Genomic DNA, 57,671 nt, shown 5'->3' with positions numbered 1-57,671 from the left:
TCCTGGGGGGAGTATGTGTTCGATTGGGCCTGGGCCGATGCCAGTGAGCGGGCCGGTTGGCCTTACTACCCTAAGTTGTTGAACGCCATTCCCTTTACGCCGGTACCAGGGCGGCGCCTGATGGCGGTAGATGTGTCTGCGCAGCAAATCCTACTTGCTGGAGTATTGGATTGGGCGCGCCAGCAGTCGCTATCGGGCCTGCACTGTCTTTTCCCAACAGAACAGGAACGGAGCACGCTTGAACAGGCTGGCCTGATGCAACGCACCGGGGTGCAGTTCCACTGGGTTAACCGCGGCTATAAGGAATACGCCGAGTTTCTTGCCAGCTTGAACCATGACAAGCGAAAGAAGGTCAAGCAGGAGCGTAAACGGGTCGCCCAAGCAGGCTTAAGGATTGTCCGTAAGCAGGGGGATCAGATCCTGGCGGCAGATTGGGCATTCTTCTACCGCTGTTATACCCATACCTACCGTGCCCATCGGTCCAGTCCCTACCTTAATCTGGATTTTTTCCAGCGCCTGGGCGAGCTGCTTGGCCGGCATTGCCTATTGGTCATGGCTTTTCGTGATGAAGCACCAATCGCTGTTGCGTTGAATCTTTTCGATACCGAGAGGCTATACGGCCGTTATTGGGGCGCGTTGGAATACATTCCCAGTCTGCACTTTGAGCTGTGCTACCACCAGGGAATCGAGTTCGCCATTGAGCGGGGATTACAGATATTTGAAGGTGGTGCACAGGGTGAACATAAACTGGCGCGAGGTTTTGAAGCGGTTGAGACGAGTTCATGGCATTGGTTGGCCCAGCCACAATTGGCGCAGGCGGTTGCCCGCTTCCTGCAACAGGAAGGGCGCAGTATGGCTTGTTATATGAATGAGCTGGATGAGCGTGCGCCGTTTCGGCAGACGTGGCTATACCGGGTGTGATGGCTAGGTTGAGTCCGTAAGCTGGTAAGTACCCAATAAGTAGCAATCAATTAGCTGCTGCCCCAAGAACCTGTTCAAAGTAGGCTATCCGGCTTGAGTAGATAAGCCTTGCCACGTAGCATCGTGGCAATCAAACGCTCGTTTAATCTTTTATGACTGCCAAGTTACCGGTTGAGACGATACAAAGCTCGCTTTTTCTCCCTGTAAATACGAATGACACGTTGCACTTACGCCGTATCTGCTCGACAGAACCTGGTATGCCGGTTTTGATGGTGCATGGTGCAATTGCCAATGCCCGTACGTTTTACAGCGAGAAAGGTCGCGGGCTCGCTCCGTGGTTGGCGGAACGAGGTTTCGATGTCTATGTGCTGGACCTGCGTGGGCGTGGATTGTCCACCCCACCGATTGACGGCAATAGCCAGCATGGCCAGACCGACAGCATATGCACCGATATCCCCGCTGCACTGGCGGAAATCTCCCGCTTGCGAGGAGAGGAGACATTTATCCGACTAGTGGCGCATTCCTGGGGTGGCGTATTGTTGTCCGCAGTACTGGCAAGACGGCCGGACTGGGCTGGGCGCATTGCTGCGAGTGTATATGTCGGGAGTAAGCGTAGCATCCGGGTTTGGAACTTGGCTCGTATCTATGAGATCGAATTATTTTGGCAGCGAGCAAGCAGCCTGTGGTTATGGCGGTACGGCTACCTACCGGCTGCAAAGCTTGGTATGGGGGCAGACAGCGAAACCCGTGAAAGTCTGTTGCAAAGCCGGCGTTGGATTCGGGAGCATACTTGGCGCGACAGCCGGGATGGTTTTGACTACCAGTCGGCATTGGCGGAAGGGGGCCTCCCGCCCACACTATACTTGGTAGGCGGTAACGACCCTGTACGCGGGCATGAGCAGGATGTCCGGCGTTTTGCGAGAGAGTCGGGTCCACATACGCAGGAGATTCAGGTACTGGCTGAACGCACGGGTTTCAGTCGAGATTATGGACACCTGGACATGTTGACGCACCCACAGGCAGAGTTGGAAGTGTATCCATTAGCGCTCGACTGGCTGCTTAAGCATAGTGGTGAGTGAATTATCCACAGACTTGTCGCGTTTGTGTCGCAGTATTTCCTGAGTGAAGGATTTCTAATTGACTTCATATGAATCAAACACATAAGAGAGTATTTTGAAGTCATTTTTCAGAGCTTGATGGCAGGTTTGCTGAAAAGTTAACATGCTCTTATATTCCGTTGCGATAACAAGCCGTAAACGCGTTTACAATAGGTGTTCTTCACGATGGTCAATCTGGCAAAGCAAGCCTGCTTTACAGTTTCTACAGTAAAAAGATCGCTGGGTGGCGTGCATTGACGCACCCTGCTGAAAGTATTGCCGATGAGCGCAGTTGAAACCCAATTTGCCCAGAATAACCAGCCCCAGGCTTCGGAGCAGCTGACCGGCGCGGCGCGCCAGATTGCGATGAAAACTCAACACGAATCTCTCGCCATGTTGTCCTCCTGCCGGGATCTTGCAGCTGACTTGCTGTCCAAGTCGCTGTCGACGATTCTCGACCGGATTGAGGAGTCGTTGTTCGAACTCGCGGATAAATCGTTGGATAGAGACAGTTACAACCTCTATATGCAGGCGCGGGGTGAAGCGCAGGACAAACGGGTCGAGATAGAAAAAGAGTTCCGCCGTCGCTTTATTGAAGGCTTTGATCTGACGGTTCGTACGGACAAGGCAGATCGTTCAGATACCTTTGATTTCGATGCCGATTCTCTGTCCTTGGTCGGGCAGGATGACTATGAAGAAGACCTCGCTGTTACGAGCATTACCAGCAAGCTCAAGAATAAGCTTGGTGACGATCTGACTGCCCTGAATTTCCGCATCGGCCATTTGATGGCTTTGCCGGAATCCAGTCGTGAAGATAATCCGATGAGCCCTCAGGCTATCGTCGAAGCCTTCCGTAGCGCCTGCCAGAAAATCGAAAGCGACATGAATGTGCGGTTGCTGGTACTCAAGCAGTTCGAGCAACTGGCTTCTGAGAATGTGCCGAATGTTTATCAGAACCTGAATCGCTTCCTGATTGACCGCGACATCGTGCCTGTTTTGCCGAAGTCCGGGTTTCGCCGATCACCGTCCCATTCACGCCGTGGAACATCTGGCGGGACGCAGGCTGCTGGTGGAGCGCCGGAGGGTGGTTATGCTGCTCAAATGGGTTTTGGTGCCGGTGGTTTTGCGCAAGCTAACGGTGGGATGCCAGCCTATGCAGTCGGTAATGAAAATGAACTGATCGGGTCGCTGCAGCAGCTGTTGGCTTTTAACCAGGCCATGCAGGCTAATGCCTTACCGGCGGGTGTGGCAGGGCAACAGATTGGCAATGCCAATACGCCTGCCGCCATGCCCATGATGACGACCAGTGTGGGTCAGAGCTTTCTTGATGCGCTTAATCTGCTTCAAGCCGGCAAGACAGAGGGTGCTTTGACTGATAAGGGTGAACTTGATGAAGCAGCGCTGATTGATGGTTCTGCAAATGTCCTGCATCAGATCAAGACCACCAGCTTGGCAAGCTCGCTTGGCCATGTCGACGCCATGACGATCGACATCGTGGCTATGTTGTTCGACAACCTGTTTGATGATCGTAATATCCCACTGCCACTGAAAGATGTGATCGGTCGATTGCAGATACCGGTGCTCAAAGTGGCGATGCTGGATACGAAGTTCTTCGCCCGTAAGCAACATCCAACCCGACGTTTTCTAGATGCATTGGCGCATGCGGCATTGGGTTGGGATGAAGCGGATGGTACGGAAGACAGGCTATACCGCAAGATTGTTGAGTTGGTGGAACATATTGTTGTGGAGTTCGACGAGAACATTTCTATTTTCGATGCTTCATTGGCTGACCTGGAAGCCTTCCTTGCAAGCGAAGAGCAAGTCGCTCAGGCTCAAGCTGAAGCCGCAGCGGCTGAAATGATGGCTGCCGAACAGGCAGATTTGGCGCGGCGTCGCGTGGAGCAGGTTCTTGGCCAGCGTCTGGCAAATGCTACGGATCTGCCGCCGCTGATTCATGAGTTCTTGAATACGCAGTGGCGTCAGGTATTGCACCATGCAGCGCTGGAGCGGGAAACCAAGCCGGATGCCTGGATGGAAGCAGCCCAGTCTATGGAGGACCTGATCTGGAGTGTTACGCCCAAGATAGGTGTCGAAGAGCGTTTACGTCTTGTGAACCTATTGCCGGACCTGTTGAAACGTTTGGAACGCAGTGCCGAGGAGGCTGGGGTCGAGCGGGCTGTGCGTCAGGCCTTCTTTGCTGAGCTGGTGAATTGCCATGCCACTGCAATCAAGAGCGGTCTGAAACATGCTTCAGAAGCGGTTGTATCTGCAGCCCCTGCCGCTGCGATTGCTGAGGCGTCTAACGCACCGGTGGCAGCCCCTGTCGTTACTGTGCCAGCACAGCCACAAGTGAGTGAAGCTGGACTTGGAGATTTGCCTACGCGTGAAATCAGTCCACAGGCCACCAATTTTGAAATGGCAGATGCATCGTGGGATGCCGGACTCGATAAATATGGCGACTACGATGATGTAGTCGCTAACCAGCTGCACCGAGGAGCCTGGGTCGAGTTTTTGCAGGAAGATGGCGTCCTTACTCGGGCGAAGCTGGCGTGGGTTAGCCCCATGAAGAGCCGCTATCTCTTTACCAATCGACAGGGCCACAAGAGTGTCGAGTTCACGCTGGAAGAGCTGGTTGCACTGTTCAAGCGTGGCGACGCCAGCATTATTGAGAGCGTGCCATCTGTGGAGCGTGCGGTGAGCGATATGATAGGAATGCTGCAAACACAGTCTGCATAGTGATCCGTGGTTCTCGATAAAGAGACTACTTACCAGTGTGATGCGCCCGTTGTCTTACGGGCGTTTTCATTTCTACTTTGGAAACTGATATGTCGACTATGTTTGTTCCCAAATTGCCCGCCAGGCATGAAAGAGTGCTTTTGCGAGGTATTGATACTCATATCTGCCGATGGGGGCGTACGGGTGGCCGGCCCATTTTGTTACTGCACGGATGGATGGATTGCGCCGCGACATTCCAATTCATGGTCGACGCAGCCCCGGCGGAATTGCTGGATTTTGAATTGATCGCACTGGATTGGCGGGGCTTTGGTGAGAGTGCCTGGGCTGCGGAGGGTTACTACTTTCCTGATTACTTGGCAGACCTCGATGCTTTGATAAATTGGCTGGCGCCGGCGTTGCCCTTGATACTGGTAGGCCACAGTATGGGCGGTATGGTGGCAAGCTTGTACGCGGGGATTCGGCCGGAACGAGTCAGCCATCTGGTTTCGTTGGAAGGATTTGGGCTGCCGGTTACACAGCCAGAACAAGCCCCCGATCGTTATCGGCGCTGGTTGAATGAAGTGAGTGCTGCAGTTGTTTCAACGCCAGTTGCAGATTTTTCAACGGTGGCAGCTCGGTCTATGAAGTTCAACGCGAGGCTTACCCCGGACAAAGCTGCTTGGTTTGCGACTGTATTGGCTGAGCAAGTGGACGGTGGGGTGAATTACAGAGCGGATCCTCGCCATAAGTGGGTCAACCCTGTTTTGTATCGATTGGAAGAGGCTCAAGCCTGCTGGCGGCAGGTAACCGCGCGGACACTGTGGCTTACCGGAAATGAAGCCAAGCTGCTCGGCTGGCTTGGGGAAGACAAACAAGGGTTATTGGCCCGCCAGCAATGCTTTCCCCACCTGAGTTATGTAGAGCTGGATGATTGCGGACATAACATGCACCACGATGCACCGGCAGCCGTGGCGAGAAACATCACAGACTTCCTGCGTGCCGGATAAAGTCTTTGAACAGGCTTTGGGTCTGCATGCGAACGCTTACAGATACTTCGCGGGTAGATAAACCGGTGTACCTTGTTGGACGATATGGTTGCTGAGAAGGTATACGCCATTTGCGCGATGGCTAGACTCAACGGTATTGCTGGGTGTGCGGCCATGTTTGAATAACAGGCTTTTCACTTTGCGCATCAACGGGATTATCAGGGCGGGAATAGTCAGCATTGCAACGCTCCTTTACGGTATTCATCTTCAAGATTGCTGTAGGCATTCTGAGATGTAGTTTTGTGCATTGCAACAACATAAAATCTGTTGCTCAAAAAAGAGCAGATACTCGACTAGACCGAATATCGATTAAGCTTATATTTGCGCAGGGTAATAATGGGTAGGGGGTATATTGCAGTGCGTCAGAATTTATTTGCCCTGGAGTAATGACTCTTTGGCATTTGCTTGCAAACTGTGACGGGCAGCGCATGAGCCGTGGTCATGGTTGCGCAGTAAAATCGTGAAAAGACGCTTGGCACCTGTTCAAAATCTTGTGAGCTAGCAGCGTATTCAGAGGGTGTTTTCAACGCCGTATTGCTGATGCGTAGCAGACTTTGACAGGTTCTTAGTCAAAGTAAGCCAACACGCCATCCAAGCCCACTATATCCAATGCATAAGCTGCTTCTGCACGGACCTTGGGTTTGGCATGGCAAGCAATGCCGAAGCCTGCAGCAGCCAGCATTTTTAGATCATTCGCACCGTCGCCCAGGGCTATCACTTGGTCTGGGCGCAAGCCAAGTTCAGTGCGGTATTTCAATAGCTCATCCGCCTTGGTCTGCGCATCGACGATGGAGCCTACGATTTGGCCTGTCAGTTTCCCATCAACCGTTTCGAGCACATTGGCGATTGCTCTGCTTAAGCCAAGCCTTGCTTGCAGCCGCTCAGTAAAGTAGGTGAAGCCACCAGAAATCAATAGGGTCTTGATGCCATGGGCTTGTGCTGTCTTGAGCAGCGCTTCAGCACCGGGCATGAGTTGCAGGCGTTGGGTATAGACTTCATCCAAAGCGCTTTCCGACAGACCCGCCAGCAATGCAACGCGTTCAGTCAGACTTTGGCTGAAGTCTAGTTCGCCACGCATTGATCGCTCGGTAATGGCGGCCACCTGTGCTTTGATGCCTTGCATATCGGCGATCTCATCAATGCACTCGATGGTAATCAGCGTTGAGTCCATGTCCATGACGATAAGGCCAATATCGGCAAACTTTGCCGTCATTGGTACAAAGGCGTAGTCGTAGCCCGCTTCGCTACAGAATTTTGCGACATCAGATTCAACGGCTTTGTCGGCTGGGCTGAGCTTGAAGGCTTGATGAGCCAGCTTCCCGGTACGTATTGCCATAATCTGACTGGCACCTGCCAACTGGGCGAGGCGCTTCAGGTTTTGGGTGGCAATATCCGGTGCCTGGATGATGAGTTTGTACATAGAGATACCTGAAAGCGTATCAAATCAGCTAGTAAGCCGGCCATCGGTGAGGGTAAGCACACGCCCCGTACGGCTGGCCAGTTCTGGGTCATGCGTGACGATCACGAGGGCGGTACCCAGGCTGTCGTTCAATTCCAGCATCAAGTCGAAAACGGCGTGGGCGGTATGGCGATCCAGATTACCGGTGGGCTCATCTGCCAACAGGCAGGCAGGACCAGTGACCAAGGCTCGGGCAACGGCAGCACGTTGGCGTTCGCCACCCGACAGTTCACCCGGCTTGTGCTTTAGGCGATGCGCCAACCCTACTTTTTCCAGCATGGCTTCGGCGCGGGCATGCGCTTCGTTACGCGCCATGCGGCGGATTAGCAACGGCATCGTCACATTTTCTACTGCACTGAATTCAGGCAGCAGGTGGTGGAACTGATAGACGAACCCCAGCAACCGGTTACGTAGTTGCCCACGTTCACTTTCCTTAAGGAGAGTCGGGTTTTGTCCATCAATCTGAAGCGTGCCTTGTGATGGGGTATCCAAAGCACCCAAAAGATGCAAAAGCGTACTCTTGCCTGACCCTGAGCTGCCGATGATGGCTAATTTCTCAGCTTTTGCCACCTGCAGGTTCACACCGTCCAATACGGGTACATCAAGGTCTGGATAGCGTTTACCCAGACCTTGCGCTAACAAAATCGGATTACTCATAACGCAGCGCCTCCGCCGGGTTGGTTTTGGCTGCGCGCCAGCTTGGGTAGAGTGTGGCCAGGAAAGCCAAAATCAGTGCAATCAGGCCGATTGTCGCCACATCGCTTGGCAGGACCTCACTGGGCAGTGAGGATATGAGGTAGACCTGAGGGGATAGAACCTGCATACCCAGCAGTCCTTCAACAAAACTGACGACGCTACCAACATTGATTGCCAGCAACACCCCGCCAATGACGCCAGCAAGCGTGCCGACAATGCCAACGGTGGCACCTTGTATGACGAAAATCTTGAGTATGCTTGATGGCGCGGCACCCAGCGTACGCAGAATGGCAATATCGGCTTGTTTGTCGGTGACTGCCATGACGAGACCGGAAACCAGATTGAAGGTGGCGACCGCGATGATCAGGGTCAGGATCAGGAACATCATGCGTTTTTCAATTTGGACAGCACGGAAATACTGAGAATTTTCCATGGTCCAGTCACTGAACCAGAGCGGGCGAGCGTTATTACTTTGCGCTAGTCGTTGCGCCAGCAATGGTGCGTCGAGCGGATCGCTGATCTTGAGCCTTACGCCGCTGACCTCGTCTCCCATGCGGAACAACTTTTGGGCATCTGCCAAAGCAACCAATGCAAGGCCGGCATCGTATTGATACATATCTATACGGAACAGTCCGACCACCGTAAATGTTTTGAAGCGTGGCACCAAACCTGCTGGCGTCATATTGCCTTGCGGCGTGATCAGATTGATCTTTTCCCCGATGGTGACACCCAGCGCCCGGGCCAGATCCTGCCCCAAAACGATGCCGAACTCACCGGGCTTGAGCGCATCTAGCCGTCCATCAACCATGTGCTGGCCGATGTCTGCCACCCGGTTCTCTTGCTCAGGCAACACCCCGCGGAGCATCGCGCCTTGAACGTTTCCGTTAAAAGAGATAAGCCCCTGCGCCTGCACATAGGGGGCGCTGGCCAGTATTTCTGGGTCACGCTTGGCAAGCTCATCAGCCACAGTTTGCCAGTCAGCTAACCGGTTGCCTGGGCCGCTGGCTTGAATATGAGAGGCGACCTCCAGGATGCGCCCCCGGATTTCACGTTGGAAACCGTTCATGACGGAGAGCACGACAATCAGCGCCGCGACGCCAAGGGCGATACCGATCATCGAAGCTGCCGAAATAAAGGAAATAAAGCCGTTTCTGCGCTTGGCACGGGTATAGCGCAGGCCGATCAACCACTCGAAGGAGTTCATATAGGGGGAGCTAAATAGGTAGATAGAATTGGGTTGTCTGCGCCAAAGTATATTAAGGATGCAGAGTAAACCGACTTGCTATCTAGCAGGAAAGAAACAGGGGCGAAGTGTGCCACATTATGACCGTGAACCTAAAAATTATGCCGTTGACATTCAGGTGAATTGCTGATCGGTATGATAATTGCATCCGTGTAGAATGATTACTCAGTGGTTCACTCTATAGGTGGCAAAAGCATGCTGAATAACTTGAAACAAATGTTAGGTATTCGTCGGGAATCTCGGTTGGAGAAGGCGGTAGCGACTGTGGATAGTGCAGCGGCGCTGCCCCCTATACAAGCAATGCAGTCCTTGACTGAGTGGCTGGGCCATGAACAGCGCCGCGCCACCGAGAATCGCGATGGCTTGCTGGTGCTGCGTGGGGTGGATGCCATGCTGCGCAAAATCGCGGAAGGCGGATTGGTCAGTATGTTGGATGCCCAGGCCAATCACACCCGCATAACATTACTATCGCAGAATCTGGTGCCGTTCTGTAGTTCGATCATGATGCTCTACACTGAAGCATTAAGGCGTGAAATGGTCGAACAAGCCCGAAAACCGTCAAATATGTCGCTGGTGCAGGCCGTGGTGGGTAACTGGCTGTACTGGACAGGGCGGGACCACGTGGTGCGGTTTCTTCGTGAACCTAAGGCCGACCGTTTGCCTTGGCATGAGATACGCCCAACTGCTGAATTCGCACTGGAACTCAGTGACAAACTGGGTACCCGTATGACACAAAAGAATGAAGGCGAAGCCGGCAGACTGCAGAAGGAATTGGCCCACCTGGTTCTGCTGTCGCGTACGCTCTCGGTCGATTTGCAAGGTCGACAGTTGTTGATTGCCGACCGTCTTGCCATGGCGCTTGCTGGATTTATCAGCGTCAGCACCGAACATTCTACTGCTACACCATTTGGCCAGGCAGACAACACAGACAGCGCACCGACGATTCTTACCCGGGCCCCAACCCGAAGCAAAAGCGAAGGCAAGGGGCTGTTCTACGGTTTGGAACGCACCCTGATGGAACTGGTTGCGATGGAGCACTTGATTGGTGGCCAGGGCAAAGTACCAGCGAAGATCAACCCAGATGGCAAGCTGGACGTGGGTGAAACCCTCGGCGTGATCAAACATCTGAAGAACCGTTGGAGCGGTCAGGAAGTTAAGCGTATGGCCGAGCGTAAACCTGCCAGCGGCTCGTTGACCATCAGCCATGACTATGTTGCTGTTCGCCGGCTGATTGCCGCTGCGCAGCAGAAGTCCACAGCCAAGACGCATGAACCCACTGTGGAGCGCGCAATGGTCCAGGACGTGAGCAGCAGCGGGTTGGGTCTTAAGCTGGTACAGCATACAGGCTGGTTGAAGATGGGCATGATTCTGGGCATCAAGACCGATAAAGATACAAATTGGCGGGTTGGTATTGTTCGTCGCGCTGTTACCCGTGCACAGGGTGAGATGACGGCCGGTATCCAACTGTTGGGCCGTCACCCTGAATCGATCCGGCTTACCCGTCGTGCCCAGGTATCGCAATGGGAACGGGTAACAGAGCATCAGTCCTGGGACAACATCTTGGGCGTGTACCTCCGGCCCGAGTCTTTGAATGCGGACCACCATATATTGGTACTGGAAAAGCCGGAATTGGAAGTAGGCAAGACCTACGCTGCACCTGCAACGCGTGATGGTGATTTGTCCTTCCGGATACTCTCCCAGCAGGAAATTGGTGCGGACTGTGTCTTCTATCGTGCAGAATGCACGCTTATTGCGCCTCCAAAAGAAACACCACCAACAGAGGGTGGTACACAAGTCTTATCTCTTTGAATGACAACGCTGTTAATTCCTTCTTTACGCTTGGCAAGTCAGCCAGGCGTTTCTCTTTTTGACCCCAGCGCTGATCTGGCTTTGCCAGGACTGACAGGCTTATTGGGCCGGGGTACCCGTAACAAGATTGATCCGATCACTGTCGAGCAATGGTTGCGGCAGCAGTTTCAAGCGGTGGGTGTGAGTGCTGCTGTGCTTACCTTGAGTTTGGACTTTCCCGCTGCCCGAACTGGGCACTGGTTACGGGCTGATCCGGTACACCTTCGAGCCGACCGTGATCGCGCGCTGTTATTTGATGCCAGTGTGCTGGCCTTGGAACAGTCTGAGGCGGACCAATTGGTGGCCAGCCTGAACCAAGTCTATGCGGAAGACGGTTATCAGTTTGTGGCAGCCACGCCTAGTCGATGGTATGTGCGTCTGCCCGAGATAATGGATTGTGTGACGACACCATTGGCAGAGGTGGTGGGGCAGGATATTCGCCCCTACCTGCCTAGTGGGCCGACCGCGCTCAAGTGGCACCGATTTCTGAATGAAGTGCAGATGCTGCTTTATACCCAGGCAGTGAACGATGCCCGTGAGGAGCGGGGAAGTTTGCCCGTCAATTCGGTCTGGTTATGGGGAGAAGGGCGGATGCCGGAAGGGTTGTCCAAACCAGTTTCCCATTTATATGCCAACGACACACTGGCGCGTGGTTTGGCGCTGGCATCCGGGGTTACACATGCTGATCTGCCAGTCGGTTACAGCCATGAGTTAGCAACGGATAGTTTTATCCTGCTGGACAGTTTGGTGGGGGCTGCTGCGCAAGGAGATATTCAGCGTTGGCGTGACGAACTGGCCCAGCTGGAAACAAATTGGTTCCAGCCGCTTTTCCAAGCTTGGCGTCAGGGCCGGTTGACTACATTGAAACTCGTACTGTTTGGTGAGCAAGATATGCTGACAGTGGTGTTGAATCCGACCGATCGTTGGAAGTTCTGGCGCGCCCCACTATCATTGGCGCGGCTGTAATTCGAGCGAAAAATCTGCCTCCAGGTGCTGCCTTGGCGGCCAAATAAACGGCACAATAGCGCCCCGACGCTATCACTCCCGGCCAGTTTGCTGCTGGCCGTTACCATTCCCCCATGCATATTCTTACTCGCTCCGTCCCTGCCGTTGCGGAACAGACCTTATTGGCCGCAGGTCTGCACCCTGTTGAGGCCCGTATTTTTGCTGCGCGGGGTATAGAGAATCCTCAGGAGCTGGAAGCAGAATTCAAACACCTTCTGCCATTTGAGGGTTTGAAAGGCGCACCGGAAGCGGCCAAGCGCCTTGCGGATGCAATCGCTAGGCTGGAGCGCATCCTGATTGTGGCGGACTACGATGCAGATGGCGCTACCGCTTGTGCCGTCGGTTTACGTGGTTTGAGTCTGTTTGGTGCGCGTGTCGAGTTTCTGGTGCCCAACCGGTTTGAGTATGGCTACGGTTTGACGCCGGAGATCGTCGAACTGGCAGCACACAAGCAGCCACAATTGATTGTGACGGTGGATAACGGTATTGCCAGTGTCGCCGGTGTGGCGCGCGCCAGGGCATTGGGTATCGAGGTATTGGTTACTGACCATCACCTGCCTGGCGACAGCCTGCCAGATGCTTTGATAGTCAATCCAAACCAGCCTGGTTGTAGTTTTGCCAGCAAGAGCCTGGCGGGCGTTGGTGTGATGTTCTACGTGCTTTTGGCGCTAAGGGCAGAGATGCGTGCACGACAGGCATTTGCCAATAAGCCGGAACCCAATCTTGCTGACCTGCTCGATCTGGTTGCCCTGGGTACGGTCGCAGATGTGGTTCGGCTCGATAACAACAACCGTATTCTGGTTGAACAGGGCCTCCGGCGTATGCGTGCTGGCCGGGCTTGTCCGGGGGTGTTGGCTGTCTTCCAGGCAGCGGGGCGCGATGTTCGCCGAGCCAGCGCGTTTGACCTGGGTTTTATGGTGGGGCCGCGTTTGAATGCAGCTGGCCGGCTCGATGATATGAGCCTTGGGATTGCATGCCTTGTTGCGGACAGCGGTGAAGCCGCCTTGGCGATGGCGCGCGAACTGGACCAGCTTAATCGCGAACGCCGCAATATCGAAGCTGAAATGCAGACTGTTGCTGAAGCGAAGCTCAATGCCATTATCGTAGATGATTGCTACAGCCTTACTGTATTCGACCCGGACTTTCACCAAGGGGTGGTGGGTTTGGTCGCAAGCAGGCTCAAGGATCGGCACCACCGGCCGACGATTGTCTTTGCTGCTGGTTTGGAAGGCGAGATCAAGGGTTCGGGAAGGTCGATTCCAGGCTTGCATCTGCGCGATGCGCTCGACTTGGTTGCCAAGCGGGAACCCGGTTTGATTGCAAAGTTTGGTGGACATGCAATGGCTGCTGGGTTGACGCTGGCCGACCCGACAGGAATTGAGCGTTTTCGGGCGAGCTTTGAAGCAGCATGCCGTACCTTGCTAAATGAGACTGAACTGACCCGCACGGTTGAAGTCGATGGCGAGCTTGGACGTGATGCGTTGTGTCTGGAGTTGGCGGAACGACTCGATAGGCGTGTTTGGGGGCAGGGCTTTCCTGCGCCCCGTTTTATTGGGCATTTCAAGGTATGCAGCCAGCGGATAGTGGGGGAGAAGCATTTGAAGCTTCAGCTGGAAGGGCCAGGAGGCGAGCGCTTTGAAGCCATGCGCTTTCAGCATGCTGATCCACTGCCCGAAAGGATCGAGGCAGTCTACCAATTGTCCGTCAACGAATGGCAGGGCCGGCGCAGCCTGCAATTACTGGTTGAACAGGCGTTGAATCAACAGCCTGCGTAGTTACATATCAAATTAGGAAAGTTCATGTCGAATACCCGCGTCCTGCATGGTTTTCATGCCGTTACTGCCCGTCTTACCCGCCTGCCCGACAGCGTGTTGGAGCTATATGTCATGCGCGAGCGGCATGACCCGCGGATGAATGAGCTGCTCAAACTCGCGCAGCAGACAGGTACGCGCTTGATCCCAGCCGATGCAGCCAGACTGGATGGTCTGACGGGCAACCGGCGTCACCAAGGTGTTGCAGCGGTCATCGATGCCAACAAGACCTTCGTGGCCTTGGAGGATGTGCTCGAAGATATCAGCGAGCCACCGCTTATCTTGGTGCTAGATGGCATTACCGACCCGCATAATCTGGGAGCCTGTCTACGGGTTGCCGATGCAATGGGGGTGCATGCCGTCGTTGCACCCAAGGATAAGTCGGTTGGTATCAACGCGACGGTCTCGAAAGTGGCCTGTGGGGCAGCGGAAGTAGTGCCATATATCGTGGTGACCAATCTGGCCCGCACATTGCGCGAAATCAAGGATGCGGGCATCTGGGTAGCTGGCACGGATATGGAGACCCAGACCGATCTGTACCATTTCGACCAGACCGGCCCATTAGCCTGGGTGATGGGGGCTGAAGGTGAAGGCATGCGCCGGTTGACGCGCGAGCACTGCGATGTCCTTGTCAGCATCCCGATGTTTGGCACCGTGGAAAGCCTGAATGTATCGGTCGCCAGCGGTATGTGCCTGTCCGAGAGCCGTCGCCAGCGTGTATTGAAGGGCGAGACCAACCGTTAAAACCCAGGTTTTCAGTGCAAACTGGCATTCTGCTGGGAACTTGCACCCAAGCTGCCTGGTACTGACGTGTTTGGTTGATTGGCAAGGCTTGCTTGCGCTTGATTGATATAGTCACTAGCCAATTGCCAACTACGTTCAGTTGCGCCGCCAAAGCGGGCCAATAGTTCGCTGACCTTGGATTGCCGGTTCTGTTGTTGATATTGCTCCAACGAGTGTTGCCAGCGTCGGGCTAGACTATCGGCATCGGTATGGAGGGAGACATCTCCCGCTTCGCTTAAAACCTTGAAAACCGGGAAGCTCGGATAAGTCGCATCCCAATTGGGCAGGGCGGTAACATCCAGGCCGGCACACAAGGGTTCCAGCAGGTTGTGATCTTTGCCGATGTGGCTGCACGCGCCAAACCGGAATGCGTCGCGCAGCTCGCCTATTGTGTCGAGCACCAGGCAGTCGGCTGTACTGTCTTTTCCGCTGGTAAGCATTTCACTGCGTAGTTGGTACCCCAGACCATGTTCCGCGCACTGCTGGGCAATATGGTGTAGGACCGCAGGATTCTCTGGATGGCGTGGTGCCAGAAGCAGCCTGATTGTTGGCGACTGCCGGTGTATTTTCGCAAAAGCCGCAAATACCAGCGCCTGTTCGCTGGCATCGGTGACGGAGCCGGCGACGATGGTGGGCCGGTTGGTCTGTTGCAACCAGATGGCTAGGCCACGCTGGTCTGTGGTGATGGCATCGGGCGATATGGCCAGTGCGTCGAACTTCATATTGCCGCAGATATGTACGGATTGAGGTTGTGCACCGTGCTCCAGCGCAAACCGGGAGCCAGCCTCGTCCTGCACACAGATCAGATCAAATGCGCGTAGCCATGCCCGGCCCAACAATTTGCGTTCCAATGCATCAGCCCGGCAACTTGGTTGGTAGCGATAGGGCCAGCCGTTTACCAATAGTCGGGGTGCTCCAGCTCGTTCGGCGGCATGGACCCAGGCATAAGGAAGCCGGCAAGGCGCATCGGAAGGCTGCAAGGGGATTTCGGATACCAGAAACAAGGTGGGTGGATACGAGGCCGCCAACTGGTAGGCTTCGCGTGGGTCATCGGAAATCTCGGCTACCTGTGCCGTTGGGTAGCGTTTGAGATAAGCCTCGCGATAGATTTTCCTGTCGGTCAGGATTACCCAGTGTTGCGGTGGAATCGCCATTGCCAGTCGGGAGAGAAAGCCCGATATGGCATTCATTTCGCCTATCGTGGAAAGGAATAACCAGATTGAGGGTTTGGGCGGTCCTGCGACCAATAATTGTCGAATGGGTTTGCCAAGTCGAGTCAAGCCATCCAGTGTGCTGAATAGATGCCAGCTGAGGGAGTGTTTGAATCCATCTTGCATAGGGGGTCCAAATCCTATTCGACAACAATGAAATCAAAGATAGGGTGATGGAAAAGTCGTTTGCCGCGATTCATAGAGCAGGCTGATCAACCGAGGCAGTATTGATTGAACCGGTATACAAGCTTAATGAAATAACTTTTTGAAGATGCCATGAATAGGGCATTTCCAGTAAGGCAAGATGATGCTGAAATTTTAAGCACGACATGAATTATTTCCTTGTCATGTAAATTAATTTAATTTTCTAATATTCATACTAATAGTTAATTAGGCAGATTGTCTGACTCGACAATTTGCTGAGTAATTAAGTCGCAAGGATAGTCGACAATACGGGTGACGCGATAGACTGTAATAAGGGATTTAAGTGTGGAGAAATGGCGTGAAGCGTTTTCTGGGGCTGCTCATTGGTGTCAGTGTATTGCTGGGTAATAACCCCGCCAATGCGGACGAAATTAACTGCGGCTCATTGCACAATGGTTTTGGTCCGTATGATTTCCGCTACCAATTCGGCGAGCCAAAACGCCTTGTCGAAAGCGCACATTTTCCTCCCTATGTGGAATCCTTGCTTCGGGGCCGAACCGCCGATGCAGTAGGTGGTGATATCGACTACACCTTGCGGGCTTTTCCCAATCATCATCGGGCGCTTTTGTCGATGATGAATCTGGCCACGCGTGAACGCACTGGCAAGCCTCCTGGATCCCGCTTTTCCGTCGAATGCTGGTTGGACCGTGCTGAACGTTTTGCGCCCGACGATGGCATGGTGAAGGTGCTTTGGGCGACGTGGCTGATCAAGCAGGGGAACAAGGCGGAAGCAGAGGAAAAACTGGCAGCGGGTATTAAACAGGCGCCAGAGATGAATACGAATTTTGATTACAGTGTGGGCTTGGCCTACTTCGACTTGAAGCGTTATGACCTTGCCCTGGCGGCGGCGCATCGGGCTTACCGCGGGGGGTTTCCATTGCCTGGATTGAAGCAGAAGCTGATGAAGGCCGGACAGTGGCGTGATCCACCCCCTCTGCCTGCGCCGACACAGACGCCAGATAACGTAGCGAATGAGTCACAGGAGAAGACTGCGCCAACACCATCAGCGGAGTAGAGAGCCGGCTTGCGATTTTGGCTGCTCTTGTATCTGGCTTATTCGGCCCCACTTATGCACGATTGGCTTGATTTTTCGGGCGGGCCAGATGGGTATGTATAAAAAATCCAAGCGGTCGCAATGGCGAAACCGCCCTGTAGATGGATTCTCATGGTTTCATTAAAAGACAGCGTCGGCATACCGCTTAAGGACTTGCCCTCAGGCTCGGAGTTTTTCACCTTCGAGGGGTTTGGCGATGATGAGCACATCGCCGTTGCGTTTGCGCCCTGGAAAGAGCAGGAAGTGCCGTTGGTGCGGGTGCACTCAGAATGCCTGACTGGTGAAGTGTTCGGTTCCGAGTTGTGTGACTGTGGCCCGCAGCTGCATGAAGCGCTCAAGATGTTCAGCCGTGAAGGCGGTATCTTGCTATATCTGCGTCAGGAAGGCCGTGGCATTGGTTTGTATGCGAAGCTTGCCGCCTACCGTTTGCAGCAGAAGGGTTTGGACACTTTTGAAGCTAATCGTTGTCTGAATCTGCCGGAGGATGCCCGCAGTTTCGAGCCCGCTGCGCAGATGCTCAAAGCCATGGGGGTCAGCAAAGTACGCCTTCTGAGCAACAACCCCGATAAAGCAGCGCAATTGCAAAACTTTGGTATTGAAGTGACGGAGGTGCTTTCGACCGGTGTATTCGGTACCAAGAGCAATCGCAACTATCTGGCGGCCAAGGTAAGCAAACGCCAGCACAGAATCAAGTTGGATGACGGTGAGCTTTGATAGTCTTCACTGTTCGCATGGTGCAAGAGGTTTTAAACAAACAGCCCCGCAGATTGCGGGGCTGTTTGCTTGGCATACCTGGAACTAAGCTAAGCGATACTGCGGTGCCTTGGCATGCAACCACTGCTCCAGCATCATCAGAATCCACACCATTTCCCCATAGTAACCAGGGTGCTCGGCCAGTTTTTCGTTGAGCAGGCTGGTAATGAATTCGGGTCGGACGATGCCGCGTCCTGCCAGGTGTTGCAGCGAATCGGTTGCCAGGGCGCGCAGTCCTGCATGCTGGGTAGCCCATACGCCAAATGGCAGCCCGAAGCCTTGCTTCTTCTTGGTAATGATTTCATCGGGCAGGAAGCCGCGTAACGCCTCTTTGAAGAACCAGCGCAGCTTGAGCCCCTTGAGCTTGTATTCCGCTGGTAGCTTCAGTGAAAAGGCCAGCAGGCGCTCGTCGAGCATTGGAAAACCGACGCCTATGCCAGCCAACTGGGTGGTGCCGCATACCTTGGGCAGGTCGTTTTCCGCTAAGGTATAGCGCCAGTCAAACGCCAATACCTGGTCGATGGCGATATCGCTGCGAGTCAGTGCCCATACATCCCGTTGCTGCTGGGCAGGACTGTTGATGTCAACCTGAGCCAGAAAGGCAGGTGTGAGCACGTTGTCGATACCCAAGCGCAAGAGCAGGTTGTACATGTGCAACCGGTCGGGCATTGGCACCTTGGCTTGTTCCACATAGCTTGCCGCTTTGCGTAGCAAGGGGACCTTGCCGAGTGATTCCAACTCCAGAAAGGGTTCCATTACACCGCTGCGCAACTGGGGCGGCAGATGCTGATACCAGCCGAAAACCCGCTGCTTGGCATAGCGGCTGTTGCCACCGAACAGCTCATCACCGCCATCGCCAGCCAGCATTTTTTCACGACCGTCCGCTTTGGCCATCTTGGCGCAATAGAAAGCGGGCAACGCGGAGGAATTACCGAATGGTTGATCGTAATGCGCCGCGACTTCGGCGATGCTGCGCACCAAGTCATCTGGGGTGACGTAATACTCGTGGTGCTTGGTCTTGAAGTGTTTGGCGGCAATCCGGGCGAAGGCCATTTCATCGTAACCGGCTGCGTCAAAACCGATGGAATAGCTGTTGGCCGGTTGCTCGCCAACGGCTGTGAGCATGCCGACAACGGTGGAGCTGTCAGTGCCGCCACTGAGGAAGCAGCCAACCTTATCGGGGGCGATCTGTCCAAGCTGTGTGGTGACAGCGTCTTTCAGTATTTGCCGGAACTCGTTGCGCAATGAGTCAAACGAGGTGTGATGGTCTTCATCAAAGGTTGCCACCCAATAAGGCGCAACCTTCAACTCGCCGGCTTCGAACAAGGCATAGTGTGCAGGGGGGAGGCGCATCACCTGCTTGAAGATGGTGCGGGGCGAAGGAATGACGTGGAAGAACAGATAGTCGAAGATCGCCTGTGGGTCGATTTGCGATTCGCGGGAGCAATCTGCATTGATCAATTCATCGGCACGGTGGGCAAAAAGCAGGCGGTTGCCGTCCTGCCGATAGCACAAGGTACGTGTGGCAAAGCGGTCCACCGCCAGGAACACCCGGCCTTGCGCATCGCGGATCGCAACGGCAAAGTCGCCGTTCACACCGGCAGGGCAGTGCACACCATCGCGCTGGAAAGCGGCGAGCCAGGCGGCTGCAATGCCTTCAGTCTTGGCGACTTTGGCCAGATTGGCGTCCGTAAAACGTGGAGCACCCTTGCACAGTACGCTGCAGCTTGCTTGGCTGCCGGTGGGGTTTGATGCGCTCAGTATCATTTCAAATCATCCGCAGGTAGGTCAGTTCAACGGCTTGGGTGAGCCGGGCTGGCATAGGCACAGCTCGAATGCACCCGGTCACGGTCTCGTGTACCCAGATGCATGTTTTTGTGTTTCACCCGGCGGATGGCTTTGCTTGATGGATTGTGAATAAGCGCTGAGTCAGCACCGTTTCGATACGGTATCGGGACTTGGCCATGTTAGTTCTCCTTCCTCGTTCGTCTCGTTATCTGTTTTTCTCACCCTATCTGGGTGGGGTACGGCTGTATGTCAAACAAAAGTGTCCAGCAAGCAGGATGCCGCATTCGAAGTTCCGCCACATTTCATCTGCGATCGCTAGAGGCTGAGGCGCTGCGAGACCTGAATCAGCGTATCGGCCCATCGTTGGGCGGCAATGCGTAAGCCCTTGGCTGAGAAGTGGCATCCACCGGAGCGCATGTCTCCTTGTAGGTCATCCGTATCAGGTCCCAGCAGGAATCCAGCTTGACCTTGGGTAAGGTCGGTAATTGCCGCACGTATACGGCGGCCGTCGCTACCCGGGCAGTAAGTGGATTGCGCAGCCAGAATCGGGGCAGTCACATTGGCGGTATGCAATGCGGTTTGTAATTTCAGCAAGGCTTGGCGATAAGCAGCCTGGCTGGTTTTGGACTTGGCATCCGCTTCTCCTTGTTGCCAGAGGACCAATGTGGGTGTCAGACCTGTGGCGAGGAGTTGCCGTACTTGTTGCTGCCAATATTGCTGTAATGGGCTGCTGTCCACCCAGTCGGTGATTGGGGTGCTTTCGACCGCAACTAGTGCATAGACCAGGGGCCGACCACCAAGCAGATGACCAAGGTTCTGGTTAACGTACGGCCACAGGCTGGCTCCTCGGCCAGTGCCACCTGGCAGCGGGGCCGTGGCGCTGTAGCAACGGCCATCTTTGATGATATTAATCGGCATATAGCCAGCATTGCCTTGTTCTGCATGGTTGGCGGCATTCGACTGCCCCAGTACCAACAACACAATGGGCTGCTGCTTGAGCAAATCGGCACAGGCCAGCTCGGCTTGGGCAGGAGCAGGTTGAATCTGCGTCAGCCTTTGGGCGAGCGAATCTGCGGCTTCAGCGGGTTGCCGGGGTAGGAACAGCAGTAATCCAGCCAGCACCAGACAAGCGCCAAGTATGGGGTAGACACGCTTACGCATCAGGCCTCCCGCGACACAGCAATCGGGCTGCGGATTTGGCGGTAGCGTTTATAGCGCTCGCGCAAGAAGTGCATGGCAGGTTTTTCCACTAGCCGACTCAGTAGGCTGGCCAATGATAACGCGACGACGATGGTGATCAGGATCGTCAGGTCGGTAGACAAGCCGGCTTGTTGCAACCGTAACATCAGTGCCCAGCCGATATTCTCGTGCAGCAGGTAGAGGGTGTAGGAAATCGCCCCTAACCAGACCAGGACAGGGTGGGCCAGCATCCGCAAACGCCCGGTGGCCGCGCCATATAGTACGAAGCTCAAGACGGTGGCCAGCAAGGCAAGAAATGGGGATTCGACCACCCCCAACAAGACAATGGCCGCCACCAGCATAGCGATATCCGCTCTGGGCTGGCCACGTCGGCTGGCAAGGCGGTAAATCATGATGCCGGCCCCGAACCAGGGGATGAACTTCAGTATCAGCAGGCGGAAGGCGATCCAGGGCAGGTCGATATGCCAGAGTTTCTCAAAGCCGAAATACCCCAGCCGCAGAACAAACAATATCGCCAGCAACACGTGGATACGGTTCAGCAGACCCAGCCTGAAGGCCAGCAAGGCCCAAGCATAGAAAAGTAGTTCCACTTCCAGTGTCCAATACACACCATCCACATGCGGCACATTGAAGAGGTTGTGGAACATCGCGAGGTTCCAGACTGCACTCTCCATGCCTACGGTTTTGCCGGGCAAACCCAGCCAATGTACGACTAGGAAGGTCAGCGCCACCGCCACCCAATAGGCTGGGTAGAGCCGGCTGAAGCGCGAGACCACAAAGTCCAGCGGTTGCCGGGTTTTGTCCAACGTCATGAAAATAACGAAGCCGCTGATCATGAAGAACAGATTCACGCCATAGTGCCCCCACGGCAGCGAGAACAGCGGTGGCGTAGGGTGGCCGTAGAGTTCCTGATAGCGCGTCGTGTAATGAAACAAGACCACCAGCACGGCTGCGATGCCGCGCAGGGAATCGATTTCGATCATGCGATGCGTTGCGGGCTGCGACATGGGCGTGTCAGATCAGGACTTCAACGGGCGCTTCATGGCCCAGGAAGGCTTGCGGGCTGGCGGAAAGGCCATAGGCGCCCGATTGGAAAATCACCACCAGGTCACCGACATCCGCCTTGGCCAGGTCCATTTTGTCAGCCAGCAGATCGAGTGGCGTGCAAAGTGGGCCAACGACCGATACACCAGATTCCAATGCTTCACCCATCCGGTTGCCAATTGCAACGGGATAGTTTTTGCGAAGCACCTGGCCGAAATTACCCGAAGCCGATAGATGATGGTGCAGCCCGCCATTGGTCACGAGATACACCTGTCCGCGCGAAATCTTGCGGTCGATGACTTCGGCGACATAGACGCCAGCCTCGCCCACGAGATAACGCCCCAGCTCGATCACGAGTTCTGCCTCTGGCAACTCACGCCGGGCTCGCTCAGCCAAACCCGCCAGATTCGACCCGATACTGGACAGAACCAGCCGCTGTTCACCTGGGAAATAAGGGATGCCAAAGCCGCCGCCCAGATTGAGAAAACGCACAGGTGCTGGCGCATGCTCAGCCAGGTGCAGCGCCAACGCATAGCTTTGGCCTTGCGCATCGACAATAGCGTCGGGCTTGAGACTTTGTGACCCAGAAAAGAGGTGGAACCCTTCGAATGCCAAACCGGCTTTGCCGATTTCTGCCAATAAGTCGGGTACCTGCTCGGCATCGACACCAAACTGTTTGGGACCGCCACCCATCTTCATGCCCGAGTGCTTGAGTTCGAAGTCCGGGTTCACACGTACCGCAACCCGGGCTGGGTAACCGCTGGTTTTGCTGATATCAGCCAGGATGGCTACTTCACGAAACGATTCGATATTGATGAGAATGCCGGCGGCTACTGCCTGGGCCAGTTCCAGGCGGTTTTTGCCCGGCCCGGCAAAGCTGATGTCTGCGGGGTTGGCGCCGCTGTCCAAGGCCACACGCAGCTCGCCACCCGATGCGACATCAATACCATCGACTAACCCTGCCATATGGCAGACAAGCGCCGGCATCGGGTTGGCTTTCATCGCGTAGTGCAGCTTGATGGACTTTGGCAGTGCCGCACGCAACTGTGCCACCCGCTGGTCGAGCAAGCTGCGGTCGTAGGCGTAGAAAGGCGTGCGTCCAACCCGGGCGGCTACACGGCTGATCGGAATACCGCCAATCAGCAGCTCGCCACTGGCGGTGCGGAACTGATCCATCGGGGCATGGACGGGAATCTGGCGTTCAGCGGCTTGCATTGCTTGGGTCCTGGCGGTTCATAGATTATTGCTTTGGTGTTCTGCCCACTCGGTCGAGAGCGTCTTGCGATCGATCTTGCCATTGGGGTTGCGCGGCAGCGGGCCCTCTCGCACCACCACGCCGGCTGGCACCATATAGGCAGGCATGCGGCTACGGCATTCGGCCAGCAATGCCGTGGTATCGAGATGACTACCGGTGGCGGGGGTGGCGATCACCTGGATGGCCTGTCCCAGGTTTGGGTGGTCCACGCCAAAAGCGACACATTCCCCCACCAGCTTGGTGGCGTAAAGAATCTCCTCGACCTCGGTGGGGCTGACGCGATAACCGGATGTCTTGATCATTTCATCGCGGCGGCCGATGAAGTACAGGAAGCCTTCTTCATCCTGGCGCACGGTATCGCCGGAGAACACAGCGAGTTCCTGCAATACCAGCCCGGCTTCACGGCCCGGTGTGTGGCTGGGCAGAGGCTTGTAACGCTCGGCTGTCTTGGCAGGGTCGTTCCAGTAGCCCATACCCACCAGGGCGCCACGGTGCACCAACTCGCCGGGTTCGTGAGGGGCGCACGGCGTACCGTCTTCACGCAGGACCAGGATCTCGGCGTTGGGTATCGCCTTGCCAATGGAATCGGGACGGCGGTCCACTTCGTCGGGCGGTAGATAGGTGGAACGGAATGCTTCGGTCAGGCCATACATCAAATAGGGTTTGCTGCGTGGCAACCGGCTGCGCAGGGCATCCAGGGTTTCGCGCGGCATACGTCCGCCGGTATTGGCGAAGTAGCGTAGATGCTGGCCGATTGCGGCAGGCCATTCGAGCTGTGCAAGCTGTATGTACAGCGGGGGCACAGCGGTGAGGCCGGTGACCTTCTCCTGTTCCAACGCCTTGAGCACATCGCGTGGCAACAGGTAGTTCAGCAGTACCACGCGTGCACCACTATGGAATGCTGTGGTGAGCTGGCTGAAACCGGCATCAAAAGACAGTGGCAGGGCCGCAAGCAAGGTATCGTCCGGCGTGTTCTCCAGATAGCTGGCGACGCTCTTCGCACCCGCGACCATATTCCGGTGTGAGAGCACCACTCCCTTTGGTTTGCCCGTACTGCCAGATGTATAGAGGATGGCAGCCATATCGACGTCGATCAACCGATGCCCAGCACGGACCGGGGCAGTCAACAGATCACGCCAGGTCTGCATGCTGAGTGTGCCTGGAATAGGAACGGCTTCATTACCCAGTACGACCAGATGGCGCAAGTCGTGGCAGTCGGGCAGTACATCGGCCAGAAGCGCCATGCGTTCGGGCGAGGTGACCAGCAGCCGTACATTGCAATCGCGCAGGATGTAACCGACCTGATCGGGCTTCAGCAAAGGGTTGAGTGGTACGAACACGCAACCGGCAGCGGTGGTGCCGAAGCTGGCGATAACGGTTTCGAAGCGTTTTTCCAGGTAGATCGCTACCCGCTCGCCCCGTTGCAGTCCAAGTTGAAGTAAACCACCGGCAAACCGTTGTAAGGCATCAGCGAGCTCGGCATAGCGCTGGCTGGTGTTTTGATAAGTCAGCGCTTTGGCATCGGGTGTGGCATTTGCCGAAGTCAGAATCAACTGATGCAGAAGAATGGTATTGGTCATCGCAGGGATAGAACGGCAATTGGGGGCAATGAATAAACGATCATGAGGCGTTCAACCGGCTTGTGCGCGCCGAACGCGAAAACGCTGTAACAGTTGTGCTATTTCTTCGTGTACCGGGTGTTTCAACAGCCTGACGGCAGCCAACCAGCATAGACCGCCCACAGGCACAACCAACAACAAATTCACGAGTGGCGGCAGGTTGAAGTGTTGGCAGACATGCAAAGTAGCGAACTGGCCGGATATCGAGATAGCGGCCACCAACGCGCTGCGCATACTGGGTGCGAACAGCTGGTAGGCAGGTTTATGGAGTACTACGACCAGATGGCGTGAATACATGATCAGCATGACGGTATTGCTGAGTCCCCAAACGGCTGCAATGGCTTCTAGGCTGACAAAGGAAGCAGCAAAAATGCCAGCCAGATGTACCGGGCTGTACCACAGCGAAATCTGTAGACGGCGCTTTACATGGCCTGTTGCCGCCAGCAGGTTGGGTGCGAGTGCAACGAGGTAAGACGGCATTAGCGAGATGGCGAGGATGCTGGCGATGGGCGCGGCCGCATCCCATTGGTGGCCGAACAGGACCTGGATCACATCGGCCGACATCAGCGACACGAAACCAAGAAAAGTAAACCCGATGCTGGTAAAGATGGCGGTGCCACGGGCGAACGTACCATCTAAGGGTATGCCAGCACGGTGATCGGTTGCGAACGTGGGGCTGGCCACCCGAAGGATTGCCGAGGTGATATTGGTGAAAAACAGTTCGATCAGGCCGAAAGCGCGGCTGAAGATACCTACCGAGCCAAAGTCGAATTGCTTGGCGATGATGAATTCGTGAGCGTTGCGGGTGGTGGATTCAATCAGCCGGGAGGTGACGAACATCAAGCCGTAATTGAAGACAACCCTTGCCGATCCCAGATTGGGCAGGAGCAAGGAGTCTCTTGGTCGCAGATAGGTTACCAATACGGTTTGGACAACGATACTGGCGATCGGCGCCCAGGCGAGGCTCATATAACCGTGGCCGTAGAATGCCAGGATGACGGCGGTACTGGCATGCACCAGACTGCAGAGGGTCTGGATGACGAAGATCTTCTTGAATGCCATCTCCCGGTTGAGCAGCGCAAAAGCAGGCGAGGCAAAAGGCAGGATGAAGAAATTCAGGCTCATCACGGCCAGGACTTCGGCAACGCCAGGCTCGGCATAGAATGTGGCCATGGCATGCCGGAAGAACAGGATAAACAGCGCAATCGCCCAGGCAGTGAGAATCGCCATGCCGAATGCGGCTTGCAACTTATCCTTGGTCAGATCCTTTTCCTGTATCAGGTATTCGCTGATGCCGAAGTCGCGCAAGATGCTTGCCAGGATGGTAAAGGCGGCACAGAGCGAAAATACGCCGACTTGGGCAGGCGTCAGCAATCGGGCCAGCAACATGGTGCTGACCAGCGTGATGACCAGGCTGGCGTAACGCTCGGCAAAGGACCAGACCAAGGCCCGGCGTACCGAGAGCGATTTGGTGGGTTCTGCGCTCAAGTGGCTTTACCCTGGTGGTGGTGAGTCAGCATGTTTCCCCGATTTTTTTTCTAGAACTTTCACAGTCTGCTGTGCATGGGCAGTACGGCGTTGAAAACGCCCTCGGATGGCTCATTTACCCTATGTAAACTCCGCTTCCTCCGGTGTTTTCGCCTTGTATTGCTTTAGCTCGCAAGACTCTGAACTGATCCTTGGAACCTGCGCTAAAAGCGTTACTAGATCGTTATTCGGCGACTACTTCTGGCTTTGTCGCTGTCTCTTCTTTTTCTTTCTTCTTCTGTTCTCTTTGCTGCTGCAACTGGTTGATGCGGCCATGCAGGTTTTTCAGGAAAGACCAGCGATACGCCGTGGCGTGGTAGATCGTCCGTTTGGTTTCGGTCCAGCGGGTATGCCATTCCATGACTTTTCCATAGAACTCGATACGCTTGAATTGACCTTCCGCAAACAATGCCTGGAATTCGTCCTGTCGCATCAAGGTGGAGGGAGAAATGGACTTGTAGCTCTCGTCGTAAGCCGTTTTCAGGATGACGATGGTTTTTCCGTTGTCGACACACAAATCCATCGAGACAACTTTGTCACCGAATCGATAGCGGTAGATGCGCCCACGACCTAATGTGCAGAAGTTTTCGAGCATCTGGCGGTAGAACCGGCCCTGCGCGTTATCCGGGTGCACAGCAGTGCCATTGGCGGCTTTCCAGCCGGCACTCTCCAGCGCGCCGTAGTCGCTTATTGCAGCGGCCACATCTTGTGGATTGCATATGCATTCAAGGTGCACTTCGATATTGTCGGTTTGCAGCTTGTTGCGTTGCTTGCGTGAGTTCTGTTTCAGATTCTTGCCGCGTGCTTCCCAGTAAGTATCGAAGTCGCTGTCGATATCGACCCAGGCAGTTTCGATATAGTCCTGAGTGCGTACACGTTGGCTGGTATCCGGGCGGCATTGCAGCATCGGGTCCATTTGAGACAAACCGATACCAAGCCCCAGACCGGGTAGGGCTGGGATCAGGGTCTGGGCGCATTTTTCCAGTGTCTGGCCTTCCTTGGCGACCCAGGCCCCAAGTGGCAATTGAGAAGGTTGAAACGTTTCCCACAAACCCAGCTTACGTGGCTGCAGAATGGTCCCGGCTTGTGCTTGCCCATTTTCCCGGCCGATGGCGACGATTTCCCGCTTGTTGCCGAATTCCTTTAGCAAAGGCAGCAGGAACGCGCTTTCCAGAAAGGGGATCGCAGCGCTGGCCTGCAGCAAGGCATCCCACTCGCCGGCCACGGTAGGGAACTGATCGATTGGGTAAATTTGCCAGATCATGACTCGCCTTTGGGTTTAGGGCTGCACATTGACATTTACGATTGGGGTTGAGGCTGCAAGGCATCAAGCAGACCCGCCAGTTGGCGGGTCCGCTCATCACGCGCAGCAAGTCGGATGCAGTTGGCATCGGCAACTGGCGCGGTATTCGACTGAATAGCACGTACGAATTGCAACAGCATGTCGGCAATGGCATCTGGGTCTTCAAGGTCGGCAATATGGGTCAGGCCGGCCCGAGACATCGCGGTTGCCGTATCGCCAACGGGATCTGTGAAGGCGATGATTGGTCTGCCTGCACGCAGGTATTCATAGAACTTGGCGGGAATCTGGTCGTTACACTCGGCAGACTGCAACAGGAACAAGCCATCGGCAGCGAGCATCTCGTTGATGGCGGCGGTGTAGTCTATCGACGGTAACACCTCGACAACTTTTTCCAATCCAAACTTACTGGCCAGGTCGGCAAGGAACCCGTCGTGCACCGGAGCGCGAAAACGCATGCGGAATTGGTTCGGGTTCAACTTTCCTTTGCTGATTAGAGCCGCTACCGCAGACAGCAAAGCAGTCGGGTTACGCCATGCTGGGTAGACAATACCGCTATGCAGCAGCGTGATCTTTCCCGGGCTCAGGCTGGCAGAGGGATGGTGCTCGATGGTGCTGGGAAACACCGTCTCATCGTAGCCGTTCTCCACCACCTTGATGCGCGCAGCGGCGGCTGGGTAGCGTTCCTTGTACATACGGGCAGCGCCTTCGGTGGCGAATACCGCCAGGCTAGCGCGCGCAAACACCCGCTGTTCGGTCTTCAGAAAGCTTTGCCAGGTTTTGGCGTTTTCCGGGTAGCCTTCATGCGCCATCGGGTCGCGAAAGTCCGCCACCCAGGGAATGCCGGTAAGCCTTGCCAGCCAATAACCGATCAGATGTGCGCTGGGGATGGGATAGGTACTCCAGAGCAAATCCGGCTTGCGGGCGCGAATCATACGTAACCCGGCCGGGATGGCGCCGACAAGCCAGGAGGTCCAGCGGTCCGGGCGGGCAAGCCAACCTGGGTAACGTCGGAATAAGGCGAGGTGGCGGCTTGCGTCGAGCGCAAACGCCCTGTGCACTTGCAGATTGGCGGGCACCTTGTCGAGCAGATCGTTGCTGGTGGCTTCGTAAGCGCGGATGTGCGTGCTGAGCACTGTCGGGATCCACCCGAAATTCGGTAGGGCGCGCGCGAAATGCAAGGTGCGCAGAATGCCGCTGCTGCCCTGTAGCGGCGGAAAGTGGTAAGCAATCATCAAGATATGCTTTGGCGATAGCGTATTGGCTGGCTGACTATTGCCGACATGAGCGCTAGTGGTAGGCACGGCGAATCTCTCGTACCAGGATGTCCAGATCTTCTGGGCTCAGGTCCTGATGGCAAGGCAGTTGCAATATGTGGTGGGACCATAAGCTACCCTGATCGCCACTAATTTCAGGCACGTTGTGCCAAGGGCGATCCCAGCGGGAAAGCGGGATGCCCATTTCGCGCAGGGCGATATAACCGGGATCGGGGTTGGCGACCCAAAGCGGGAAGACATAAGGCGCACAGTCTTCCGGCAGGTGTTTGATCAGTGGCCACACGCTGAGGTGGTCGGAGAAAGCATCGATAAATGCCATAAAATGCTTACGCCGTTGTTCGACGATGCGGGCACGTGGTGAGTTCTCCGCCAGCCACCGGCAAGGCGCTGTCAGCGCCTGATGCGACAGGGCAACGTCAATAGAAAAACCCTCGGGACTGTCTTCAACGTTTACTGAGGCCGATTCACTGGGCGTACGAATATTGCGCAGTGTTTTCCGTGGGGCATGAACCAGACTGAAGGTGCCTGCCAGGGCGGTATTCAGGCCGTAAAAGCGCTTGAACATGGTACCCAGGTGGATCATGTCAATCGCTGCTTTGATCTGCCGTACCGCACCGGGCTGGGTTTGTGCCGGCATTTTGGCCTTGGACATATTGATGGTGAGGCAGCCTCCTTCGGTTACCGGCAGGAACTTGGTCAGGCTGGCAATCGCCAAGTCTCCCCACTGTCCAATAGGCTGCCCCTCGGAACTGCCAAACAAGGCATGGGCGCAATCTTCGATCAAGGCGATCTGATTGGCATCGCACCAAAGGCGCAACGCACGCATGGGTTGCGGCAAGCCGAAGAAGTGTGCGGCCAGGATAACGCGAACATGGGTCAAGTCCTGCTGCTTCAACCAGTCAAAGTCAATGCTGCCCAAGGTATTGATCGGATAGAAAACAGGTTCCGCACCCAGCGCGACAATCGGGGCCACCATGGTAGGGCAGTGATAAGTAGGTACCAGAACCCTGTCCCCAGCTTTAATACCCAATATTTCCAAGGCGAGCAGAATAGAGGCCCGGCCACTTGTGGTGAATTGGATGGCAGGATGTTCCAACACGCAGGGTATGGTTGCGTGCCGCGAGCCGCCCAGCGTATTCCATCCCAGTACCGGAAGGCGTGGAATGGGGGCATGAATCTTGGGGTTTTCAAGTAAAGCAGACATGGCAGACATTTTTGCTCTGCATACTAATTATTTATGTGGTTTATCACGCATGGTCTGACTGAGCTGAACAGGCGCTTACGCCACTGCAATTAGTATCGAACTCCCCTTGTTTTTATTGGAGGCCGGTAACCGTAAAGGCCATGTAATGGATTACTTGGCATCGCTCACCACCTTACCCAAGCTATGCACCGTGGCAGTCGTTTTCACCCCTGATGACACATCGGCAGATTCATTCTTCAATATGGCTGAATTGGCCATGCCGGTTTTTGCAGTAGCAAATTTCTCATCCAGCCAGGCGGTGGTGATGTTTTCCACCTCTGCGCGCCATTGCGTGGATGAAAAGGTATGGTCGGCAGCCGGGATATCCCGCCGGGTAACATGGGGGCGGGTCAGCAACCCTCGCCAATCCGGGGCGGAGTTGGCATGTTCGATGAATTCCTTGGCGGTCAGGTCCTGGCCGCTCAGTATCAGCAGTATTTCGCCTTTGAAGTCAGCCCAGCCCAAGCCCATCTGCTGTTGGAAGCTTAAAGTGCTGGAAGGGGAGTGAGCGGAGCGGGAAAAGCGCGCCTTTAATAACTGAGCCAGCTTCTGCAGGAATTCGCGAATACTGGGCATGATAGCAACACTGCCTCGTCCCAGCTTCATCCAGAATTCGCGTTGCAGGAGCCGTTGCAGGTAATAGTGTTTGACCTGTGCCCGCGCCTGGGTTTCGGTCGACCTTACCCATGGGTTTAATAGACAGAGGCCTGCGATGCGTGGGTCTTTTGTCCGCTGGCAATACAGAAGTGCTGCAGAGGCTGCGTCGCACAACCCCCAGAGCACAACCTGACGGACCGCTGGATGGTTGGTCTGAAATGCTGCGAGGGCGGCGGCGATGTCCTCGTCCACGGCTTCGAATGATCGGATATCGCCGCTGCTGTCCCCCATGCCGCGATAGTCAAAGCGCAGCGCTGGATAGGCACAACTGGCGAGCTGTCGTGCCAACAGGGTAAATTGGCGATGGCTGCCGACCCGGTATTGTGGACCGCCTACCAGAATCAATACGCCGAGTTCTGCACTGGCTGTGTCATGGCACGCGAGTATGCCGACCAGTTGCTCACCGCCGCAGGTAAATGTCAGTGCGGATTCAATGGCGTCCATCATGCACTCACGGCTTGTTGGAGCTTGTCTGTACTGGCTTGCAGCAAAGCCGGGCAGTCACTGATTTCAGTGGTTTGCCAGAAGGCAGGACCGCTAAGCAATGTGTCCTGGACCTTATAGCCCTCACTGCGCCACTGGACCATATTTGATAGCGCTGCAGGCGGAAAAGGCGCGTCTGCTTTGCTGGCCACTTGCAGCCAGATCAATTCACCGTTTTGTGAAGGCGGTATCAGGTTTGCTTGTTCCATACCGTTGACGAGGCCGGGTGACAGCATATACCCCGCAATTTCAACAGATTGCCCTGCTGCGATCTGTTCTTTGAGGCGCGCTGCGGTGCCTTTTTCTTCTTTGCCTAACATTTCGCTGGCATTTTGTAGACGGAAAAACTGCTGTAGGAATTGTTTGCCAGATAGTACGGGTTGCCAGAACAACAGCTTCACCGGCTCGTTAATCTGCTGCGCTGCCTCGCAGATAAGCAAACAGCCGCTACGCAAACCCCATAGCCAGATATTGTCAGCATGGTGCTGCTTTAACCATTGTCTCGCGCCCAGTACATCCTCGACCCAAGATGCCCAGCTGGCCTCACCAAAGTCGCCAGCGCTATCCCCACAACCATGTAGATCTATCTGCAGTACCAAGTAACCAGCGTCAGCAAGCTCTCTGGCTTGAAGCGTTACCATACGGCGCGATTTGTTCATCTCTTCTGCAAAGGCATGAACAAAAAGTACCGCACCTTTGCACACCAGGGATGCAGCCGGGCGAGCCAGCGTACAGAATCTGGGGCCTGCTTCTGTGGGGAGGTAGAACGCGTCAAGCGGCATGATGGGTGGGGCTGCTTATTTCAATTAAGCCAGTTTGCTCTGAACAAAGCCGACCAGGTTACCTACGGTTGCAAAAATGCTGCCGTCGATTTCGTCATCATCCACCGTGAATCCAAGGTTCTCTTCCATCATGGTCAATAGCGCTACGACCGCCATGGAATCGAGCTCGGGCAACGCACCCAGCAAAGGGGTGTCATTGCTGAAGGAGGCTGTGCGACCTTTAAGGCTTAAAACATCGTCCAGTATTTGTAAGACTTCCTGTCGAATGTCCATCTTATTCCATTGCAAGTTAAGACAAATTTTTTAGAGGCTACCAAAAATAGCGCCATTCGCGATAGGGGTTGTATGTGATGAATAAGTGTATTGGTAATTCATAATTTTGTTTGAATTGAAGATATCGGTTAGATTCGGCATCCAGGGCAAATGACTATAAATTTGAGAATAATAATATTCATATGTGACCTGATGTTTAATGCTATTGGCATTATTCTGAACTATTTCCTAATCAAAACCGAGATCAAACAATAGTCAATGATAATGGCATTAATTCTTGTGCCATTAACTTGTAATGCAAGATACCAAAAGATTTGTGTATTCCGTCACAGTTTGAAAAGATTGGCTGTGTTAGCCTTTGCTTCGGCTGGATGAGAGGGGATCTTTTGTAATATCGTTGAAAAAAATTGTCTGAGCCGGCGTATTTGGAAGAATGAAGAGCGTGTTTACGACGTGGTTCTTGCAAGGGGGCGATCGTGATTAAAGTGTTCAGTCATTGGTTCCACTGGAAAACAATTATCCAGATAGCGCTTGATTTATTGGTACCTGTTGCTTGCGTGGCGATGGCTGTACTTTGGATCGGACAAGAACACGGTGGAAGTCTTGATAAGGCGGTTTTATTCGCCATGATTTTCGCCATGATGATGATTGCTTTAAATGCGCTGCTGGGTTTTTATCGGCGTGCTCATAGCCGTACCGTAGCGCAATCTCAAGCCAGGGCGATATTGTCGCTTTGCTTGGCTGTTCCTTTGGCTTATTTGGTATTTAAAGGGATGGCGGCACGCGATGTTAATCGTGAATTGATGCTGTTATCGGGGCTTACCGCTTTATTTGGTACCGTCGCATACCGGTTGTACGCCGCACATAATGTTGATGGCGCATCGCATTCTCATGTATTGACGAATCGCGTATTGATTTTTGGTGCCGGTGCCGAAGCGGAAACCGTTGGCGCAGTACTGAGAAAATCCGACCCGGATATCCAGATCATGGGCTTTTATCCCAGCCCGACCGATACCGAAACTTCTGTTCCCAGCATGTCTTTGCTTTCCCGTGAAATGCTTTTGTCCGATACGGCAAGTGCATTGAAGGTAAACGAAATTATCGTTGCAGTTAAAGAACGTCGTGGTGGTGTATTGCCGCTTCGTGAACTGCTCGACTGCAAGCTTTCGGGTGTGCGGGTTCTGGATTTGGCCAGCTACTTCGAACGCGCATTGGGCCAGATCCGTTTGGATTCGCTTCGTGTTGGCTGGCTTATTTTTGGCGATGGCTTCCGGCAAGGTAGGGTACGTACCGTTGTAAAACGGATTTTCGATCTGGTTGCATCGTCGATCCTGTTGCTATTGGCGCTACCGGTAATGTTGGTAACTGCGATTCTCATCGCCTTGGAAGATGGTGGGAAGATTCTTTACAAGCAGGAACGTGTTGGGCTGAATGGCCGCCTATTCAATGTGATCAAGTTCAGAAGCATGCGGCATGATGCCGAGCGTGACGGCACACCGCGTTGGGCGTCCCAGAATGACTCGCGTGTTACCCGGGTGGGGCGTGTGATCCGCAAGCTGCGTATCGATGAATTGCCGCAGCTCTATAGTGTGCTTATCGGGGAAATGAGTTTGGTGGGCCCGCGTCCTGAACGCCCTTACTTTGTTGACCAGCTTACGCGGGAAATCCCGTTCTATGCGGTACGGCATAGCGTCAAGCCTGGTGTGACGGGCTGGGCGCAGGTCAACTACCACTACGGCGCTTCCTTTGATGATTCGCTGCAGAAGCTGCAGTACGACCTTTACTACGTAAAGAACCACACCCTGTTTTTAGACATGGTCATCTTGTTTGAGACCGTGGGTGTGGTATTGACGGGTAAAGGCGCGAATTGATCAGGTTGATTAGTGCATTGGTTGTGAGATGTACCTAAGTTTTACCGCGCGAGCCTTAACGGGGCTCATGTGTGGCTAGAAATCATTCATGTACAAAAGTGCATTTTGATTCCGGCCTTGCACTGTACCCTGTTAAGGCTTGTGCATTACAGGTGTGGAACAGATCCTTAGAACCTACGTGTTGCTTGGTAACTGCAAGCAACCTTCCTGGTGGTACATCCCTTTTAAAGCGCTGTCGTCTATAAAGCGTGAGTCAATTTCTGATCGTGTAAGCAAAGGTTCCTGAGCGCCCAGATGGATGCACATACTGCAACAGTTGCAGCCTGGAGTTATGGCCTGGCTGGGTTCGTCTATACGGTATTTTGGCTGTACTTGTTCAACAGCGCGCGAAACGGCTTGCGGAGTGGATATGTGCTCACCGCAGCGGGTCTTTCTGCGTTATGGGCTTGGTGCGGCGTGTTGTTTGGTTTGTGGGGAACGCCGCTTTTCCTGCTCAGCACACATTTGTTGGATCTGCTACGAATCGGTGCGTGGTGTGGGTTTCTGGTGGTGCTGCTCAAGACTGAACCCGCTACCGACGATCGTCTTCCGCGGCGTTTGTATTACTTGGCAGGCATAACGGTTGCGCTGGTGGTCGCCGGGCTTGGTGCACAACTGCTGATGGTTTTCGGTGGGCCGGCATACAGTGCGCTGTCCAATCATCTGACATTGGTCGATTCCCTTGCCTTGAGCATCCTGACGCTGGTGCTGGTCGAGCAGCTGTACCGTAATGTTTCGCCCGATGCACGTTGGAGCATCAAGCCCTTGTGTCTGGGTTTGAGCTGTGCGTCTCTTTTTGATCTGTATCTTTACTCCGACGCTTTGCTCTTTGCCCGCCTGGATGCGGATGCATTCAGTATCCGTGGGTTTGTGCATACTCTGGCTGCACCGCTGATTGCGATGTCCACCATACGCAGCAAGGACTGGAAAGCCAGGATCGTGTTGTCCAAGCGGGCCGCATTGCAGTCCGCAACGTTGATCGGTGTTGGCATCTATTTATTGCTGGTGGCAGGTGCCGGCTATTACGTACGTTACTTTGGCGGCGAATGGGGACGTGCCTTACAACTTGCCGTGCTCTGTGCGGCAATGCTGATCTTGAGCATTCTTACCCTGTCTGAATCGATACGCGCCAAGCTACGTGTGCAAATTGGCAAGCATTTCTTCAGTTACCGCTACGATTACCGCGAGCAGTGGTTGCGCTTTACGCAAACGCTATCTTCCCAAGGTGGTTCGACAGAACTTGGTCAGCAGGTTGTGCGTGGTTTAGCCGATATGGTGGAGAGCCCTGCTGGCGCGTTGTGGCTCAGGGATGATGGGGCTGGGCATTTCGCGCCGGCCGCCACCTGGAATCTGCCGCCATCTACAGCGACAGAACCCTTGGATAGCTCATTACGCAAGTTTCTGGGTGACAGTGGTTGGGTCATTAATCTCGAGGAATACCGGTCCCTGCCAGGGCGTTACGACAAATTATTGTTGCCTGCGTGGTTGGTCGATATTCCCAATGCCTGGTTGGTGATCCCGATTGGTACGCAAACGGAACTGATCGGTTTTGTGATCTTGGCGACGGCGCGTACCAAGGTCGATGTGAATTGGGAAGTCAATGATCTATTGAAGACGGCGGGGCGACAGGCAGGTGCCTTTCTTGGGCAGATGCAGGCGACCGCAGCCTTGCTGGAAGCCAGGAAGTTTGATTCGTTCAATCGCATGTCGGCTTTTGTGGTGCACGACCTCAAGAATATCGTGACCCAACTGGCCTTGATGTTGAAGAACGCGGAACGCCACAAAGACAACCCCGAATTTCAGCAGGATATGCTGATGACGGTCGAAAATGCAGTGGAGCGGATGCGGCAGCTGATGATGCAACTGCGCGAGGGCGCTACGCCGATTGATAGCCCGCGCGGGGTGGAATTGGGTGAAGTAATTCGCCGTATTCAGGCTGCGAAGGCAGCACAGTTGCGTAAAGTGGACATAGAACTGCAGGAAAGGGTTATTGCACGGGTACATGAAGACAGGATTGAGCGGGTTATCGGGCATATCGTTCAGAATGCACTGGATGCCACGCCCGAGACTGGGCGGGTTTGGGTACGGTTGGGTAGGCAGGGGCAACAGGCCAGAGTCGAGATTGGCGATACGGGTCACGGCATGAGCGCCGAGTTCCTTCGGGAGCGCCTCTTCAAGCCATTTCAAACCACCAAGCCTGCCGGTATGGGCATAGGGGCCTATGAGAGTTTTCAGTATGTGCAAGAGTTGGGCGGCAAGGTACTGGTCGACAGCGTGGTTGATCAGGGGACGCAGGTTAGCCTGTTGTTACCCCTGTTCGAACCCGCCCAGTACAAAGATAACAGCCTGACACCATCGGAGGCGAGATGAGCGCGGATAAATTGCGGCCGTTATTGATTGTTGAAGACGACCCGGCGTTGCAAAAGCAGTTGCGTTGGGCGTTTGATGGCTATGAGACGCTGACTGCGGGCGACAGGGAAAGCGCGCTGATACAGGTGAGGCGGCACCAACCTGCGGTTGTCACGATGGACCTGGGTCTGCCGCCTGATGAGAATTCAGTGTCGGAAGGGTTCAAGCTGTTGGAGCAGATGCTGGAAACGGCGCCTGATACCAAAGTGATCGTACTGACTGGGCAGAACGACCGAGCCAATGCCCTGCGTGCGGTAAGTCTTGGTGCTTACGATTTCTTTTCCAAGCCGTTTGAAGTAGAGATGCTGGGGCTCACCATCAACCGGGCTTATCACCTGTATGACTTGCAACAGGAAAACAGCCGGCTACAGCAGATGCAACAGCCGGATGTGCTCTCGGGGTTGGTAACGCGTGACCCAGAACTATTGAAGGTGTGCCGTACCATAGAAAAAGTGGCGTTGAGCGACGCAACGGTGCTGGTGTTGGGGGAGAGTGGTACGGGCAAGGAGTTGCTTGCGCGAGCGGTGCATGACTCATCCAGCCGGCGTGGCGAGCGTTTCGTGGCTATCAACTGCGCTGCGATTCCCGACAATCTGCTCGAAAGCGAGTTGTTCGGCTACGAGAAGGGGGCGTTCACCGGTGCGGCAAAAACCACACCCGGCAAGATCGAGACGGCGAACCGCGGAACCCTGATGCTTGATGAAATTGGGGACCTCCCGCCTAGTTTGCAGGCGAAATTGCTACGTTTCCTACAGGAGAGGGTGATCGAGCGCTTGGGCGGTCGCACGGAAATTCCTATCGACATCCGTATTGTCTGCGCCACACATCAGGACCTGAGGACGTTGATCAAGGAAGGCCGGTTTCGTGAGGACCTGTACTATCGCCTGGCTGAGATTGTCGTCAATGTACCTCCTTTACGTGCCAGGCAGGGGGATTCAGCCTTGTTGGCCCATGCGTTTGTCAGGCGTTTTTCCGCAGAGCAGAAGCGTGGCGCGATGGTATTGCGCGAAGACGCGGTAAGGGCGATTGAGGCGCACACATGGCCGGGCAACGTACGTGAGTTGGAAAATTGCATCAAACGTGCAGTGATCATGGCCGACGGCAATCAGATCACCCGAGATGACATCGGCCTGGAAGTACAGGAGGCGAGTGACGCAGCCGTACTGGATCTACGCCAGTCCAGGGATGATGCGGAAAAGCGCGTGGTGATCGCGGCATTGGGGCGTGTGGATGGCAATGTGGTGAAGGCCGCTGAATTGTTGGGAGTCAGCCGCCCCACGCTCTACGATTTGATGCACCGGTTCGGCCTGAAGTAACGCCGGATCAGATTCGAACAACCCACGACGTCGAGACCACTGTGACTAACCGGTATCCCATCCGTAGGCCTATTGCCTCCGCACTGTTTATGAGTTTGCTTTTACTGGGTTGCAACAAGGAAAACCCAGAAACCATGCTTGCTTCGGCCAAGACGTATCTGACTCAGAAAGACAATAAAGCGGCGCTTATCCAATTGAAGAATGCGCTGCAGGTTGACCCAAATATCGCTGAAGCGCGGTTTCTGCTGGGTAAGGCTTTACTCGATGGTGATGATCCCAGGGCGGCAGAGGTAGAGCTGCGCAAGGCTAAGGACCTGAACTATTCGGCCGACCAGACAGTGCCATTGCTGGCTGAGGCCTTGCTGGCACAGGGTTTGTCTAAGAAGGTGACGGACGAATTTGCAAAGATCCAGTTGACGAGTGCAGAGAGCAAAGCCGAGCTGCAGGCGACCTTAGGTCGTGCCTATCTCGCTCAGGAGAAGTCGGAACTTGCCGCGGCGGCGTTCAAAGCAGCGCTCGATGCCAAGTCGGATTACCAGCCCGCCATTGTCGGGCAGGCGCAGATGGTTGCGACCAGTGGAGATTTGGCTGGTGCGATGACCATGATCGAGGGTGTGCTGGCCAAGGCTCCCAAGTTATACGAGGCTTGGCTGATCAAGGGCGACATATTGCAAGCGCAAAAGGAAAATGATGCGGCTATCGCGGCGTATCGTCGTGCGCTTGATGCCAAGTCGGACTACCTGCCAGCGCATGTCGCGTTGATGACCCGCTGGTTGGACGACAACAAGCTCGATGAAGTCAGCAAGCAGTTGGACCAGCTGCGCAAGTTTGCGCCCAAACACCCGCAAACCCGCTTGCTTGAGGCAAGGCTGGCGTTGCAGCAGCGCAAATTCCCTGCCGCCAAGGAAGCCATCGACCAGTTCCTCGCAGTCGTACCGGATAACCTGTTTGGCTTGCAGTTGGCGGGCGCGATTGAATATGAGTTGAAGTCCTATACCCGTGCGGAATCCCACTTGGTGAAGGTGTTGTCAGGCATGCCGGAGTCCTTTGCTGCGCGGCGTGCACTGGTGATGAGTTACTTGCATAGCGGGCAGACCGACAAGGCGGTAACCACGATAGAGCCGTTGCTGGGCAAGATCGAAACCGATTCCAATATGTTGGCCCTGGCAGGTGAAGTATTTGTGCGGGCAGGGGATCTCGACAAGGCTGCCGCCTACTTCAGCAAAGCCTCGGCACTGGACCCGAAGAGCAGCAGAAAACGTACGGCGTTGGCGATGTCTCACATGGCCAAGGGCAATAGCAGACAAGCCATTGCAGAACTCGAGCAAGCCGTAGAGGTGGATAACAGCATCAATGCCGACCTGGCGTTGATTACGGCGCATTTACGTCAGAAGGAGTTCGACCAGGCGCTGGCGGCGATTGCCAAGCTGGAAGAGAAGCAGCCGAAAGCCGCGTTGGCGGACAATCTGCGTGGTTCCGCCTTGCTTGGCAAGCAGGATGCGGTAGGTGCGCGTAAGAGTTTTGAAAAAGCATTGAGCAAGGAGCCGAACGACTTCGCGGCAACCAGCAATCTGGCTGGTCTTGATATGCGGGACAAGAAGCCAGCAGAAGCCAAGAAGCGCTTTGAGGCGATGATTGCGCGCAGCCCAAAAAACTTCCAGGCCATTTTGGCGCTGGCGGAACTGCAGGCCAAATCGGGCAGCAAGCGTAGCGAAGTGATCGCGACGATCACCAAGGCGGTAGCCGCAGCACCCAACGAGGTTCGCCCACGTGTGGTGTTGATCTCCAGCTATCTCAGCAGTCACGATACTAAGAGCGCGCTGGCTGCCGCCCAGGATGCATTGGGTGCTTTGCCGGAAAAACCGGAGATACTCGATATCGTAGGCCGTGCGCAAGGTGCAGCAGGCGATGTGAACCAGGCCATGGCGACATTCAACAAACTGGCGCAATTGTTGCCGAGTTCGCCGCAGCCTTATCTGCGCATGGCCCAGGTACAGCTGGAGGCGAAGGATAACAACGGTGCGCAATCCAGCCTGCGGCGTGCCCTGGGCGTCAAGGCGGATCTGCTCGAAGCGCAACACGGCATCGTCATGCTGGACTTGGCAGCCGGCCGTACTAAGGAAGCCTTGTCTGGTGCGCGTGCTTTGCAGAAAGATCGCCCCAAAGAGGCTGTAGGCTATGTGCTGGAAGGCAATGTGCATACTGCGAGCAAAGCCTGGCCGGAGGCTGAGCTGGTCTATCGCCAGGGGCTTAAACAGACCGATGCACCCTTATTGGCAATTCGGCTGCATGATTTACTGCTCAAGACCAATCCAGCCGGTGCAGACACCTTTTCGGCAAGCTGGCTGAAGGACCACCCTAAAGACAGCGCGTTCCCGCTTTACCTTGCTGAGGCGGCGGGCCGGAAAGCTGATTATCGTACTGCAGCCATGTACTACCAGAAGTTATTGGCCATGCACCCTGGTGACGCGGTGTTGCTCAACAATCTGGCCTGGACCGCTGCGCAGTTTGGCGATCCTCAGGCATTGAGCTATGCCGAACAGGCATGGAAGCTTGCGCCGGATCAGCCTGCCATGATGGATACATTGGGTGTACTGCTGGTGGAAAAAGGCGATGCGACCCGCGGGCTGGACTTGTTGAGGAAGGCGGTTGCATTGGCGCCCGAGGCGCCCCAGGTACGATTGAATTTGGCCAAGGCGCTGATCAAAGCTGGGCAGAAGGGTGAGGCGCGTAAGGAGTTGGAAGGTTTGGCCAAGCTTGGCGACAAGTTGCCTGCGCAGGCGGAGGTGGGCCAGCTGCTCAAGACGCTGTAAGAACCTGTTTACGATCTTACTGCGCAGCCGTGATCAGGGCTTATGTGCTGCTCGAAAGCCTTAAGTACACAGGTACATTCTGGTTTCTGCGTTGCACTTTACTTTGCGGACAGCTGCTCGTAGCAGGTTGTGAAATGGAACCGTTGTATCCAGTAGCCCGTACTCTGGTGCCGTAGCGCAGGATGGGAACGGGTGCCAAATTAAATCAATATTCAAGCAGGGGAACATGTCATGACTACGGTTGCGGTTGTCGGTCTTGGGTACGTCGGGTTGCCGTTGGCGGTGGAGTTTGGCAAGAAGATGCCTACCATCGGGTTTGATCTTTCCACCAAGAAGATTGAGCAGTACCAGCAGTACAACGACCCGACCGGGGAAGTCAGTACTGAAGATTTGCGTGCCGCAACCCAACTCAAGGTAGGCAGCGACCCTGCGGCTTTGGCACAGGCAGACTTCATTATCGTGGCGGTACCTACACCGGTGGATGAGGCGCATCAACCTGACTTCAGTCCATTGGTCGGCGCATCCGAGTTTGTTGGCAAGAACCTTAAGCGCGGCGCGACTGTAGTGTTTGAGTCGACGGTTTACCCTGGTGCGACTGAGGAGGTCTGCATTCCGATCATCGAAAAGCATTCGGGTATGAAGTGGAAGACGGACTTCTTCGTGGGTTACTCGCCGGAACGGATCAACCCGGGTGATAAGGAGCGGACGCTGACCAAGATCATCAAGGTGGTGTCGGGCGATACGCCGAAGACATTGGATTTGGTAGCAGAAACCTATGCAGCTGTGGTGACAGCCGGGGTATATCGCGCTTCCAGCATCAAGGTCGCTGAAGCTGCCAAGGTAATCGAAAACACGCAGCGTGACCTCAACATTGCCCTGATGAATGAGTTGGCCATTATTTTCGACAAGGTCGGCATCGATACACTTGAAGTGTTGCAGGCAGCTGGCAGTAAGTGGAATTTCCTGCCTTTCCGGCCAGGCTTGGTTGGCGGCCACTGCATCGGGGTGGACCCATACTATCTGACTCACAAGGCCGAGATGCTCGGTTACCACCCGGAGGTGATTACTGCAGGCCGGCGGATCAACGACGGCATGGGCAAATTCATCGCCGAGCAGACTATCAAGAATCTGGTGCGTAACGGATGGCAGGTAAAGGATGCCCCCATTGTGGTGCTGGGGCTGACGTTCAAGGAGGATTGCCCGGACCTGCGCAATTCCAGAGTGATTGATGTCATCCGTGAATTGCAGTCGTATGGTGCCAATGTGCTGGTGCACGACCCGGTTGCAGACGCTGGTGAAGCGATACACGAGTATGGTGTGGAGCTGACCCCATGGAACCAGCTGCCACCTGCTGCGGCGTTGGTGGTGGCTGTTGCGCATAAGGAATACAAGCAACGACCCTTGTCCGACTATGTAGGCAAGTTGCAGGCCAAAGGGGTGCTGGCGGATGTGAAGAGCCTCTTTGATGCGCAGCAACTAGGCACGCAAGGTGTAACGGTATGGCGGCTATGAGCGGGCTTTCCTCTACTGTGCTGGAGCAGTTGCAGGGCCGACTGTCCGGCCAGCCCAATCGCTGGTTGGTTACTGGGTGTGCCGGTTTTATCGGCTCTCATCTCGTTGAAACCTTGCTTCGGTTCGACCAGGAAGTTGTAGGTCTGGACAATTTCGCTACAGGGCATCGCCGTAACTTGACGGAAGTGCAGGGGCTCGTAACACCTGCGCAATGGGCGCGCTTTCGTTTTGTTGAGGCTGATATTTGCGATGCGGCAGCTTGCCAAGCGGCGTGCCAGGGCGTGGACTATGTGTTGCATCAAGCAGCGCTGGGGTCGGTGCCGCGCTCTCTGGCGAACCCCCTTGCTACCAATGCAGCCAATGTCGATGGATTCCTGAATATGCTGGTCGCAGCGCGGGACGCCAAGGTACGGCGTTTTGTATACGCAGCATCCAGCTCCACCTATGGTGACCACCCCGGTTTGCCCAAGGTGGAGGACACGATAGGTAGACCGCTTTCGCCTTATGCCGTGACCAAGCTTGTAAATGAGTTGTACGCCGATGTGTTTGGTCGTTGTTACGGCTTTGCATCGATTGGCCTGCGCTATTTCAACGTATTTGGCGCTAGGCAGGACCCGGAAGGCGCGTACGCCGCAGTAATTCCCCGTTGGACGCGTGCGCTGCTGCTGGGTGAGCCGGTAACAATCAACGGCGATGGTGAAACCAGCCGCGACTTCTGCTTTGTGGGCAATGCAGTGCAGGCCAACCTGTTGGCGGCGCTGACCACAGACGCCGCGGCGATTAATCAAGTCTACAACGTTGCGGTCAACGACCGGACCACGTTGACCAGCCTGTTTGCAATTCTGAAATCGGCGCTTCAACCGACTCACCCGAGTATTGCTGCAGCCACCCCAGTGTATGGGGAGTTCCGGCCCGGTGATGTAAGGCACTCGCAAGCTGACATCGGAAAAGCAGGGACACTGCTGGGGTACAAGCCCAGCCACGACCTGCAGTCCGGTATACACGTTGCCATGCCGTGGTATGTAGGACATTTCAGCCAGAGTTAGCTGTCGTTTTTCGGGTGTCTGCGTGGCAAAAATCGCACCAAAGCCTGGTGTTACGCTGGTTTATGCTTTGATTTCCCCCAAATCTGTTCACAATGCCAGCCTGGGTTGGCTTGTAAGAATCTATTCACAGTCGCGCAGTAGAATCGTGGATGAGTTCTGGGAGCCATGTAGATACGAGCTGAGTTAGGGGTACGGTGTTGTTTAGGTTCTACCTCGCACTGCTGATGCTATTGGTATGGCCATGTATGGGCAGGGCGGCAGAGTCACTGCCAGATGTGATTGCCCGCCTGAAGCCTTCGATTGTGGTGATCGGTACTTACCAAGCCACGCGCAGCCCGCCGTTCATGATGCATGGCACCGGCTTTGCGGTAGGTAACGGCACATTAGTCGCGACAAATGGCCATGTGGTACCGGAAGTGCTGGATGTTGCCAACGGCGAGCGCCTCATGGCGCAGATTGCGAGCGGCCCAGGCACAGGTAATTTGAGGCAGGTCAAGGTCCGGCAGCGTGACCCTGCTTATGATCTGGCAGTGCTTGAGTTGGATGGTGCACCATTGCCGGCGGTGAGCCTGGAGAAGGACAGCAGCGCTATTCGGGAAGGGCAGTCCGTCGGATTCATGGGGTTTCCGATTGGCGCAGTATTGGGGTTGTCGCCAGTAACCCACCGGGGCATCATCTCGGCTATCACCCCAGTCGCACTTCCGGGGGGAAACGCGCGACAATTGAACGAAGCGGCGATCCGCCGGTTGAAGTCCGGGGCTTTCGAAGTGTATCAATTGGATGCCACCGCTTATCCAGGAAACAGCGGCGGGCCGCTTTTTGATCTGGAAAGTGGTACTGTAATCGGCATTCTGAACATGGTTTTTGTGAAAGCCAGCAAAGAGGCTGTGCTTAGCCAACCCTCCGGCATCAGCTTCGCGATCCCTGTACGCTATCTGATTGGGATGTTGAAAGAACCCTGAGCAGACAAAATGTTGGATGTCGACATTTTTTACAGTTTCTCGAATTCCATCATGGCTTGAAAGAGAAATTTCTCGTTAAGTGCATGATAAACAAAGTGGTTTTGGAGTTTGGTCTGTATTTTGCTTGAATAGCGTCGCAGATTGCGCTTTTGGTAGTTGGCAAGGATCTGTTTGGCGAACATAGGCGAATTGACCTCGGCGTAACATTGCCGCCAACAATAGAGGTTCGAGGTGTTTATGAATAATACGCAGCACGATAAACCTCAGCTCGACGGACTCAGTAATGCGTCCCCAGTGCAAGAGGATGAGGATAGGATTCGGGCAGCCGCCCGACGCCGGCTTATCAAAGGTGCGGCAGTTGCACCCGTATTGATGTCATTGGCAAGCCGGCCTGTAATGGGTGCGGCACGGAGATGTTCTGCGTCTGGTTTCATGTCGGGCAATGTGTCGCTACAGCCAGGGCAGAGCCCAAGCTGCGGTGGGTTGAGCCCCGGGTATTGGAAAAATCATACAACCTGGCCTGCTCCCTATACCCCAACCACAGAATTCCACAGCGTATTTACCAGCAAGAGCAAGTATAACTACGGCACCAAGTCGATGCAGACGGTGCTGAACGACTATCCTGGCAGTTTTGCTTTCCACGCGATCGCCTGTCTTTTAAATGCCATGAGCGGGTTTGCGGATTACGCGCTCAAGACGGGTGATGTCATCAAGATCTGGAATGACATTTCCACTGTGGGCTATTACCTGACTTCCACCGGTAAGAAGATGTATGAAGCCGATGCGAAGAAATTCTTCGAAGATACCTATCACTAGCTTTTGATTAAGCGTTGATGCCCCCGAATGCCGCAATGCGACAAGCATTTTGGTTTACTCATTCGAGCTTTCCTTTGGAAATCCGCCATTTCGATGAAGACTGCCTGGTGTTCCACCCAGGCGCGGGCGATACATTTGTATTGGACGCCTTCGCGGGTTTTCTGCTCGGTTTGCTTTCACCGGTAGCGCAAGACAGTGCGCAGCTGGTTGCTGGTGTGGCGGCCGGGCTTGGGCTTGCCGTTGACCAGACATTACAGGACCAAGTGGATGAGCGCCTATCGGACCTATACGGCCTTGGATTGATTGAGTGCGATACGCAGTGATGTGGGCAGCGTTCAGCTTATCCAAAGGCATGGGTTTGGTGCCGATCTACCGTGTGTGTTTTGGCCATAGTCGGATAGCAGCATGAGGGTACGCGACCTTACCCGTGCAGCGCTTAAGGACAAACTTGCCCATAATGCTCTCTATATACGGACAGGTCCCTTCGTCTGTCGTATTCAATCCCGTTTCTCCACTGTTGTGCATGGTCTGGCCACAGCCTATGCCGACTATCTTTTGGCTGAGCCGGGCTATGCCGATTTCCATGTGAATCTTTCTTCGCCCTGGTTCCGGCGATGGATTTTTCCCCAAGTGCAATTCTGGTCGGACCTGAGGATGCCCTTCCTCCCTCTACCTGTCGAACAAGCCTATGCCATGTTCGAGTGGGGTATGAATTGGTGTGTCAGCCAGAACGCAAACCAATATCTCATCTTGCACGCAGCTGTGCTGGAGAAAAACGGACGGGCGTTGATACTGCCGGGTCATAGTGGGGCGGGTAAGAGCACGCTTTGCGCGGGGTTGGTCTATGGGGGTGGGTGGCGATTGCTATCGGATGAGCTGACGCTGATTCGACTGGATGACGGATGGATTCAGCCTTTACCTAGGCCAGTCAGTTTGAAGAACCGTTCGATTGAAGTGATCAAATCGTTACGGCCGGATCTTATCTTTACGCCTGTTGTGATGGATACACAAAAGGGCGCTGTAGCGCATGCCAAGCCGCCATTGGAAAGTATTGATCAGCAGGATTGTTGCGTACCGGTAGGTTGGGTTGCCTTCCCTAATTACCAAGCCGATGCGGCAACCAAGGCTGAACCCATTGCTGCTACCCAAGTTGTATTGAAGCTGGCGGAACAGGCATTCAATTACAGCCTGCATGGCAAGCAAGGCTTTGACACCCTGGTTGGGTTGATGCGGCAGGCGACGTCCTATCGGTTCGAGTACAGTCGGCTGGCCGATGCCATCAGCTTCTTCGATGGTCTGGCCACCACCTCCATCGCTACCGAACCCGCGCCGCAATTAGCCGAGCGTATGCCATGAACGCCTTTGCCAAGCTTAGCCGCGTTCTGATCGACCCTACCAGCTCAACGGGATGGGCGCTCAACGAATGGGATGCGGTGCTACGACTTTCCGACACTGCATTGCTGACGGGCAGCCTTGCCGCTCAATTACAGGCTGCATCGGTTATCACAGCCTTGCCGGCACCTGTACAGGCGCGGCTGGCCTCCGCCTACTTGCAATGTGTTGCTAATCGTCGTGCAGCGGCCTGGGAAGTGAAGCGTTTGGAGCTGGCTTTCAAGCCGCTTGGTGTGGGCGTTGTGCTATTGAAGGGCGCGGCATATGCCATGGCCGACCTGCCGTCTTCGCATGGCCGATTTTTTGGGGACGTCGATATCCTGGTGCCCAAAAAGCGGTTGGATGATGTGGAGGCGTGCCTTTATTGGCAGGGATGGATCAATACGCACTACGATGCCTACGACAACCGCTATTACCGGGAGTGGATGCACGAGTTACCGCCTTTGATGCATCAGAAACGGCAGAATGTATTGGACGTCCACCACACCATTCTGCCCCCTACAGCGCGCTATCACCCCGATCCGACCAAGCTGCACGCCGATGCGGTTCCCCTGCCGGAACAGCAGGGGGTATTCGTGCTAGCACCGTGTGATATGGTCATTCATAGTGCTTGTCATCTGTTCCATGAAAGCGAATGGGAAAGCAGCATGCGGGATCTGTTCGATCTCGACCGTCTGTTGCGGCATTTTGGCAAGGAGCCGGCATTTTTTGATCGGTTGATCGCCCGGGCGCACGAGCTGGAACTGCAACGGCCGCTTTACTATGCCGTACGCTATAGCATGCACACGTGGCAAACACCTGTACCTGCAGCGAGCAGGGCAGCGCTACAAAAAGCAGGTCCTGTTATGCCTGTCCGTTTGCTGATGGATGCGCTGATCCTACGTGCGCTAAGGCCTCGCCACCCCCTGGCCAAACGAGTGGGCGACAGGCTGGCACGCTTTTGCTTGTATGTCAGGGGGCACTGGCTGCGTATGCCGGTACAGCTGCTGATACCGCATCTGCTGCGCAAAGCGATCAAGCCTTATTTGCCTGAGCGCACCTAGCCACACGCTATCGGCGTTAATGCGAAGATAGACTGGCCGATAGCTATAGCTATAGCTATAGCTAGGGAGTATCGACTATCACATCAGACAAGCCACGTAGTCTGATGTGGCACTTCGAGCGGGTTACTGTGCTTCGGGCTGTTTAGGCTCATGCGGAGCTTCTGGCTTGGGCTCTGCCTTATGGTCAGGTTTGGCGTCTGCCTTGGGTTCTGGCTTAGGCTCGTTACGCGGAGCTGGCTTCGGCATACGGCTCAGCACGGCTTCCATGAAATCCACATCCACATCGCGTTGTGCCTTGGTTGGGTCTTCCATCGGCATTTCACGCGGTTTACCGGCAGCCTTCGGCTTGGCTATATTGGGCTTCGCAGAAGCGGGAGGCGCTGAGGCAGACTTTGCGACAGGTGGTGTTCCAGCAACTTGGGGCGCATTGGGTTGGCTATGGTCAGCATTCAGGATAGCCATCGGGTCAGCCCCTGTCGTCGGGCTTTCCTGCTGGGGCATTTCCAATTGCTCAACCAATGCAGGCTTACCGATTTCCGGGCTGAGGGCTGGAGTCTCGCTCAGGGGAACGGCTGGTGCCTCAGGTACTTTGGCAGTCGCAGGTGCAGATACCGGCGCGTGGGTAATGACTGGCGCTTCGGCTTCGTGAGAGGAAAAAAGCAGAACGACAACGATGAGCGATGCCAGAATTGCAACGACTATGGCTACGGCCCATGGCCATAAGCGGGTAGCAGTTTTTTCCTTTGCAGCAGGGGTCTTGGTGCGCTTTTGCCCGCCTTGGACGGTTGCCGCATCCAGGACGCTGAATGAAGAGGTGCTGTCCGGCTTGTATAGCGACGGACGGGATGACTGATTGCCCGGTTGTTTTGGGGTTGATTTCATTGATGTCTAATCCAAAGGTGTCGCTATTTGGCACCGGTGATTTTTATATAGTGATGACCTGTCTTGCCAAATACGCTGCGGTTCCAGCACTGAATCATGCAAGAATAATGAGACAAAAGTAACGCGTGAATGCAGTAGTGGTCAAATCAGAATGTACGAAAATTATTTAATTATATTCTCTGCCAGTGTATTGCTGTTGTTGGTGCTGATGGCGGGTTTATTACTGCTTTCTGCCGGTTTGCGTGAACGCATTGCAAAGGCTTGGTCCCAATTTTGTTTCAGGTTCCAACAGCAGCGCACCGCGGGTATGACAAGCCTGGGTGATTTGCAAAGCTCGGTAGGCGAGGGTAGTCGCAGTAGACTGCAAAACCTGTTTAATGCAGTTCTTAAAAACAGGTGGTTATTACTTGCCACGCTGTGCGTACTGATCACTCCCCTAATATTAGTAGCAATGTTGAACAATCAAATCGGCACGGGTGGATATGAAGATCTACCTGCAGAGGAAAATGCCGTTATAGCGCAGCTATTGCGTGGTGAGCAGCTGGTTCCGCCACCACCTTTGCCGCCAGAGGCATTTTTGACGCAGGAAGTGGAAATGGTCCGCCCCATGCTGGTTTCTGCGAGCCGGGACTGGATGCTGCTGGACGAGGAATTTCGGCAGCGCCTTCTGGTGGCGTTTCGCATGATGGAAGAGAAGCATGGTTACAAGATGGCCATTCTGGAAGGGTATCGGAGTCCGAGCAGGCAGAATACCTTGGCTGCCATGGGACCGCAGGTGTCCAATGCACGGGCGTTCCAGAGCTACCATCAATACGGTCTGGCGGCGGACTGTGCGTTTCTGCGCAACGGCAAACTGGTGATTTCGGAAAAAGACCCCTGGGCTATGCGGGGTTACGAGTTATATGGCGAAGTGGCGGAATCACTGGGTCTGGTATGGGGTGGGCGCTGGAAGATGATGGATTTCGGCCACGTTGAACTGCGCCGTAAAGGCGCGTTGGGTAAGCCTGTGGCAGAGCCTGCCAAGTAAATGTGGTTTTGTAACGGGCGTGACACTGAACAGCGTCAAGAAATGGGTGCATGTGGATAGAGATTGTGGTGCCCTATATTGAATTGGCACGCTCATAAGCATTCAACTATGGATATTGATTGATCGGCGATTTGGGATAGCATGCACGCCTTGACCCACGCTCGGCTGCCATTTCTTCGAACTTGGCCAAGTTCAAGAATTGTTACGAGCAGCACATAGGTCCTGATCATCTGCACAGCAAGTTTGCAAATAGGCGCAGCCTTTTTGCAGGGAGGAATAATAAATGGGTAAGCCCTATATATTATTGGGAGATCCAACCAGCCACGGCGGTACCGTGTTGGAGGGCTCGATGACAACAACAATCAATGGCAAGCCGGTTGCCCGCGTTGGCGACAAGGTTTCCTGCCCGATACCCGGCCACGGGACCTGCGTCATTGTGAGCGGCGACTTTACGCATCTGATCGATGGCAAGCCACTGGCGCGACATGGCGACACCACTGCGTGTGGGGCATCCCTGATTGCGACCCAGTTTCAAGTGCTCGACCATGTTTGATCTGGCATGCACGCATCGTTATCCACCCTATTGCTGAACGTAATCCATGGCTAAGTTTTTACGGGCCTTACTGCTGCTGGCATTGGTGTGTGCAGGCACCTGGGGGTTAGTGATCCTCTATTGGCAGGAAATCCACCTTGTACCAGGCACTGAAGACATCGTGCTTTATCTGCTGGTATTGCCACTGGCTATCTTCTTTACCTTTTTGGGTTTGAATTGGCTGTGGCGGCGCAGGAAGGCACGTCTTGCCGCACCACCGGTTGCTGTAGCGGCCCCTGCGGCCAATGCTGAACCAGTTGCTGCTTCATTGCCCATGCTTAACGTGATTGCAGCCGAGGTGGCGACTCCTGTGGGTGAAACCTTGGGCGAAATCGCCGATGCCTTGCAGGCTGCGCCCGTTCCTCCACTCGATACCGAGCTGTGCGATCCCAATGGCTTTCCTTTGGTGACGCGCCGATACCCAGACCTTGATCTGACTGTGTTGCCAGCTGCATGGCAGCACGATGCCGACAATGCGCCGCTTGCCGGCCGGCAACGTGCGCTTGCCCTGTTGGCAAGCGTGATCGACCGCCTGGAGGGCGTATTGACGCAACTGGCTGCAGCACAGGTCCCATTTGTCCGGCCTCGGCAGCCACAGCGTGCAGCAGAGCTGAACCCAGCCTGGTTGGGCGAAGTGACGCCCGAACCGGTTGAGATGGAAGCCGCTCAATGCGTACCGCCATTGTTGCGCGTGCAGCTGCTGCTGGAACCCGGCATGGATGCGGCGGCAGAGGTGGTTATCGCACCCTGGCTGAACGACCAGCTGGCAAGGTTCGGTTTGTCCACAGCCCAGCTGCAGGTGGAAATCCGTCCTATGGCGGTGAATGGTTTGTCCCGGCATCTGAATGCGGTGGTCGATGAGCTGGCTGTGTTGTCCCAACCCGTTGTGGTGCTCTTGTTGGCGGCGGGTTCCAGTGTTTGCCAACAGTCGCTTAACGATGGTCTGTTCAGTGATGACGCAGGGGATCGCGGTGGCATCCATATTCCTGGCGAATCTGCTGCCGCCTTGTTGCTTGCCAACACAGCATTTGAGCTGGCGGACTTTCCACCGATTGCGCAACTTGGCATGGCTGATCTTGCGCCGTGCGACGCTATCGCACGTACGCGGCCCCATGCCGCCAAGGTGTTGCTCAATCTGTTTGGTCAACGTACTGGCCAGCGTGCTTTACCCGTCGAGACGGGGTGGCTTTGCAGTGGACTGGGCTTGGGGCCGGAAGCTGCAGAAGTCGCTTCCTTGTTGACCGCCGCACCAATGTCGCTGCAGCCGAATGAAGTGGTCCATGTACGTAGCGCGACGGGCGATGCAAACATGGGTGGGCGCTTAGCCAGTTATGCCCTGGCTTGCCAGATGGCGGTGGAGCAAGGTTTGCCCACTATGCTGGTCTTGAACGACGGCTGGGTAGAGCGCGGGCTTTGCCTTATAGGCGCTGCGCCGGAGCCTGCCGGTGCAAACGTGGTGTAAGCCCAGGGTTAGTTTTCGTTTTGGCAGCGCATTTGTTCGTTAATAGCCTTACCGATGCGCTACCTTTTATTAGCGTAAATAGAATCATATTTAATCCTTAACTCGGATGATTTTTTAATGAATTGGCTTGCAAGGTTTTTCCGGGATCTACGCGTAATTTCATTGCTGGCGGTGTTGCTTGCCGGTGGCCTCTTGTTTGTCTTGTTTGCTGTCTTTGAATGGTCGATGGTGTTGCCGACCATTGTGCTTACGTTGAGCATTGCTGCATGGGTGGTGTATTGGTTGTTGCGCCGCCATAAGGCAGCCCAGGCGGGTGAACAGCTGAACGTCATGCTCGCTGCCCAGGGTGCCGATTCGGCAAACAATGCGCAGGATGCCAGTAAGAGCGAGGTCGATCGTCTGCGTGGCCGGCTTGAGGATGCGATCAAGACCATCTGCAATTCCAAGCTGGGCGAAACCTCGGGCCGTGCCGCGTTGTACGAGCTTCCCTGGTACATGATCATCGGTAACCCTGCTGCCGGTAAAAGCTCGGCCATCAAGAGTTCGGGCCTGCATTTTCCGTTTGCCGAGCAAGGTGCAGCTGCGATTCAAGGCGTTGGTGGCACACGTAATTGCGATTGGTTCTTCACCACCGAGGGTATTCTGCTTGATACCGCTGGCCGTTATTCGGTACAGAATGAAGACCGTAACGAATGGTTCGGCTTTTTGGGCCTGCTGCGTAAGTACCGTCCCAAAGCGCCAATCAATGGCATTCTGATCGCTGTCAGTATTTCCGAGCTGAGCCAGAATCGTCCGGAACATGCGATCCAGTTAGCCAAGAACCTGCGCCAGCGCGTGCAGGAGCTGACCGAGAAGTTGGAAGTCTTCGCACCGGTCTATGTTGTCTTCACCAAGATGGACCTCCTGGCGGGCTTTACCGACTTCTTCGAAGCCAGTGATGAGAGCGAATGGCAGCAGGTGTGGGGTGCGACGCTGCCTTACAAGGCCGAAGCGCCGGTCGATGCAGTTACCCAGTTCGATGCCCAGTTCGAGCATTTGAGCGAAGGCCTGAAGGACTTGAGCGCTGTTCGCATGTCGATGCAGCACAAGCAGGCGATGTCACCTGGGTTGCTCACCTTCCCGATGGAATTCATCGCCATCCGGCCTGCGTTGCGTACCTTCATCGCCACCTTGTTCGAGGAGAATCCTTTCCAGTTCAAGCCGGTATTCCGTGGGTTTTACTTCACCAGCGCCTTGCAGGAGGGCCGTGCGGTCAGCCCGTTGACGGAGCGGATGGCTTCGCGCTTTGATTTGCATGTAAGCGGCGAAGAACGTGAACAACGCTTCAATGCCAGTCATGGCTTCTTCCTCAAAGACTTGTTCTCCAAAGTCATCTTTGCCGACAAAGCCTTGGTACGTCAGTACGCCAGCCGCCGAAAGCAACAGATACGCTATGCCAGCTTCTTTGGCGGGGTGGCGGTTCTGGGTCTGCTCCTGGCGGGTTGGACCACGTCCTACATCGGGAATCAGCGCCTCTTGAGCAATGTGCAGGCCGACCTCGACAAGGTCGTGCGTCTGCAGGAAGGCCACACCGATCTTGCGGTGCGGTTGGAGGCGATGGAGATTCTGCAGGACCGTATTGTCCAGCTGCATAAATACCGCGATGACAAACCGCTGTCGCTGGGCTTTGGCCTTTACAAGGGGGACGTACTGGAAGCCAAGCTGCGCCGCGAGTATTTCCATGGCGTACAGGAGTTGATGCTCAAGCCGGTCGCCACGAATCTCGAATCGTTCCTGACAGACGTGAACGCCCAGGCTGGCAGCTTGAAGGAACAGAGCGCCAAGCCGGTGCAGACCGCTGCCCAAGGCGGGGACCAGCCCTACAAGGATGCCTCGCCCAGCAATGTTGATGATGGCTACAACGCGCTGAAGACCTACCTAATGCTGGCCAACCGGGATAAGCTCGATCCTGGTCACCTGAATGACCAGATTACCCGCTTCTGGCGCGGCTGGCTGGAAAGCCACCGGGGCAGCATGTCGCGCGAAGCGATGATCCGCAGCGCAGAAAAACTGCTGACCTTTACGCTGTCTCAAACCACCGAGCCGGATTTCCCGCTGATTGAAAACCAGCTGGCGCTTGTAGACCAGTCGCGCGAATCGTTGCGCCGCGTGGTCAAGGGCTTGCCCGCCAGGGAGCGTGTGTACGCGGAAATCAAACTGCGCGCAGCGGCGCGCTTCCCGGCCATCACGGTGGCTGCGATAGTGGGTGAAGAGAGCAAGGGCATTGTTGCCGGCAGTTATATTGTGCCCGGTGTCTTCACCCGCGTAGCGTGGGAAGGCTACGTTCAGAACGCCGTCAAGGATGCTGCATTCAAGGAAACCCAGGCGAGTGACTGGGTATTGAAAACAGCGGTCCGTGAAGACCTTACCTTGGAAGGCAGCCCGGAGCAGATCCAGAAGTCGCTGACAGCCATGTATAAGGCCGACTATGTGCGTGAATGGCAGAAGTTTGTCCAGAACGTCACTGTGGCGGAGTTTGCCGATTTCAACCAGGCCGTGACGAATATGAATCGCCTGGGAGATCCGACGCTGTCGCCGTTGTCCAAGCTGATGGATACCCTCTACCGCGAAACCTCGTGGGATAACCAATCCCTCGTGGATGCCGGTTTGACGCAGGCCAAGCGTGGTTTTGTCGGCTGGTTCAAGGAAGTCATTCTGCGCCGTGCGCCTAGCGGCACAGTTCAAACAGGTAGTACGGCCAGCATCCCAGCCCAGCCCGGCGCAGTGCCGATGGGACCGATCGGCCGTGAGTTCGCCGTTGTGGGCCACCTGATGCGTGCTCGTGGCGAGAGTAAGGATCAGTCCCTGATGAGGGGTTATCTGGAGCTGTTGAGCAAGCTGCGTTCACGCTTCAACCAGATCAAGAATGCTGGCGACATCGGCCCGGGCAGTACGACCTTGATGCGCCAAACCTTGGATGGCAACGGTTCGGAGCTCGCCGAGGCGCTCAAATATGTGGATGAGCAGATGTTGAATGGGGTGTCGGACAGCGCGAAGGTGACGATGCGCCCGATGCTGGTACGCCCGTTGATGCAATCCTTCGCAGTGCTGCTCAAGCCTTCCGAAGCGGAAATCAACCGTACCTGGACCGCGCAGGTTTACGAGCCCTTCAGCAAGTCTTTGGCAGGTAAGTATCCCTTTGTTGCGAACTCGCGCGTTGAAGCAAGCGCACAGGAAATTGCCGCCATCTTTGGTCCGGAAGGGGCAATCGCCAAGTTCACTGAAAAGTCCATCGGCCCATTGGCAGTACGCCGTGGCGATATGCTGAGCGCCCGCACCTGGGCGGACATGGGTGTTCAGTTCTCGCCAGCCTTCGTTGCGGACTTCCCGCGCTATGTATCGGCACAGGCTGGTGGGGGCGGCGGTGGTGCGACGGCAGCTACGAGCAACCAGACCCAGTTCCAGATCATGCCGATGTCGGCCCCGGGCCTGTCGGAATACACCATCGAGATCGATGGCCAAGTCATGCGTTACCGGAACGGCATGCAAGCCTGGAACAGCTTTGTCTGGCCCAATCCTAGCGGCTCGCCCGGTGTGAAGATCACCGCCACCACTTTCGATGGCCGCGCTGTCGAGCTCTTGAACGTGCCGGGCAATTTCGGTCTGGAGAAGATGATCGGCGCAGCCCAGCGCAAGAAGAAAGAGCAGGGCTTGTTTGAATTGTCGTGGGCGAATGGCAATGTGGCGGTATCGGTCAACTTCCGCATTATCAGCAGCCCGCAGGTGGATGGCAGCGGCAGCGCCCGCCAGGGCCAGGGTCTGCAAGGCCTGACATTGCCGCAAACCATCGTCGGCAGCGAATTCGCCACGCGGGCGACAGGAGCAGGTGCGTGAATCTGACGAATATCCTTACCGCTCAGCCCGAGCTCTACTACTTCGGCAAGTTTCCCGCCCGGGGGGACTTTGTCCGCAGCGGCACCGGCAGTGGGTTGATGAATGTGTTCGACCAGTGGATTTCGCTGGCGCTCGATATGCTGGCGCCCGATCCACGTTGGAAGCTGAGTTACGACAATGCGCCGCCGGTGCGCTTCATGTTTGTCGGCACCCGGGCGCGTACTGCGGTGGCGGGTGTGCTTACTCCCAGCATGGACAATGCGGAGCGGCGCTTCCCCTTTGTATTGGCGACACAGTTTGAAGTGGAGCGCCCGCGCGATTTCACCGGTCTTGCGCCGTTACGCCTGTCGCGTTGCTGGCAATCGGCTGAACTGCTTGGGTTGCGTGCGCGGCAGGCCGCTTCCGACGAAGCTTTTCTGGGCGCGATAGGCCCGCATCCCGATGGGTTGCAGCTTGATGGCAGCCAGGATGAACGTCTATTTGCAGAATGGCTTCAGGTCCAGGCGATAGAGCAGATCGACCGTGAAGTCCGTGCTTCATGGCCCGAGTTTTCGCTGCGCCGTACCGTGCTGGCGCTGGGTGTGCTGTTGCAGCCGCTGATTGCCAAAGGCGCGGAAGACCTGAACAAGGGGTTGATGTTTCCGTTGCCAGGCAGAGCCGATACCAATGCCTATATGGCCTGCTTCTGGCTGGGGTTGGTGGTGGGCTTTTTGCAGCGGCATGAATTCGAGTTGTCCGCATTGCTCAGCCGTAGCGGTAACCAATCGGTGCTGCTGGTGGGCTTTGCCGGTGCGGCATCTGAAGCATTGGCCGCGGTGCTGAGCCCGGATTCGGCAACCGACTATCTGATCGATATCGCCGATGCCGAATGGGTGGAGGACTATCTTGATAGCGATGCCGGTTGCCGTAAGCTCGCAAGCTATGCCGATCACCCACAGCTGTCGTTGGCACAGTTGCGCATTACCTTCAATGAAGTTTTTCTGGGGTTGTAAATGATTATCCGCCGATCTCTATTCCTGCTGGGCGCTGGCCTGTTTATGGCCGGCTCGTTGCAGGCGGACCCGGTAGCCGCCCCTGCAGACAATAATAATCAGGTCATCACTGTGACAGGCGCGGTGCCCGACCAAGCCACCAAAACCATTATTTTGAACCGCCTGCGCGAGGTCTATGGGGCTGAGCGTGTGGTTGACCAGATCAGCGTTGGTGGTGTGATCATGCCTGCCAATTGGGCCCAATACGTGCAGGCGTTGATCAGCCCGCAGCTCAAGGCTGTAACCCGGGGCGAATTGAGCGTAAACGGCAATACGGTGAATGTGAAGGGCGATGTTTCGAGCGACGCGAACCGGCAGCAGGTAACCAGCCAGATCGCCAGCGCCTTGAATCCGACCTATGTGGTCAAAAGCCAGTTGCGGGTGACGATGGCCGAGCAGGCGGTATTGGACCAGGCCTTGGCGAACCGCATTGTCGAATTCGAAAGCGGCAGCGCCAAGATCACCGCAGCCGGACAAGGCATACTCGATGAGATGAATAATGCGCTCAAGCAGTTCAACGGCCGTCGTGTTGAGGTGATTGGCCATACCGACAGCCAAGGCGCTCGCAATAGCAACGTCGTGTTGTCCAAGGCGCGTGCCGATGCGGTCAAAGCGTATCTGGTTCAGAAAGGTATTGTTGCCGACAGCCTGATTCCTATCGGTATGGGGCCGGACCGTCCTGTTGCACCCAACAATACCGAAGACGGCCGGCGTCGCAACCGGCGCATCGAATTCAACTTGAGCCAATAGCCTTATCGAGCCCGGATATCACCCTAGCCAGGCTCGAATCTGTTTGAAGTACAGCCATACCTTACGAAGCGAGCCATCATGTACCCGCTGTCTTTCGCTGCCGGTCAATTGCTTAGCCAGTACCAGGCCCAACTTGGCCAGTGGCAGAGTGCTGATCGTCTGTATCGCATCCATACCAAGCTGGGGCCCGATGCATTGCTGGTGGAACGGGTGGATGGCTTGGAGCAGATCATCGGCGCGCCGTTGCCTAGCGTCGGCCTGCCGCTGCCCGATGCAGACCGGTTTCCTCCGGGCGCGACGGTGGCCGAACAAGCTGCGCAACCGCAAATTCAGCTGGGCCATATGCCATTGGCCGGAACTAGGGTCTGTTGACGTTTCACATAGGTAGCCATAGAAACCCACAGGCCATGGCAACCATGCTTTCATAGTTCCGTTTCAGTTTGTCGAACCGGAACGCCACTGCACGGTAATGCTTCAGCCTCGCAAAGGCGTTCTCGACCAAATGCCGGTAGCGATACAACCACTTATCCAAATCGGCATT

General features: G+C 55.2%; 46 protein-coding genes and 1 pseudogene (1 of these 47 running past the window's edge). 28 read left to right on the top strand and 19 right to left on the bottom strand.

What is annotated here, in order from left to right; genetic code table 11:
* From ACUHMQ_RS07915 to ACUHMQ_RS07900, 4 genes are all read left to right on the top strand, one after another.
* A protein-coding gene (locus ACUHMQ_RS07915) for a GNAT family N-acetyltransferase (RefSeq protein WP_445294916.1) crosses the window boundary here: on the top strand, positions 1-921 show its 3' portion. The gene continues 231 nt to the left of window position 1, outside the view; the window shows 921 of its 1,152 coding nt (coding positions 232-1,152); its start codon lies beyond the left edge, outside the window; its stop codon occupies positions 919-921.
* A gap of 152 nt (positions 922-1,073) precedes the next feature.
* Complete coding sequence (locus ACUHMQ_RS07910; RefSeq protein ID WP_445294915.1) at positions 1,074-2,000, top strand: alpha/beta fold hydrolase; 927 nt, start codon at positions 1,074-1,076, stop codon at positions 1,998-2,000.
* Positions 2,001-2,300: 300 nt separating this feature from the next.
* The gene (locus ACUHMQ_RS07905; protein ID WP_445294914.1) at positions 2,301-4,754 is read left to right on the top strand and encodes a DUF1631 domain-containing protein; all 2,454 of its coding nucleotides are present in this window, start codon (positions 2,301-2,303) and stop codon (positions 4,752-4,754) included.
* An 89-nt stretch (positions 4,755-4,843) separates the two neighbouring features.
* Positions 4,844-5,740 (top strand): alpha/beta fold hydrolase, encoded by an 897-nt coding sequence (locus ACUHMQ_RS07900; RefSeq protein WP_445294913.1) that lies wholly within the window; start codon positions 4,844-4,846, stop codon positions 5,738-5,740.
* A gap of 36 nt (positions 5,741-5,776) precedes the next feature.
* On the opposite strand, the gene ACUHMQ_RS07895 is transcribed toward ACUHMQ_RS07900, so the two are convergent.
* From ACUHMQ_RS07895 to ACUHMQ_RS07880, 4 genes are all read right to left on the bottom strand, one after another.
* Positions 5,777-5,959 carry a hypothetical protein gene (locus ACUHMQ_RS07895; protein WP_445294912.1) on the bottom strand — a complete coding sequence of 61 codons (183 nt, stop codon included), beginning with the start codon at positions 5,957-5,959 and terminating at the stop codon, positions 5,777-5,779.
* Positions 5,960-6,344: 385 nt separating this feature from the next.
* Positions 6,345-7,199, bottom strand: coding sequence for a phosphoserine phosphatase SerB (gene serB / locus ACUHMQ_RS07890; protein WP_445294911.1), 855 nt, complete (start codon positions 7,197-7,199; stop codon positions 6,345-6,347).
* A 24-nt stretch (positions 7,200-7,223) separates the two neighbouring features.
* The gene (gene lolD, locus ACUHMQ_RS07885) at positions 7,224-7,895 is read right to left on the bottom strand and encodes a lipoprotein-releasing ABC transporter ATP-binding protein LolD (protein WP_445294910.1); all 672 of its coding nucleotides are present in this window, start codon (positions 7,893-7,895) and stop codon (positions 7,224-7,226) included.
* Complete coding sequence (locus ACUHMQ_RS07880) at positions 7,888-9,138, bottom strand: lipoprotein-releasing ABC transporter permease subunit (protein WP_445294909.1); 1,251 nt, start codon at positions 9,136-9,138, stop codon at positions 7,888-7,890. Before ACUHMQ_RS07880 ends, lolD begins: the two co-directional genes overlap by 8 nt.
* Positions 9,139-9,372: 234 nt before the next feature.
* Here ACUHMQ_RS07880 and ACUHMQ_RS07875 point away from each other — a divergent pair, with 234 nt between their 5' ends.
* The 4 genes from ACUHMQ_RS07875 to rlmB all read left to right on the top strand — a co-directional run bounded on the left by ACUHMQ_RS07875 (position 9,373) and on the right by rlmB (position 14,585).
* Entirely contained in the window at positions 9,373-10,986 is a 1,614-nt protein-coding gene (locus ACUHMQ_RS07875) for a cyclic-di-GMP receptor FimW-related protein (protein WP_445294908.1), read from the top strand.
* A complete protein-coding gene (locus tag ACUHMQ_RS07870) occupies positions 10,987-11,991 on the top strand; it encodes a hypothetical protein (RefSeq protein ID WP_445294907.1) in 1,005 nt (334 codons plus the stop codon).
* A 113-nt stretch (positions 11,992-12,104) separates the two neighbouring features.
* Positions 12,105-13,805, top strand: a complete 1,701-nt coding sequence (gene recJ / locus ACUHMQ_RS07865; protein WP_445294906.1) for a single-stranded-DNA-specific exonuclease RecJ — start codon at positions 12,105-12,107, stop codon at positions 13,803-13,805.
* A 24-nt stretch (positions 13,806-13,829) separates the two neighbouring features.
* On the top strand, positions 13,830-14,585 hold the full coding sequence (rlmB, locus tag ACUHMQ_RS07860; RefSeq protein WP_445294905.1) for a 23S rRNA (guanosine(2251)-2'-O)-methyltransferase RlmB: 756 nt from the start codon (positions 13,830-13,832) through the stop codon (positions 14,583-14,585).
* Between the two features lie 11 nt (positions 14,586-14,596).
* Here the strand turns inward: rlmB and ACUHMQ_RS07855 are convergent, their stop codons facing one another.
* Positions 14,597-15,961 (bottom strand): 3-deoxy-D-manno-octulosonic acid transferase, encoded by a 1,365-nt coding sequence (locus tag ACUHMQ_RS07855; RefSeq protein WP_445294904.1) that lies wholly within the window; start codon positions 15,959-15,961, stop codon positions 14,597-14,599.
* A gap of 376 nt (positions 15,962-16,337) precedes the next feature.
* On the opposite strand from ACUHMQ_RS07855, the gene ACUHMQ_RS07850 reads away from it, so the two are divergent.
* Together ACUHMQ_RS07850 and ACUHMQ_RS07845 are read left to right on the top strand one after the other, a co-directional pair.
* Positions 16,338-17,054 (top strand): tetratricopeptide repeat protein, encoded by a 717-nt coding sequence (locus tag ACUHMQ_RS07850; protein WP_445294903.1) that lies wholly within the window; start codon positions 16,338-16,340, stop codon positions 17,052-17,054.
* 150 nt (positions 17,055-17,204) lie between these two features.
* Positions 17,205-17,807: a GTP cyclohydrolase II gene (locus ACUHMQ_RS07845; protein ID WP_445294902.1), complete on the top strand. Its 603-nt coding sequence runs from the start codon at positions 17,205-17,207 to the stop codon at positions 17,805-17,807.
* Between the two features lie 84 nt (positions 17,808-17,891).
* Here ACUHMQ_RS07845 and ACUHMQ_RS07840 read toward each other — a convergent pair whose 3' ends face one another.
* The 12 genes from ACUHMQ_RS07840 to ACUHMQ_RS07785 all read right to left on the bottom strand — a co-directional run bounded on the left by ACUHMQ_RS07840 (position 17,892) and on the right by ACUHMQ_RS07785 (position 32,294).
* Positions 17,892-19,613 carry an asparagine synthetase B family protein gene (locus ACUHMQ_RS07840; protein WP_445294901.1) on the bottom strand — a complete coding sequence of 574 codons (1,722 nt, stop codon included), beginning with the start codon at positions 19,611-19,613 and terminating at the stop codon, positions 17,892-17,894.
* A 336-nt stretch (positions 19,614-19,949) separates the two neighbouring features.
* Positions 19,950-20,795, bottom strand: coding sequence for a sialate O-acetylesterase (locus ACUHMQ_RS07835; RefSeq protein ID WP_445294900.1), 846 nt, complete (start codon positions 20,793-20,795; stop codon positions 19,950-19,952).
* Complete coding sequence (locus tag ACUHMQ_RS07830; protein ID WP_445294899.1) at positions 20,795-21,841, bottom strand: acyltransferase family protein; 1,047 nt, start codon at positions 21,839-21,841, stop codon at positions 20,795-20,797. Before ACUHMQ_RS07830 ends, ACUHMQ_RS07835 begins: the two co-directional genes overlap by 1 nt.
* 7 nt (positions 21,842-21,848) lie before the next feature.
* The gene (locus ACUHMQ_RS07825; RefSeq protein ID WP_445294898.1) at positions 21,849-23,093 is read right to left on the bottom strand and encodes a pyridoxal-dependent decarboxylase, exosortase A system-associated; all 1,245 of its coding nucleotides are present in this window, start codon (positions 23,091-23,093) and stop codon (positions 21,849-21,851) included.
* An 18-nt stretch (positions 23,094-23,111) separates the two neighbouring features.
* On the bottom strand, positions 23,112-24,713 hold the full coding sequence (locus tag ACUHMQ_RS07820; protein WP_445294897.1) for an acyl-CoA ligase (AMP-forming), exosortase A system-associated: 1,602 nt from the start codon (positions 24,711-24,713) through the stop codon (positions 23,112-23,114).
* Positions 24,714-24,764: 51 nt separating this feature from the next.
* Positions 24,765-26,240, bottom strand: a complete 1,476-nt coding sequence (locus ACUHMQ_RS07815; RefSeq protein WP_445294896.1) for a lipopolysaccharide biosynthesis protein — start codon at positions 26,238-26,240, stop codon at positions 24,765-24,767.
* Positions 26,241-26,463: 223 nt separating this feature from the next.
* On the bottom strand, positions 26,464-27,543 hold the full coding sequence (locus ACUHMQ_RS07810; protein WP_445294895.1) for a GNAT family N-acetyltransferase: 1,080 nt from the start codon (positions 27,541-27,543) through the stop codon (positions 26,464-26,466).
* Positions 27,544-27,578: 35 nt separating this feature from the next.
* Entirely contained in the window at positions 27,579-28,883 is a 1,305-nt protein-coding gene (locus ACUHMQ_RS07805) for a glycosyltransferase (protein WP_445294894.1), read from the bottom strand.
* Positions 28,870-30,069: a DegT/DnrJ/EryC1/StrS family aminotransferase gene (locus tag ACUHMQ_RS07800; RefSeq protein ID WP_445294893.1), complete on the bottom strand. Its 1,200-nt coding sequence runs from the start codon at positions 30,067-30,069 to the stop codon at positions 28,870-28,872. Before ACUHMQ_RS07800 ends, ACUHMQ_RS07805 begins: the two co-directional genes overlap by 14 nt.
* Positions 30,070-30,210: 141 nt before the next feature.
* Positions 30,211-31,203 carry a hydrolase 1, exosortase A system-associated gene (locus tag ACUHMQ_RS07795; RefSeq protein ID WP_445294892.1) on the bottom strand — a complete coding sequence of 331 codons (993 nt, stop codon included), beginning with the start codon at positions 31,201-31,203 and terminating at the stop codon, positions 30,211-30,213.
* The gene (locus ACUHMQ_RS07790; RefSeq protein WP_445294891.1) at positions 31,200-32,021 is read right to left on the bottom strand and encodes a hydrolase 2, exosortase A system-associated; all 822 of its coding nucleotides are present in this window, start codon (positions 32,019-32,021) and stop codon (positions 31,200-31,202) included. Before ACUHMQ_RS07790 ends, ACUHMQ_RS07795 begins: the two co-directional genes overlap by 4 nt.
* Positions 32,022-32,045: 24 nt before the next feature.
* Positions 32,046-32,294, bottom strand: coding sequence for an acyl carrier protein (locus tag ACUHMQ_RS07785; RefSeq protein ID WP_445294890.1), 249 nt, complete (start codon positions 32,292-32,294; stop codon positions 32,046-32,048).
* Between the two features lie 476 nt (positions 32,295-32,770).
* Between ACUHMQ_RS07785 and ACUHMQ_RS07780 the strand changes: the two genes are divergently transcribed.
* The 11 genes from ACUHMQ_RS07780 to ACUHMQ_RS07730 all read left to right on the top strand — a co-directional run bounded on the left by ACUHMQ_RS07780 (position 32,771) and on the right by ACUHMQ_RS07730 (position 47,513).
* Positions 32,771-34,165 carry a TIGR03013 family XrtA/PEP-CTERM system glycosyltransferase gene (locus ACUHMQ_RS07780; protein WP_445294889.1) on the top strand — a complete coding sequence of 465 codons (1,395 nt, stop codon included), beginning with the start codon at positions 32,771-32,773 and terminating at the stop codon, positions 34,163-34,165.
* Positions 34,166-34,459: 294 nt separating this feature from the next.
* On the top strand, positions 34,460-36,574 hold the full coding sequence (prsK, locus tag ACUHMQ_RS07775; RefSeq protein ID WP_445294888.1) for an XrtA/PEP-CTERM system histidine kinase PrsK: 2,115 nt from the start codon (positions 34,460-34,462) through the stop codon (positions 36,572-36,574).
* On the top strand, positions 36,571-37,929 hold the full coding sequence (gene prsR, locus ACUHMQ_RS07770; protein ID WP_445294887.1) for a PEP-CTERM-box response regulator transcription factor: 1,359 nt from the start codon (positions 36,571-36,573) through the stop codon (positions 37,927-37,929). The genes prsK and prsR overlap by 4 nt, the downstream gene beginning before the upstream one ends.
* Positions 37,930-37,970: 41 nt before the next feature.
* Positions 37,971-40,742, top strand: a complete 2,772-nt coding sequence (prsT, locus tag ACUHMQ_RS07765) for an XrtA/PEP-CTERM system TPR-repeat protein PrsT (protein ID WP_445294886.1) — start codon at positions 37,971-37,973, stop codon at positions 40,740-40,742.
* Positions 40,743-40,973: 231 nt separating this feature from the next.
* The gene (locus ACUHMQ_RS07760) at positions 40,974-42,254 is read left to right on the top strand and encodes a nucleotide sugar dehydrogenase (RefSeq protein ID WP_445294885.1); all 1,281 of its coding nucleotides are present in this window, start codon (positions 40,974-40,976) and stop codon (positions 42,252-42,254) included.
* Entirely contained in the window at positions 42,242-43,300 is a 1,059-nt protein-coding gene (locus tag ACUHMQ_RS07755) for an SDR family oxidoreductase (protein ID WP_445294884.1), read from the top strand. Before ACUHMQ_RS07760 ends, ACUHMQ_RS07755 begins: the two co-directional genes overlap by 13 nt.
* Positions 43,301-43,497: 197 nt before the next feature.
* On the top strand, positions 43,498-44,262 hold the full coding sequence (locus ACUHMQ_RS07750; protein ID WP_445294883.1) for a S1C family serine protease: 765 nt from the start codon (positions 43,498-43,500) through the stop codon (positions 44,260-44,262).
* A 237-nt stretch (positions 44,263-44,499) separates the two neighbouring features.
* Positions 44,500-45,078 carry a hypothetical protein gene (locus ACUHMQ_RS07745; protein WP_445294882.1) on the top strand — a complete coding sequence of 193 codons (579 nt, stop codon included), beginning with the start codon at positions 44,500-44,502 and terminating at the stop codon, positions 45,076-45,078.
* A 35-nt stretch (positions 45,079-45,113) separates the two neighbouring features.
* Positions 45,114-45,401: an HPr-rel-A system PqqD family peptide chaperone gene (locus ACUHMQ_RS07740; protein WP_445294881.1), complete on the top strand. Its 288-nt coding sequence runs from the start codon at positions 45,114-45,116 to the stop codon at positions 45,399-45,401.
* 82 nt (positions 45,402-45,483) lie between these two features.
* Positions 45,484-46,434, top strand: coding sequence for an HprK-related kinase A (locus tag ACUHMQ_RS07735; protein ID WP_445294880.1), 951 nt, complete (start codon positions 45,484-45,486; stop codon positions 46,432-46,434).
* On the top strand, positions 46,431-47,513 hold the full coding sequence (locus tag ACUHMQ_RS07730) for a nucleotidyltransferase domain-containing protein (protein WP_445294879.1): 1,083 nt from the start codon (positions 46,431-46,433) through the stop codon (positions 47,511-47,513). The genes ACUHMQ_RS07735 and ACUHMQ_RS07730 overlap by 4 nt, the downstream gene beginning before the upstream one ends.
* A 123-nt stretch (positions 47,514-47,636) precedes the next feature.
* Here the strand turns inward: ACUHMQ_RS07730 and ACUHMQ_RS07725 are convergent, their stop codons facing one another.
* Complete coding sequence (locus ACUHMQ_RS07725) at positions 47,637-48,395, bottom strand: hypothetical protein (RefSeq protein WP_445294878.1); 759 nt, start codon at positions 48,393-48,395, stop codon at positions 47,637-47,639.
* Between the two features lie 451 nt (positions 48,396-48,846).
* Here ACUHMQ_RS07725 and ACUHMQ_RS07720 point away from each other — a divergent pair, with 451 nt between their 5' ends.
* The 7 genes from ACUHMQ_RS07720 (at position 48,847) to ACUHMQ_RS07690 (ending at position 57,502) form a co-directional block, all read left to right on the top strand.
* The gene (locus ACUHMQ_RS07720; protein ID WP_445294877.1) at positions 48,847-49,422 is read left to right on the top strand and encodes a M15 family metallopeptidase; all 576 of its coding nucleotides are present in this window, start codon (positions 48,847-48,849) and stop codon (positions 49,420-49,422) included.
* Positions 49,423-49,705: 283 nt separating this feature from the next.
* Positions 49,706-49,975 (top strand): PAAR domain-containing protein, encoded by a 270-nt coding sequence (locus ACUHMQ_RS07715; RefSeq protein WP_445294876.1) that lies wholly within the window; start codon positions 49,706-49,708, stop codon positions 49,973-49,975.
* A gap of 46 nt (positions 49,976-50,021) precedes the next feature.
* Positions 50,022-51,476 carry a hypothetical protein gene (locus ACUHMQ_RS07710; RefSeq protein ID WP_445294875.1) on the top strand — a complete coding sequence of 485 codons (1,455 nt, stop codon included), beginning with the start codon at positions 50,022-50,024 and terminating at the stop codon, positions 51,474-51,476.
* A gap of 117 nt (positions 51,477-51,593) precedes the next feature.
* Entirely contained in the window at positions 51,594-55,349 is a 3,756-nt protein-coding gene (tssM, locus tag ACUHMQ_RS07705; protein WP_445294874.1) for a type VI secretion system membrane subunit TssM, read from the top strand.
* Positions 55,346-56,341 (top strand): type VI secretion system-associated protein TagF, encoded by a 996-nt coding sequence (gene tagF, locus ACUHMQ_RS07700; protein ID WP_445294873.1) that lies wholly within the window; start codon positions 55,346-55,348, stop codon positions 56,339-56,341. Before tssM ends, tagF begins: the two co-directional genes overlap by 4 nt.
* Positions 56,342-57,130: an OmpA family protein gene (locus ACUHMQ_RS07695; RefSeq protein ID WP_445294872.1), complete on the top strand. Its 789-nt coding sequence runs from the start codon at positions 56,342-56,344 to the stop codon at positions 57,128-57,130. It begins immediately after the preceding gene.
* Positions 57,131-57,208: 78 nt separating this feature from the next.
* On the top strand, positions 57,209-57,502 hold the full coding sequence (locus ACUHMQ_RS07690; protein ID WP_445294871.1) for a C2 domain-containing protein: 294 nt from the start codon (positions 57,209-57,211) through the stop codon (positions 57,500-57,502).
* Positions 57,503-57,506: 4 nt separating this feature from the next.
* Here the strand turns inward: ACUHMQ_RS07690 and ACUHMQ_RS07685 are convergent.
* Positions 57,507-57,671 (bottom strand): annotated as a pseudogene (locus ACUHMQ_RS07685) (IS5/IS1182 family transposase); the annotation flags it as partial.

This window comes from Chitinimonas violaceus (assembly GCF_052601015.1).
This window is presented reverse-complemented; position numbering and strand designations above follow the sequence as displayed.

Coding starts and splice junctions, on each gene's coding strand:
- ACUHMQ_RS07790 (WP_445294891.1), bottom strand. CDS start 32,021: ATGCCGCTTGACGCGTTCTACCTCCCCACAGAAGCAGGCCCCAGATTC.
- prsK (WP_445294888.1), top strand. CDS start 34,460: ATGGATGCACATACTGCAACAGTTGCAGCCTGGAGTTATGGCCTGGCT.
- ACUHMQ_RS07695 (WP_445294872.1), top strand. CDS start 56,342: ATGATTATCCGCCGATCTCTATTCCTGCTGGGCGCTGGCCTGTTTATG.
- ACUHMQ_RS07845 (WP_445294902.1), top strand. CDS start 17,205: ATGGTTTCATTAAAAGACAGCGTCGGCATACCGCTTAAGGACTTGCCC.
- ACUHMQ_RS07715 (WP_445294876.1), top strand. CDS start 49,706: ATGGGTAAGCCCTATATATTATTGGGAGATCCAACCAGCCACGGCGGT.
- ACUHMQ_RS07855 (WP_445294904.1), bottom strand. CDS start 15,961: ATGCAAGATGGATTCAAACACTCCCTCAGCTGGCATCTATTCAGCACA.
- ACUHMQ_RS07755 (WP_445294884.1), top strand. CDS start 42,242: ATGGCGGCTATGAGCGGGCTTTCCTCTACTGTGCTGGAGCAGTTGCAG.
- ACUHMQ_RS07820 (WP_445294897.1), bottom strand. CDS start 24,713: ATGACCAATACCATTCTTCTGCATCAGTTGATTCTGACTTCGGCAAAT.
- serB (WP_445294911.1), bottom strand. CDS start 7,199: ATGTACAAACTCATCATCCAGGCACCGGATATTGCCACCCAAAACCTG.
- lolD (WP_445294910.1), bottom strand. CDS start 7,895: ATGAGTAATCCGATTTTGTTAGCGCAAGGTCTGGGTAAACGCTATCCA.
- ACUHMQ_RS07830 (WP_445294899.1), bottom strand. CDS start 21,841: ATGTCGCAGCCCGCAACGCATCGCATGATCGAAATCGATTCCCTGCGC.
- ACUHMQ_RS07870 (WP_445294907.1), top strand. CDS start 10,987: ATGACAACGCTGTTAATTCCTTCTTTACGCTTGGCAAGTCAGCCAGGC.
- ACUHMQ_RS07745 (WP_445294882.1), top strand. CDS start 44,500: ATGAATAATACGCAGCACGATAAACCTCAGCTCGACGGACTCAGTAAT.
- ACUHMQ_RS07760 (WP_445294885.1), top strand. CDS start 40,974: ATGACTACGGTTGCGGTTGTCGGTCTTGGGTACGTCGGGTTGCCGTTG.
- ACUHMQ_RS07880 (WP_445294909.1), bottom strand. CDS start 9,138: ATGAACTCCTTCGAGTGGTTGATCGGCCTGCGCTATACCCGTGCCAAG.
- ACUHMQ_RS07840 (WP_445294901.1), bottom strand. CDS start 19,613: ATGATACTGAGCGCATCAAACCCCACCGGCAGCCAAGCAAGCTGCAGC.
- ACUHMQ_RS07825 (WP_445294898.1), bottom strand. CDS start 23,093: ATGCAAGCCGCTGAACGCCAGATTCCCGTCCATGCCCCGATGGATCAG.
- ACUHMQ_RS07785 (WP_445294890.1), bottom strand. CDS start 32,294: ATGGACATTCGACAGGAAGTCTTACAAATACTGGACGATGTTTTAAGC.
- ACUHMQ_RS07835 (WP_445294900.1), bottom strand. CDS start 20,795: ATGCGTAAGCGTGTCTACCCCATACTTGGCGCTTGTCTGGTGCTGGCT.
- ACUHMQ_RS07910 (WP_445294915.1), top strand. CDS start 1,074: ATGACTGCCAAGTTACCGGTTGAGACGATACAAAGCTCGCTTTTTCTC.
- recJ (WP_445294906.1), top strand. CDS start 12,105: ATGCATATTCTTACTCGCTCCGTCCCTGCCGTTGCGGAACAGACCTTA.
- ACUHMQ_RS07895 (WP_445294912.1), bottom strand. CDS start 5,959: ATGCTGACTATTCCCGCCCTGATAATCCCGTTGATGCGCAAAGTGAAA.
- ACUHMQ_RS07900 (WP_445294913.1), top strand. CDS start 4,844: ATGTCGACTATGTTTGTTCCCAAATTGCCCGCCAGGCATGAAAGAGTG.
- ACUHMQ_RS07710 (WP_445294875.1), top strand. CDS start 50,022: ATGGCTAAGTTTTTACGGGCCTTACTGCTGCTGGCATTGGTGTGTGCA.
- prsR (WP_445294887.1), top strand. CDS start 36,571: ATGAGCGCGGATAAATTGCGGCCGTTATTGATTGTTGAAGACGACCCG.
- ACUHMQ_RS07735 (WP_445294880.1), top strand. CDS start 45,484: ATGAGGGTACGCGACCTTACCCGTGCAGCGCTTAAGGACAAACTTGCC.
- ACUHMQ_RS07800 (WP_445294893.1), bottom strand. CDS start 30,069: ATGTCTGCCATGTCTGCTTTACTTGAAAACCCCAAGATTCATGCCCCC.
- ACUHMQ_RS07725 (WP_445294878.1), bottom strand. CDS start 48,395: ATGAAATCAACCCCAAAACAACCGGGCAATCAGTCATCCCGTCCGTCG.
- ACUHMQ_RS07730 (WP_445294879.1), top strand. CDS start 46,431: ATGAACGCCTTTGCCAAGCTTAGCCGCGTTCTGATCGACCCTACCAGC.
- ACUHMQ_RS07905 (WP_445294914.1), top strand. CDS start 2,301: ATGAGCGCAGTTGAAACCCAATTTGCCCAGAATAACCAGCCCCAGGCT.
- ACUHMQ_RS07795 (WP_445294892.1), bottom strand. CDS start 31,203: ATGATGGACGCCATTGAATCCGCACTGACATTTACCTGCGGCGGTGAG.
- ACUHMQ_RS07875 (WP_445294908.1), top strand. CDS start 9,373: ATGCTGAATAACTTGAAACAAATGTTAGGTATTCGTCGGGAATCTCGG.
- ACUHMQ_RS07720 (WP_445294877.1), top strand. CDS start 48,847: ATGTTGAACAATCAAATCGGCACGGGTGGATATGAAGATCTACCTGCA.
- ACUHMQ_RS07690 (WP_445294871.1), top strand. CDS start 57,209: ATGTACCCGCTGTCTTTCGCTGCCGGTCAATTGCTTAGCCAGTACCAG.
- tssM (WP_445294874.1), top strand. CDS start 51,594: ATGAATTGGCTTGCAAGGTTTTTCCGGGATCTACGCGTAATTTCATTG.
- rlmB (WP_445294905.1), top strand. CDS start 13,830: ATGTCGAATACCCGCGTCCTGCATGGTTTTCATGCCGTTACTGCCCGT.
- ACUHMQ_RS07740 (WP_445294881.1), top strand. CDS start 45,114: ATGCGACAAGCATTTTGGTTTACTCATTCGAGCTTTCCTTTGGAAATC.
- ACUHMQ_RS07810 (WP_445294895.1), bottom strand. CDS start 27,543: ATGATCTGGCAAATTTACCCAATCGATCAGTTCCCTACCGTGGCCGGC.